Genomic DNA, 42375 nt, shown 5'->3' with positions numbered 1-42375 from the left:
TGCGCACCCTACAAAAACGCGCGCTGGCCCGTAGGGTCGCCGTTTACGGTGACCTGGGGTTTGCCACATCCATTGCGACCGCAATCAAACCCGTTCCGCCAGCCCTTCAATCCGCGCCATCGCCGCCCGCAACCGCGCTTCGTTGACCGGTTCGGCCATGTTGGCCATATCCGGCGCGTGGACAGACTCACGTATAATCAACGCCAGCTCGCTCTCATCCAGCGCGGCAATCTCTGCCAGCGTCAACGGTACGCCGCAGTCGCGCGCCAGGCGCATCTCATCTACCAGCTCTTCGTCGCTGCGATCCTCCAGCGCCAGCAGGCACAAATTGCCGTAACCCACCAGCAGGCCGTGACCAAACTCGCGCGTTTTGTCGCAGAAAGTAAAGCCTTCGTAAATGGCGTGCGCAGCGGCGGCGTGGGCGCCATTGCTCATCAGCGAGGTCAGACCGGCCCAGGTAAAAATCGCGTCCAGCACCTGATCGAGCGAAGTGCCGCTCTCACCGCGCAGCACCGCTGCGTAAGCCGCCGGACCGTGCTCCGCGATCACCTCATAGCAGATCTGGCTGTGCGCCAGCGATGACAGCGCATTGCCGGTGCGCGCCGGATGGCGCGTGCTTACCGCGCGGAACTCATACCATTTAGCCAGCGTATCGCCGAGGCCCGCGGCCAGCCAGCGGGCTGGGGCGGCTGCCAGCAACTCACTGTCGATGAGCACTGCCGCCGGCGCCTGCGGCAGCGGGAAAATATCAAAGAAGTTGCCGTTATCGTCGTAGCGAATGGTCAGCGGGGTCACCGCAGCGCAGGTGGCGGCAATTGTCGGGACGGTTATCACCGGCAGCCCGAGCTGCGCGCCCACCGCTTTAACCGTGTCCAGCGCCTTGCCGCCGCCCGCACCGATCAGCACCTCTGCCTGTTGTTCAATCGCTAACACCGCCAGCCGTTCGATATGGTTAAGCGAGGTTTCGCCACCAAACCACACCGGTGCCAGCAGCGTGACGCCAGCGGCATCGAGTTGCAGCTTCACCTGCGTCGCCACCGCCTGCATCGCGCGCTGGCCGCCAATCAGCAGTGCCCGCTGGCCCAGCCCGGCGCAGATGGCCCCCAGCTGGTTAATCACACCCGCACCACGCAGCACGCGCGCCGGGAACAGCAAATTTTGTTGCGACATAGCGAAAGCTCTCTTTTTCAGGGAATGACTGCATCATCGCCAAAGCGGCTTGCAGAAAAAATCCCTGTCAGCCGATAATCACTTCAGCGATTCGTTAACTATTGTCAGCAATCCCTGAAGGAAGTGCGGTGCCAACCTTACCCAATCTGAAACTGCTGCAGGTGTTCGCCAGCGTGGTGGAAAACCAGGGCTATTCGCGTGCGCAGCAGGCGCTGAACATGACCACACCGGCCATCAGCGCCTACATGAGTGAACTGGAAGGCCAGCTGGGCTTTATCCTGTGCCAGCGCGGGCGCGCAGGCTTTGCGCTGACCAGCAAAGGCGAACAGTTCTACGCCTATACCCGGGAAATGCTGGCGACCCTGAGCGGCTGGCAGTCGCAGGTGGAGACGCTGAAAAGCGCGCAGGGCGGCACATTTGCGCTTGGCGTGGTCGACGCCACCGTCACCGACAGCACGCTGGATCTGCCGGCGGTTATCGCCCGTTTTAATCAGCGCTTTCCGGCGGTGTTTCTCACCCTCAGCGTGTGCGAGCCCAACGAACTGCAGCAGCAGGTGCTGGAAGATCGGCTCGACCTGGCCATCGGACACTTTCCGCTGCGCGCCAGCAATCTGGTGACGCTGCCGCTGTACGAGGAGCAGCAGTGGCTGTACTGCAGTCCGCAACATGCGCTGGCGCAGGGCGATGCGGATGTGCGTCGCGTGCAGCAGACCGGCATGGTAACGCGGCGCTACTGGAACCAGCAGGAGCTGAACAAGCGCGGTTTCCGCCATAGCACCGCCTCGGTGGAGAGCATTGAAGCGCAGCTGACGCTGATTCTCTCCGGGCGCTATATTGGCTTTTTGCCCGAGCATTACGCGCGCAGCCGCGAGCAGCAGGGCCAGTTGCTGCGCCTGCTGCCCCACCATTTTCACTTTCGCGCGCCGTTTTCGTTCGCCTTCCGGCGCGGCCGCGCGCGCGAGCCGCTGATCCGCGCGATGCGCGAAATTCTGAATCCAGCGCGAAAAACTGAGCGCGAAAGCTGACGCTGCGGCAATACTGTGTAAAAATACAGGCCGGTTTAACCAACAGTATTCACTATGGCCCTGACAGCAGCGATAAAAAGCCAGATTGCGCAATGGTATAAGGCGCTGCAGCAGCAGGTTCCTGACTTTATCCCGCGCGCGCCGCAGCGCCAGATGATCGCCGAAGTGGCGAAGAGTCTGGCCGGTGACGAGGGTCGCCATCTGGCCATTGAGGCGCCCACCGGCGTCGGCAAAACCCTGTCCTACCTGATTCCCGGCATTGCGGTCAGCCGCGCCGAAGAGAAACGTTTAGTCATCAGCACCGCCAACGTGGCGCTGCAGGATCAGATCTTCAGCAAAGATCTGCCGCTATTAAAGAAAATTATTCCTGACCTCACTTTCACCGCGGCTTTTGGTCGCGGACGCTATGTCTGTCCGCGCAACCTGACCGCGCTGGCAGCCACGGACGATCAGCAGGGCGATCTGCTGCTGTATCTCGACGAACAGGCGGTGACCGGTTCGAAAGAGGAGCAGAAATTCTGCGCGCGGCTGGAGAAAGACCTCAGCAGCTATAAGTGGGATGGCCTGCGCGATCACAGCGACGTGGCGATTGACGACAGCCTGTGGCAGCGCCTCTCCACTGATAAAGCGAACTGCCTGGCACACCATTGCCGCTGGTATCGCGAATGCCCGTTCTTTGTGGCGCGACGCGAAATCGAGCAGGCCGATGTGGTGGTGGCGAACCATGCGCTGGTGATGGCGGCAATGGAGAATGAGTCGGTGCTGCCGCCGGCCAAACACCTGATGCTGGTACTGGATGAAGGACACCATCTGCCGGAAGTGGCGCGGGATGCGCTGGAGATGAGCGCGGAGATCACGCCGGGCTGGAGCAGCCTGCAGCTCGATCTGTTTGTGCGGCTGGTGGAGACCATCATGGCGCAGTTCCGGCCGAAATCCCCGCCGCCGCTGAGCAATCCCGAACGTCTGAAAGGACACTGTGATGAGATGCGCGAGCAGCTGCAGACGCTGTGCAACGCGCTCAATCCTCTGCTGCCGCGCGACAATCAGCCAGGCGAGTTTCGCTTTGTGCTCGGTGAGCTGCCGCCAGAACTGCTGACCCTGTGCGCGCGGCTGTTTAAGCTGAGTGATGCGCTGCGTGGCCTGAGCGAAGGGCTGCTCAACGAGCTGGGCGAACAGACCGGCAAGGCCGATATCATGCGGCTGCACAAAGCCATCCTGCAGCTCAATCGCCACTTCGGCTGGTTTGAATCCATCAGCAAACTGTGGCGGCTGGCGGCGATGGAAAAAGCGTCCAACGCGCCGGTGTCGAAATGGGTGACGCGTGAAATTCGTGACGGCCAGGCGCATCTGCTGTTTCACTGCGCCGGGATTCGCGTCAGCGACCAGCTGGAAAAGCTGCTGTGGCGCAAAATCCCGCACGTGGTGGTGACCTCGGCTACGCTGCGTTCGCTAAACAGCTTTAATCGCCTGCAGGAGATGTCCGGCCTGAACCAAAAGGCCGGCGACCGCTTTGTGGCACTCGACTCGCCGTTTAATCATGTCGATCAGGGCAAGCTGATCATCCCGCAAATGCGCTATGAGCCGCTGCTGGCCAATGAAGCGGAGCACATCGCTGAGATGGCGCGCTTCTTCCGCCAGCAAATGCAGGCGCAGCAGCACAAAGGCGTGCTGGTGCTGTTTGCCAGCGGACGGGCAATGCAGCAGTTTGTCAGCCTGGTGCCGGAGCTGCGTCTGTCGATGCTGGTGCAGGGCGATCAGCCGCGTTCACGGCTGGTGGAGCTTCACCGGCAACGGGTGACCGCCGGACAAAGCAGCATTCTGGTTGGCCTGCAATCTTTTGCCGAAGGGCTCGATTTGAAAGGCGATCTGCTGTCGCAGGTGCACATCCATAAAATTGCTTTTCCGCCGGTAGACAGTCCGGTAATTTTGACCGAAGGGGAGTGGCTGAAGAGCCTCAAACGCTACCCGTTTGAAGTACAAAGTTTACCCAGCGCATCGTTTACGCTGATCCAGCAGGTCGGGCGTTTGATCCGCAGCCATCAGTGTTTTGGTGAGATCGTCATTTATGATCGCCGGCTGCTGAGCAAAACCTACGGCAGCCGCCTGCTGGCCGCGCTGCCGGTGTTTCCGATTGAACAACCGCCGGTGCCGGAAGCGGACAAACCGGCGAAGCGCAGCAAGAAATCCTGAGTATGCGGCAACAGCCGGATGCACGATTGTTGGCCGCCGGGTGACGGCGCGCCCTGGAAGCGGGAAAGTATGATGGAACTGAATAAGATCATTAAAGAGATTGGCCGTGGCAAGAATCACGCACGCGATATCGACTTTGACACTGCCGTGGCGCTTTACAGCGCGATGCTGGCGGACGAGGTGCCGGATCTCGAACTGGGAGGCGTGCTGATTGCGCTGCGCATCAAAGGCGAAGGGGAAGCAGAGATGCGCGGCTTCTACCACGCGATGCAGCAGCGCATGATGCGGCTGCAGCCCCCGGCACAGCGTCCGATGCCCATCGTCATTCCCAGCTATAACGGCGCGCGTCGCCAGGGCAACCTGACGCCGCTGCTGGCGCTGCTGCTGGTGAAGCTCGGTTTTCCGGTGTTGCTGCACGGCGTCAGCGACGACCCAACCCGCGTAACCAGCGAAGCGGTGCTGGCGGCGCTGGATATTGCGCCGGTGACCAGCGCGCAACAGGCGCAGGCGAAACTCGACGCTGGCGAGCTGGCGTTCATCACCATCGATGATTTATGTGCGCCAATGGCTAAACAGCTGGCGCTGCGCTGGCGCATGGGCGTGCGCAACAGCGCGCACACGCTGGCCAAGCTGGCGACGCCGTTTGCCGAACGCGCCGCGCTGCGGCTGGCGAGCGTGTCGCATCCGGAATATGTGCCGCGCGTGGGTAAATTCTTCCAGGATATCGATGCACCGGCCATTCTGCTGAACGGCACTGAAGGTGAGGTCTATGCCAATCCGCAGCGCTGCCCGGCGATTAATTATATTCGCGGTGCCGGCGCAGAAGCGGAAGTGTGGGTCGAGCGGCAGCCGGAGGTCGCGCTGGCGTTAGCAGAGAGCAAAGGCGCCCAGGATACCGCAGCGTGGATCCGTCAGGTGCTGGCCGGTGAACGCGCGGTGCCGCAGGCGCTGCGCCTGCAGCTGGCGTGCTGTCTGGTGGCGACCGGCGAAGCCGCAACAATGGCCGATGCCGAAACGCGGTTACAGCAGGTGGGAATTTAACCGGGCTGCCCGGCTGGCCATGCACGAAAAACCTGGGCGGTGACGGCTGTCACCGCAGCGGTTGCGCAGGGGGTGCACGCCTGCGCAGCTGAAGGGGCTTGCTGAGCAGCGCCATCAGCGTTTAATCAGTACGCTTTCCACCAGCTGCTGCCAGAAGGTAATACCAATCGGCAGCAGCGCATCGTTGAAATCATAGTTGGCATTGTGCAGCGGGGCTGAAGGCGTGGCACCGTCAGCGCCGAGCCAGAAATAGGCGCCGGGACAGGCTTCCAGCATGCAGGCGAAATCTTCAGACGCCATCGACGGGTTAACCTGCCAGTGCACCTGCTGTTCACCCAGCAGCTGGCACGCCACGTCACGCACCTGCTCCGCCGGGGCGACATGGTTGGCGGTAACCGGATAGCCGGGATACCAGTGAATCTCGCCGCTGACGCCAAACGGGCGCGGCAGGGTGGTGACAAAATCTTCAATCAGACCGCGCACGCGATTGCGCACGTCGGTCTGCAGACATCGCACCGTACCGCGCAGCGTGATCTGCTCCGGAATGACGTTAATGGCCTCGCCACCGTGAATCTGGGTGACGCTGACCACCGCCGACGCCAGCGGTGACAGGCGGCGCGACGGGATGGTTTGCAGCGCCAGAATCAGCTCGGCGGCGACCACCATCGGGTCGGCACCGCTTTCCGGCATCGCCGCATGGCAGCTTTTGCCGTGTAGCGTAATCTCAAACGAATCCAGCGATGCCATCATCGCGCCCGGATTCACCGCCAGCGACCCCACCGGCAATCCCGGCCAGTTGTGCATCGCGTACACGGCATCCATCGGGAAGCGCTGAAACAGACCTTCCTCAACCATTTTGCGCGCACCACCGAGATTCTCTTCGGCCGGCTGAAACAGGAAATGTACCGTACCTTTGAAATTACGCGTGGCGGCCAGCTGACAGGCTGCGGCAAGCAGTATCGCGGTGTGACCATCGTGACCGCAGGCGTGCATCACGCCAGGCCGGCTCGATTTCCACTGCGGCTCGCCTTTTTCGGTGATCGGCAGGGCATCCATATCGGCGCGCAGCCCGATGACCGGACCGGGACCGTTTTCCAGCGTGCCGATCACGCCAGTGCCGGCGAGACCGCGAAACACCTGCAGTCCGGCATCGGTCAGCACCTGGGCCACCAGCTCGCTGGTCTGCTGCTCCTGGTAACCCAGTTCAGGGTGTTGATGTAACTGACGACGCCAGGTGAGGGCGTTTTCCAGCAGGACAGCAGGCAGGCTCATAAGGTAAGGCTCCATCAGCAGCGTCAGCTGCGCAATCTCCGACGCGGGAAGTTAAGTGTCCACTGTAGTGGTAAGCGTGGGGGGCGTCTATCGTGGAAAGGAATAATTTGGCTATAGGCTATAGCGGATTGGCATAAGGGGATGGGGGCAAGGTCGGCATGAATGCCGACCCTACAGGGCGCGATGGGATACCGCCGTGCTGGCGCTGCACGCGGTCGGCATCAATGCCGACCTTATACAGTGCAACCTTTGGGAACAGTGTTAAGGCTTAACAGACCCACATTGCGGCATTGCTCAGCCGGGGTAACCTACCGTAGGGTGCGCATTGATGCGCACCTGGAACTACTTCAGCATCGGCAAATTGAGACCGTGCTGCTCTGCGCAGGACTGCGCCAGCTCGTAGCCCGCATCGGCATGACGCATCACGCCGGTGGCCGGGTCGTTCCACAGTACGCGACCAAGGCGCGCATCCGCTTCAGCCGTACCGTCACAGACGATCACCACACCAGAGTGCTGCGAGAAGCCCATTCCGACGCCGCCGCCGTGGTGCAGGCTCACCCAGGTGGCCCCGCCGGCGGTGTTCAGCAGCGCGTTCAGCAGCGGCCAGTCTGACACCGCATCCGAGCCATCCTTCATCGCCTCGGTTTCACGGTTAGGTGACGCCACCGAGCCGCAGTCGAGGTGGTCACGACCAATCACGATCGGCGCTTTCAGCTCGCCGTTGCGCACCATCTCATTGAATGCCAGCGCGGCTTTATGCCGTTCGCCCAGCCCCAGCCAGCAAATACGCGCCGGCAGGCCCTGGAAGGCGATGCGCTCCTGCGCCATATCCAGCCAGCGGTGCAGGTTTTTGTGATCCGGGAACAGCTCTTTCAGTTTGGCGTCGGTTTTATAGATATCTTCCGCATCGCCCGAGAGCGCCACCCAGCGGAACGGGCCTTTACCCTCGCAGAACAGCGGACGAATATACGCCGGCACGAAGCCCGGGAAGTCAAAGGCATTTTTCACCCCTTCATCCAGCGCCACCTGACGAATGTTGTTGCCGTAATCCACGGTCGGCACACCCATGTGGTGGAAGTCGAGCATCGCCTGCACGTGCTGCGCCATGGAAGCGCGTGCCGCTTTCTCTACCGCTTTCGGATTGCTGACGCGCTCGGCTTCCCAGCGTGCCACGTCCCAGCCCACCGGCAGATAGCCATTGATCGGGTCGTGCGCGGAGGTCTGATCGGTCACGATGTCAGGCTTCATGCCGCCCGCTTTTGCGCGCTGCACCAGTTCCGGGACCAGCTCGGCCGCATTGCCCAGCAGGCCCACGGAGATCGCCTGGCCGGCTTCGGTGGCGTCTTTGATCAGCGCCAGCGCCTCATCCAGGCTGTAGGCTTTATGGTCGAGGTAGCGGGTGCGCAGACGGAAATCAATGCGCGACTCCTGGCACTCAATCGCCAGCACGCAGGCACCTGCCAGCACGCCCGCCAGCGGCTGCGCGCCGCCCATGCCGCCCAGACCGGCGGTGAGGATCCAGCGGCCGGTCAGGTCACTGTTGTAGTGCTGGCGACCGGCTTCGGCGAAGGTTTCAAAGGTGCCCTGCACGATGCCCTGCGCGCCGATATAGATCCATGAACCGGCGGTCATCTGGCCATACATCATCAGCCCGGCCTTATCCAGCTCGTGGAAGTGATCCCACGTCGCCCAGTGCGGCACCAGGTTGGAGTTGGCCAGCAGTACGCGCGGTGCATCGGCATGGGTGCGGAACACACCGACCGGCTTGCCGGACTGGATCAGCAGCGTCTCTTCCGGCTGCAGCGCGCGCAGCGAGCGCAGAATCTGCTCAAAGCACGCCCAGTTGCGCGCGGCTTTGCCGATTCCGCCATACACCACCAGATCCTCCGGGCGTTCGGCCACGTCAGGATCGAGGTTGTTCTGAATCATGCGGTATGCCGCTTCAATCAGCCAGTTGGCGCAGTGCAGTTCATTACCGCGCGGCGCACGGATTTCACGGGCAACAGCCTGAGTCAAAGTTTCGCTCATCATCGGTTCCTTAATTAGCAGTAGAACGCTGGCTTGGCAGCAGCGCAGTAAGGGTTTCAGGCCAGACGTAACTGCTGGCCCACAGGCGCATGGCATCAATGTCCGGCGCCAGTAAACGGTCCTGATCGAGGAAGGCGACCTGCGTACGAATGCGGCTCATCTCCTGTTCGATCGCGGCAGAGCTTTGCAGCGGGCGGTGGAATTCGATGCCCTGCGCTGCCGCCATCGCTTCAATGCCGACCACGGCAGCGGTGTTGAAGCACATCTCGCCCAGACGGCGTGCCGCGTAAGTGGCCATCGATACGTGATCTTCCTGATTGGCTGAGGTCGGCAGGCTGTCGACGCTGCCCGGGTGCGCCAGCGATTTGTTCTCCGAGGCCAGCGCGGCAGCGGTAACCTGCGCAATCATGAAGCCCGAGTTCACGCCGCCGTCGCGCACCAGGAAGGGCGGCAGGCCGGAGAGACCGGTGTCGAGCAGCAGCGCCAGGCGGCGTTCGGAGATAGCACCGACCTCGGCAATCGCCAGCGCGATGATGTCGGCGGCAAAGGCCACCGGCTCGGCGTGGAAGTTACCGCCGGAGATCACGTCGCCGCTGTCGCTGAAGACCAGCGGGTTGTCAGAAGCGGCGTTGGCTTCAATCTGCAGCACGCGCGCGGCGTGGCTGAGGTTATCGAGACAGGCGCCCATCACCTGCGGTACGCAGCGGATCGAGTAGGGTCCCTGCACGCGTCCGCAGTTGCTGTGCGAACTGAGAATTTCGCTGCCTTCGAGCAGCGTCGCCACTGCAGCGGCGACGGCAATCTGCCCGTGCTGGCCGCGCGCCTGATGGATGCGTGCATCAAACGGTTTAACCGAGCCTTTAATTGCTTCCAGCGACAGCGCGCCAGCCATCAGCCCGGCGGCAAACAGATTTTCGGCTTCAAACAGACCACGCAGCGCCAGCGCGGTAGAGACCTGGGTGCCGTTGAGCAACGCCAGACCCTCTTTTGGCCCCAGCACAATCGGCTGCAGGCCGACGCGGGCCAGGCCTTCGCTGGCGGGCACCAGCTGGCCGTCAATGCGCACCTGGCCTTCACCGAGCAGCATCAGGGAGAGGTGCGCCAGCGGCGCCAGATCGCCGGACGCGCCAACCGATCCCTTCGCCGGGATGCACGGCATCACGCCGGCATTGAACAGCGCCAGCAGCGCGTCAATCAGTTCCATGCGGATGCCCGAGTGGCCGCGTGCCAGGCTGATGATTTTGCTGGCGACCACCAGGCGGGTGACGTTGTCCGGCAGCAGATCGCCGAGGCCGACGCTGTGTGACAGCACCAGGTTACGCTGCAGTTCCGCCAGGCGTTCGGCGGGGATCTGCGTTTGCGCCAGCTTGCCGAAGCCGGTGTTGATGCCGTACACCACCTTGCCCGAGGCGACAATGGCCTCGACGGTTTCACGTGCGCGGTCAATATCCGCCCGCGCTTCCTCTGCCAGCTGCAGCGTCACCTTCTCCTGATAAATACGGCGTAAGGTGGCGAGGTCCACTTCACCGGGAACGAGGCGAATTGCCTGAACCGAACCTGACATAGTCTACTCCTGTCTATACAAGTTATCTGCCACGTTGTGGCGGTGCGCAAGATGCGATGGCATCCGCCAGAGGCGCTATAAGTGTTGTGAGTGAAGCATAAGTGTCTAATCTTGTCTATACAAGTAGCAAGCGCTGTGCCAGATTGATCGTATTCTGTGAAACGTGCCGCAATGCGGGTGCGGCAACCTTCAGCCTGGTACGCTGCACCAAAAGCGGGCGGCAGCTGCACCACGCGGGCAGGCTATGCACTATTGGATGTATATACATTTAGGCGGCGAGACAGTAAACTTCACACATCATTTGGAAAAGGAACAGGAAATGGCGGAGCAAACGGCAATCGCACAGCTGGCGGCAGCGATGGGGGATGAACCCGCGCCCATTTACCAGCGCGTTAAGCAGGCAATCGTCAGCCAGATCCGCGAAGGTCACTGGAAAGCCAATCAGCGGGTGCCGTCGGAGAGCGAGCTGGTCAATGAACTGGGGGTCAGCCGCATGACCATCAACCGCGCGCTGCGCGAACTCACCAGCGAAGGGTTTCTGGTGCGCATGCAGGGCGTCGGCACCTTTGTCGCGGAGATGAAGGGCTATACCGCAATGCTGGAAGTGCACAACATCGCCGATGAAATTGCCCAGCGCGGCCACACGCACAGCTGCAAAATTCTCTCGATTGGTCAGATGAAGGCGGATCCGGAACAGGCGGGGGTGCTGGGATTGTCCACCGGCCAGACGCTGTATCATTCGCTGATCGTGCACTATGAAAATGAGCTGCCGGTGCAGCTGGAAGATCGTCTGGTCAATCCGCTGGTCGCGCCTGATTATCTCAGCCAGGATTACCACAGCCTGACGCCGTACACCTATCTGATGCGCGTCGCCCCGCTGACTGCCGGTGAGCATATCGTTGAAGCGGTACTGCCGGATTTGCGCCAGCGTAAGCATCTGGCGCTGGACGAGCACGAGCCGTGCCTGCTTATCCGTCGCCAGACGTGGAGCGACAACAAAATCGTCACCTATGCGCGCCTGCTCTATCCAGGCTCACGCTACAAACTGCTGGGCCGCTTCAGGGGACACGGCTAAGCGCGATAAACAGCAGGCTGGCCTCTGCCGTTTGCGGCACCAGCTGCTGCTGCTCCTGCAGCCACCACATTCCCTGCTGCGCCTGCAGCGTCTCGCCCGCACTGCTATGCCATGTACCGGCCAGCACATACGCCACGCCATGCAGGCTGCTGACCGTCTGCTGCTCCACGCTTACCGCCGCGCGCCAGGCGTCGCGCCGCGTCATGATGTTGAAGTCCTGACAGCTGCCGCTAACCTGCGCCTCTATCGCCCATTCGCCGGGAAAGGCCCACGGCTGATGGGGCAGCAACGGCTGTTCGGCCTGTTCACAGCGCAGCAGCACGCTATCGCCCTGAAGCAGGGTAATTACCCGATCGACGCCGGGGAAGGGCGAGAACGGCCCGTCGGCGTCGATGGTGGCGATGCTGGCGCGCCACTCGAACTGCGCTGCGCCCGGCGGATAGCTGATAATTTCGCGTGTTTCCCCGCCGCCGTTGCGCCAGCGGCTGACCGGCAGCTGCGCGTAATCAAAGCGCGCGTTCATTGCAGCGCCCGCATCGCCCGGGCAAAGCCAGCGGCGGCCGCTTCTTCCGCCGCGTGATGGCCTTGCTGAATCACCGGCTGTCCGGCAACAAACACGTCACGAATCTGCTGGCTGCTGCCGGCAAACAGCCAGCGATTGAGCAGCGCGGCGGAGCTGACGCTGGCCAGCAGCGCATCCTCCTCCAGCACCAGCCAGTCGGCGCGTTTGCCCACCGCCAGCTCACCGCTGGCAATGCCACAGGCCTGCGCGCCGCCCTGCGCCGCCTGCTGCCACAGCAGATCGCCGACCGAGGGTTGATCGGTTAGCGTAATGCGGTTGCGGCGACGATCGCGCAGCCGCTGGCCATACTCCAGCCAGCGCAGCTCCTCCAGCGCACTGAGCGAAACGTGGCTGTCGGAGCCAATGCCCCAGCGCCCGCCGCGCCCGATGTACTCCACCGCCGGGAAGATGCCGTCGCCGAGATTGGCCTCGGTGGTGGGACACAGCCCGGCAATGGCACCGCTGTCCGCCATGCGCGCGATCTCCTGCTGATCGAGATGGGTGGCGTGAATCAGGCACCAGCGTGCATCAACGGCAAAGCGGTTATACAGCCACGCCACCGGCCGTTCGCCGCTCCATGCCAGACTGTCATTAACCTCTTTTTCCTGCTCGGCAACGTGAATGTGCACCGGCAGATGCGCAGCGCTGGCGGCCAGCACCTCATGCATCTGGGCTTCGCTCACCGCGCGCAGCGAGTGGAAACACAGGCCGTGGTTGATCAGCGGCTGCTGCGCGCTCCACTGCGCGACGCGCTGCTGCTGTTGCAGATAGGCATCGGTGTGCTGAATAAAGCGTCGCTGACCGTCGCTGGCTGGCTGCGCACCGAAGCCGCTGTAGCTGTACAGCACCGGCAGCAGCGTCTGGCCGATACCGGCGGTGTGCGCTGCCTGCATCAGCTGGTGCAGCATCGCATCGTCGGCATAGGGCTGGCCGTGCGGATCGTGATGCAGATAGTGAAATTCCGCCACCTGGCTGTAGCCGCCCTTGAGCATATCAATGTAGAGATGGGTGGCGATGGCACCGACCTGCTCAGGCGACAGGCGCTGCACCATGCGGTACATCAGATCGCGCCACGTCCAGAAGCTGTCCTGCGGATCGCCTGCCACTTCCGCCAGCCCGGCCATGGCGCGCTGAAAGGCATGGGAATGCAGGTTGGCCATCGCCGGAATCACCGGCCCGGCCAGGCGCACGGCGTCGCCGGGCGTACTGTCGGCGGTAAGGGCGCGAATAAATCCCTGATCGTCGGTTGCGATCAGCACATTTTCCTGCCAGCCGTCGGCCAGCCGTGCGCGTGGGGCAAAATAAACTGCCATGGTTGATCCTCAATGGCGGAAAGTTGTATATACATATACATACTTTGAGGCGCAGTGTAAATCGCCAGACAAAAGGGGAGTGGGATGGCAAGTAAACAGATCGACAGCCTGTGGCTGGGGGCCGATGTGGTCACCATGCGTGACGGTCGCTATAACCTGATTGAGGATGGCGCCGTGGCGGTGGATAACGGCGAGCTGGTGTGGGTCGGCCCGCGCAGTGCGTTACCGGACTTTGCCCCGCGCCGGCAGCAGCAGTTTGACGGCGGCATCATTACGCCCGGTCTGGTGGATTGCCACACGCATCTGGTGTTTGGCGGCGATCGCAGCCAGGAGTTCGAACAGCGGCTCAACGGCGTGAGCTACGCGGAGATCGCCGCGCAGGGCGGCGGCATCCTGTCGACGGTGCGCGCCACGCGCGCGGCCAGCCAGCAGCAGCTGGTGGATTCGGCGCGCTGGCGGCTCGATCGCCTGCTGGCCGAAGGCGTTACCACGGTGGAGATTAAATCCGGCTACGGGCTGGACGAAGAGAGCGAGCTCACTCTGCTGCGCGCTATCCGCGAGCTGGCGCAGTCGGTGCCTGCCGATGTGCAGGCCACCTGCCTGGCGGCGCACGGCTTCCCGCCAGAGTTCAGGGATAACCCGCAGGGCTGGATTGATATTATCTGTCAGCGCCTGTTACCGCGGGTGAAAGCGGAGGGGCTGGCGGATGCGGTCGACGCGTTTTGCGAACACCTGGCGCTGTCACCGCAGCAGGTGAGCGCGGTATTTGATACCGCCAAAGCGCTCGGCCTGCCGGTGAAGCTGCACGCTGAACAACTGTCGGCACTCGGCGGTGCCGCACTGGCGGCGCGCTATGGCGCGCTCTCTGCCGATCACCTCGAATATGCCACCGAACAGGATGCGCGCGCGATGGCGGAACATGGCACGGTGGCGGTACTGCTGCCCGGAGCGTTCTATCTGCTGCGCGAGACGCAGCGTCCGCCGGTTGAACTGTTCCGCCAGCACGGCGTGCCGATGGCGCTGGCCAGCGATGCCAATCCGGGCACGTCACCGGCGCTGTCGCTGCGGCTGATGCTGAACATGGGCTGTACGTTGTTTGGCCTGACGCCGGAGGAAGCGCTGGCCGGCGTCACGCTGTGGGGCGCGAAGGCGCTTGGCCTGCAGGCCACGCACGGCTCGCTGGAGCCAGGCAAAGTAGCCAATTTTGTCCACTGGCCGCTGGCTCGCCCGGCTGAGCTGGTTTACTGGCTGGGCGGCGAACTGCCGTGCCAGGTTATCTATCGTGGAGAAGCGCAATGACCCCTTTTCATTTCACCGCCGGTAAGCTACCGCTGCTGGTCAGTATTCCGCATGCCGGTACCCAACTGACGCCGGAGGTTGACGCCGGGCTGAGCGAGGCCGCGCGCGGCCTGCCGGATACCGACTGGCATATTCCGCTGCTGTACGACTTTGTGCGCGACCTCGGTGCCAGCGTGCTGATCGGACACTACTCGCGCTTCGTGATCGATCTCAACCGTCCGCCGGACAATCAGCCGCTGTACAGCACGGCCACCACCGGGCTCTATCCGGAGACGCTGTTTGATGGCACGCCAACCTTCAAACCCGGCATGACGCCGGACAGCGCGGCGCGTCAGCGCTATCTGGAGACTATCTGGCAACCCTATCATCAGCAGATTCAGCAGGAGCTGGCGCGGCTGAAAGCTGAACATGGCTATGCGCTGCTGTTTGATGCGCACTCCATCGCTTCGGTGATTCCGCGCCTGTTCGACGGCCAGCTGCCGGACCTGAACATCGGCACCAATGATGGCGCCAGCTGTTCGGCGGCCAGCATCGCGGCGATTGAGCAGGTGTGCGCCGCGCAAAGCGACTACAGCTGGGTGGTGAATGGACGCTTCAAAGGCGGCTACATCACGCGCGCTTACGGCCAGCCAGCGCAGGGCGTGCAGGCGGTGCAGCTGGAGCTGGCGCAGCTGAATTACATGGATGAGGCGCCGCCGTTTGCCTGGCAGCAGGATCGCGCCACGCGGTTGCAGCACGTGCTGAAGCCGCTGCTGCAGGCGTTTCTGCAGGCGGGGAAAGCCGTTTAATTGATGCGGGTCGCCATCACGGTGACCCCGTTTCTCATGTGGCGGATGCACATCCGCTGCCTCACTCCCCAATGCTGTGCAACCCCTGCCCTGTAAGTGTGCACGACGCGTTCCGCCTGACGCCGATCCCCTCCGTTTACCGTCTTTGCCGATCTGGCACAGCCCTTGCTAGCTTGTATGTACAAGTAAAGACCGCGCGGCAATGATGACTATTTATTCTGGCTGGCTCACAAAAAGCTTATGCCGACAATGATCTGCCGCACGCTAACTTGTATATACATGAAATGTCATTTGCGCTGTATCAGTTAACAGAGACAGCCTGATTTGCTAACCACCAGGAGAAGCCGTATGACACACCGTGCCCCGTTTCGCCGTTTTTGCCTTACCACGCTGTTTGCCAGCCTGATGCTGGCCGGTGTGGCTGCCGAGGCCAAAGAGTGGAAATCCATTACCATCGCCACCGAAGGCAGCTATGAGCCGTGGAACCTGACGCTGCCGGGCGGCAAGCTGGGCGGCTTCGAACCTGAACTGATGGAAGATCTCTGCAAACGCATGAGCATTCAGTGCAAGCTGGTGGTGCAGAACTGGGACGGGATGATTGCCGGACTAAACGCCGGGAAATATGACGTCATCATGGATGCGATTGTGATTACGCCGGACCGGAAAAAAGTGGTCAACTTCACCACGCCGTACGCGTCAACGCCGGCGACCTTCATCACCAGCAAAGATAACCCGCTGCTGCCGGCCGATAAGAACATCATCAAACTGCACGACGACGAGGCGGCCATCAATGCGGCCATCGCCCCGCTGAAGGCGGCGCTCAAGGGCAAAACCATCGGCATTGCCTCCGGCACCGTGTATACGCCGTTTATCGATAAATACTTCAAAGACGTGGCCGACGTGCGCGAATACACCGCTTCGGCGGATGCGATTCTCGATCTGCAGGCGGGCCGCATTGATGCGGTGTTTGATGACGTGACCTTCGCGCAGTCGATGCTGGCGCGTAAAGAGAACAGCAACCTGACGTTCAGCGGCCCGCAGCTGGGCGGTCCGATCTGGGGGGAAGGCGAAGCGATGGGCGTGCGCATGGCTGATAACGACCTGAAGGCCAAACTCGATGCCGCCATTCACGCTGCGCTGGCGGACGGCACGGTGAAAAAGCTGAGCGAGAAGTGGTTTAAAACTGACGTAACGCCGTAAGTGAGGTGAAAGATGATGAGCCTGCTGAGTTTTGGTGCAGATGGCTGGGGTCGCCTGATTCTGAGCGCCGCCGGTACCACGCTGCTGCTGTCGCTGGCGGCGCTGATGATTGGCGCCGTGGTCGGTTCCGGCGTGGCGGCGGCGAAACTCTCGCACCAGCGCTGGCTGCGCTGGCTGGGTGAAAGCTATTCGGTGGTGTTTCGCGGCATCCCGGAACTGCTGGTGATCTACCTGTTCTACTTCGGTGGATCGGGGTTGATCACGCTGGTCGGCCAGCTGTTTGGTGCAGACGGCTTTATTGAAGCGCCGCCGTTCCTGATTGGCGCGCTGGCTATCGGGCTCATCTCCGGATCCTATCAGGGTGAAGTGTATCGCGCTGCGCGCCTGGCGCTGGCGAAGGGCGAAGTCGAAGCGGCGGTAGCCATCGGGATGCCGCGCTGGCGTATCGCCCAGCGCATCCTCGTCCCGCAGATTGTGCGCTACGCGCTGCCGGGGATGTCCAACGTCTGGCAGATGAGCCTGAAAGATTCGGCGCTGGTGTCAGTGACCGGCATCGTCGAGCTGATGCGCGCCAGCCAGGTGGCGGCCGGTTCAACGCGCGATTACTTCACCTTTTACCTGATTGGCGGTGGCTGCTATCTGCTGCTGACACTGCTGTCGAACCATGCGTTTCGCCGCGCGGAATCGCGCCTCGGCCGCGCATGGCAAAGTCGCACTGCGGCACAGCACTAAGGAGCAGCAGCATGATCGACTTCGCTTTTCTTGCCGACACTTTTCTTAAGCTGAGCGCGGCGCTGCCGGTGACGCTCGGGCTGTTTATCAGCGCCTTTGTCTGCGGCGGGCTGCTGGCGCTGGGCATTCTGGCGCTGCGCATGAGCCACTGGCGGCTGCTGAGCGGTTTTGCGCGCGGCTATATTCTGGTGTTTCGCGGCTCGCCGCTGCTGATTCAGCTGTTTCTCATCTACTACGGGCTCGGCCAGTTTGGCGTGATTCGCCACAGCTTCGTCTGGCCGTTTCTGCGCGAGCCGTTTATCTGCGCGGTGCTGGCGCTGTCGCTGTGTACCGCCGCTTACACCGCTGAGATCCTGCGCGGTGCGCTGCTGGCGGTGCCGGCAGGTCAGGTCGAAGCCGGGCTGGCCTGCGGCATGTCACGCTGGCTGCTGCTGCGCCGCATCATCGCGCCGATCATGCTGCGCTATGCGCTGCCGGCGTACTCCACCGAGGCGATTCTGCTGGTGAAATCCACCGCGCTCGCCAGCCTGGTCACGGTGTGGGATGTCACCGGCGTGGCGCAGCAGATCATCCAGCGTACCTATCGCACCATGGAAGTATTTGTCTGCGCTGCGGCGATCTACCTGATTCTCAACTTTATTATCGTCCAGCTGTACGCGCTGTTAGAGCGCCGTCTGACCCCGGTGCACCGCGCTGAAAAAAAGCCGCTGCCCGCCGTTAAACCGCTTGCCGGAGAGTAATATGCATTCCACTTCACCAGTCACCTTGTCCGCCACTGATATCCATAAATCCTTTGGCGCTATGGAGGTGCTCAAAGGCATCTCGCTGCAGGCGCATCAGGGCGATGTTATTTCAATTCTCGGTGCCAGCGGCTCGGGCAAAAGTACCTTGCTGCGCTGCATCAATCTGCTGGAGACGCCGGATGCCGGCGTGGTGAGCGTCGGCGGCGAAACCATTGAAATGAAGCGCCACGCGCGCGGCCATCAGCTGGCGGCGAATCCTAAGCAGATTGAACGCCTGCGCTCGCGGCTGGGCATGGTGTTTCAAAGCTTCAATCTGTGGTCGCACATGACGGTGCTGCAGAACGTGATTGAAGGTCCGCACTATGTGCTGAAGCGCGACAAAAAGAGTTGTATCGCCCAGGCAGAGCAGTTGCTGGATCGCGTCGGGCTGCTTAACCGCAAGGATTTTTATCCGGCGCAGCTCTCCGGCGGCCAGCAGCAGCGTGTGGCAATTGCCCGCGCGCTGGCGATGGATCCGGAAGTGATGCTGTTTGATGAGCCAACCTCGGCGCTCGACCCGGAACTGGTCGGCGAGGTGCTCAAAGTGATGCGCAGCCTGGCGGAAGAGGGGCGCACCATGCTGGTGGTGACGCACGAGATGGGCTTCGCGCGCAACGTCTCAAATCGCGTGGTGTTTATGCATCAGGGCAACATTGATTGCGAGGGCACGCCGGAAGCGATGTTTGGCGCCAGCGGTTCATCGCGCTTTAAGCAGTTTATCTCCAGCCATCAGAGCCATCACGCGGAGCAGCCAGTATGACCGTCGTCTGGGGCGATGCGCCGCTGACCTGGCAGGCGCTGGTACAGGTAGCGCGACATAACGCCGAACTGACGCTGAGCGCCGCCGCCTGGCAGCGCATTGCGCGCGGTCGCGAGATCGTCGAACAGATCGTTGCCAGCGGTCAGATTGCCTATGGCATCAACACCGGGCTGGGGGCGCTGTGTAACATCACGCTGCCAGAAGACCAGCTCAGCCAGCTGTCACGCAATACGTTGCTGAGCCACGCCTGCGGCGTCGGTCCGCTGCTGACACGCGAGCAGACGCGCGCCATTCTGTGTGCGGCCATCGCCAACTACAGCCACGGCAAATCCGGCGTTTCGGTGGCGCTGGTGCAGCATCTGCTGGCGCTGCTCAATCAGCAGATCACGCCGCAGGTGCCGTCGCAGGGTTCAGTCGGTTATCTCACCCACATGGCGCATATCGGGCTGGCGCTGATTGGCGTGGGCGAGGTTGAGTACCAGCAACAGGTGATGCCGGCGGAGCAGGCGCTGCGGCTGGCCGGTTTACAGCCGTATCGCCCCGGTGCCAAAGAGGGCCTGAGCCTGGTCAACGGTACGCCGTGCATGACCGGGCTGAGCTGTCTGGCGCTGGACGATGCGGCGCGGCTGCTGGATTGTGCGGATGTCACCGGCGCGATGAGCTTTGAAGCGCTGCGCGGTCAGCTGGCGGCCTTTGATGCCGAGGTGATTGCGCTGAAAGCCAGCCCCGGTATGCAGCACAGCGGCCAGCGTCTGCGTGCGCTGCTGAGCGACAGCCCGCTGCTGGCGGCGAGCTGCGGCATACGCACCCAGGATGCACTCAGCCTGCGTTCGATGCCGCAGGTGCACGGCGCCAGCCGCGATCAGTTCGCCCACGCGGCGCGTCAGCTTGAGATCGAGCTGAATGCCTGCACCGATAATCCGCTGGTGCTGGGCACGCCGGACGACTGGCGCGTGGTGTCGCAGGCCAATCCGCACGGCGAGTCGGTTGCCATGGCGGCCGATCTGCTGGCGATTGCCATGGCGGAGATTGGTAGCATTGCCGAGCGCCGGCTGGATCGGCTGGTCAATCCGCTGGTCAGCGGGCTGCCGCCGTTTCTGGTAGCGCAGCCGGGCGTCAACTCCGGCATGATGATCGCGCAATACGTGGCGGCTTCCCTGTGCGCGGAGAATCGTCAGCTGGCGCAGCCGGCGGTGCTGGACAATTACGTCACCTCGGGACTGCAGGAGGATCACCTCAGCCTCGGTACCGGCGCGGCGCTCAAGCTGCTCAGACTGCTGAATAACCTCTGGCAGGTGCTGGCGATTGAGTACCTGCTGGCGGCGCAGGCGCTGGATTTTCACGGTGAGGCGCAGCTGGCCCGCGGCACGGGCCGGGCGCTACGTGCGCTGCGCGCTGAGGTTGCTACCTGGCAGGAGGATCGCTGGCTGGCACCGGAGATAGCCCGGGCGGTGAAGGTATTACAGACGCTGGCCTGCTAGCGGCGCAATGTGTCGCGCCGCCAGTGTCCTGATTTAACCGCGGCGCGCGTCCGGGCGCACCAGATCAAAACGCTGATCTTCGCTGATCGCGTAATAGGCGGAAGGACCGCCGGCGCGCAGAATCGGCTGCGCTTTGGCGGTCTGATAGATGCCGTTCTCCAGCAGAGCTTCATCGATGTGAATCGCCACCGCTTCGCCCAGTACCAGCCAGCTCTCCAGCTCGCCCCCCTGTGCATCCTGCAGGCGAATCAGCTGCGTGAGGCGACACTCAAAGTTGACCGGGCTTTCTGCCACCATGCTGACGTTAACGTGGGAAGCGGCCAGCGGCGTCAGGCCGGCGAGGGCAAACTCGTCGTGATCGGACGGCACCGAGGCGGAGCTCTCATTCATGGCTTCTGCCAGTGGACGCGTCGCCAGGTTCCAGACGAACTCGCCGGTTTCACTGATATTCTGCACGCTGTCTTTCCAGCCGCTGCTGGCAAAACCAATGATTGGCGGATGGTAGTTAAAACAGTTAAAGAAACTATAGGGTGCCAGATTGCGCTGGCCGCTGGCGCTTTGCGAGCTAACCCAGCCAATCGGGCGCGGGCCGACGATGGCGTTGAGCGGATCGTGAGGCAGACCGTGTCCACTGCGTGGCTGATAAGTGTAACGTTGACGCATTTGCGCTCCTGATTCGTCCTGGATACTGCGTGTTCCGGCGGCGCTGGCGGCTGGACGCAGTATTGCGGATGCAGTTTTAGGGAGAATAGATTTAAATTCGTTGCACTAAATTTTCCTGGCGGATTGTGCGCTGCCGTCATCCAGCGTATCTTACGCGCGCATTAATGTCCGGAGAATCTATGAACAAGCCTGCCGCTACCGCGCTCTTTCATCCGCGTAACCGCCATCAGGGCCGTTATGATTTTGCTGCCCTGACTGCCGCGCATCCGCCGCTGGCGGACAAAGTGCGCCCCAATGGTTACGGTGAGCTGTCGGTCGATTTCGCCGATCCGCACGCGGTGCTGCTGCTGAATCAGGCGCTGCTGAAACTGTTTTATAACCTGAACTGGCAGCTGCCGGAAGGCTATCTGACGCCGCCGGTGCCGGGCCGCGCTGACTATATCCATGCGCTGGCGGATCTGCTGGCCAGCGATAACGGTGGCGTGCTGCCGCGCGATCTCGACGTGATGGATATTGGCTGCGGCGCCAACTGCATCTATCCGCTGATCGGTCACGCGGAGTATGGCTGGCGCTTTACCGGCACCGACATCAGCGCGGACGCTGTTAACGCCGCCAGTCAGATTGTGTCCAGCAATCCCGGCCTGCAGCGCGCCATTCGCCTGCGCCGTCAGAAGCAGGAGAGCGCGATTTTTGCTGGCGTGGTGCATAAGAACGAACGCTATCACGCAGTACTGTGTAATCCGCCGTTCCACGCCTCGGCGGCCGATGCGGCGGCCGGCAGCCAGCGTAAAGTGCGCAATCTCGGCCTGAGCAGGCAGGCGCCGCTTAACTTCGGCGGTCAGCATAACGAGCTGTGGTGCGACGGCGGTGAGCGTGCGTTTATCGGCCGGATGATCGATGAAAGCGTCGCGTTGGGCGATCGCATCGTCTGGTTTACCTCGCTGGTGTCGCGCAAAGAGCATCTGCCCGAGCTGCGCGATCGGCTGAAGGCGCACGACGCTTATCAGGTACGCATCGTCGACATGGCGCAGGGCCAGAAGCAGAGCCGCTTTATCGCCTGGACATTTTTACCGCCCGCCACGCGCGCGCAGCGTCTGGCACGTTAACCGCTGCTCAGGTAAAAAAAAGCCGCTACGGGGAACCGCAGCGGCTTTGTTGTTTCTACGCCGTATTAAGAGACGTGCTGCAGGAACTCACGCAGGCGGTCGCTCGGCGGGTTGGTGATCAGATCGTCCGGATTGCCATCTTCCGCGATGGTACCTTTGTCGATAAAGATCAGGCGCGACGCCACTTTCTGTGCGAAGCCCACTTCATGGGTCACGATCACCATGGTCATGCCTTCTTCCGCCAGATCCTGCATCACTTTCAGCACTTCGTGACGCAGCTCGGGATCGAGTGCCGAGGTTGGCTCATCGAACAGCATCATCTTCGGCTTCACCGCCAGCGCACGGGCAATCGCCACGCGCTGCTGCTGGCCGCCGGACAGCTCAGAAGGGAAGTGGTGCGCACGCTCGGCGAGGCCGACCTTGCCCAGCAGCTCACGCGCCAGTTTGTGTGCGGCGTCTTTCTTCGCCCCGCGCACGCGGATCGGACCAAAGGCCACGTTGTCCAGCGCGCTCATCTGCGGGAACAGATGGAACTGCTGGAACACCATACCGGCTTCCTGACGAATCAGGCGTTCATCCACTTTCGGATCGTTAACTTTCATGCCATCGACAATCAGTTCGCCGCTGCTGATCTCTTCCAGCTTGTTGATGCAGCGCAGCAGGGTAGATTTACCGGAGCCGGACGGCCCGATGATTACCACCACTTCACCCTGATTAATTTTCAGGTTGATGTCGTGCAGTACCTGAGTCTGGCCGAAGTTTTTCGAGACGTTTTTAAATTCAATCACAGGATTTTCACCCTTTTCTCAATACGGCGCAGCACAAAGCTCAACACCAGCGTAATAACCAGGTAAATGATGGCAACGGCACTCCAGATCTCCAGCGCGCGGAAGTTACCGGCGATGATCTCCTGGCCCTGACGGGTCAGTTCCGCCACGCCAATCACGATGAACAGCGAGGTATCTTTGATGCTGACGATCCACTGGTTACCCAGCGGCGGCAGCATGCGGCGCAGCGCCAGCGGCATGATCACGTAGCGCAGCGTTTCGCGGCGCGACAGGCCAAGCGCCAGGCCGGCTTCACGGAAACCTTTGTTGATCGACAGCACCGCACCGCGGGTAATCTCCGCAATGTAGGCACCGGAGTTGATCATGATGGTCACGACGGCGGCGGTGAACGGGTCGATGCGCAGGTCCGGGAAGGCCATCGGCAGGGCAAAGTAGATGAACATCACCTGCACCACGATCGGCGTGCCGCGAATCAGTTCAATGAACACTAACGCGATGTTGTTGGTGATCCAGCCGCCGTAGGCGCGCGCGAAACCGGCCACCAGGCCGATAACCAGGCCGCCAATCAGGCCTAGGATCGAGATAAGCAGGGTCATTTTGGCGCCTTCGATCAGGATCGGTAAGGCGGGCCAGATGACGCTCCAGTCAAACTCCATGGTGTGACTCCAGAATCTGTTGCAGTGGAAATGTAAAAAGCAGGGAGAACAAAGCTCCCTGCTGATAAAAAGGCGTCGGGCCTGAATTATTTAGGTTCGCTGCCGAACCATTTTTTATAGATAGTGTTGTAGGTACCGTTGTCGTGCAGGGTTTTCAGCGCGCCATTCACTTTCTCACGCAGGTCGTCGCTGCCTTTCGGGAAAGCGATGCCATACTGCTGCGCTTCGATGGAGTCGCCGACGGCTTTGAAACGGCCTTTGCCAGCGGTGTGGATGAAGTACAGGATGTTTGGCGTGTCGTGCAGCACGGCGTCAGCACGGTTGGTGCCTAACTCCATGTACGCGTTATCGATGTTCGGGAACTGGCGCAGGTCTTTAGTTTTGATATGCGCTTTGGCGTAATCCACCGAACCGGTGCCGCTTTTCACTGCCACCACTTTACCGTTCAGATCGTCGATGCCTTTGATGTCGTTTTCGTTGTTACGCACCATCACCAGCAGGCCGCTTTTGTAGTAGCCGTCAGAGAATTCGATGGCTTTTTTACGCTCTTCGGTAATGGTGATGCCGGCCAGCGCCAGGTCAACGTTTTTGGTTTGCAGCGCCGGAATGATGCCGCTGAAATCCATCGGCTTCAGGGTGTAATCCAGCTTCAGCTGTTTAGCGATAGCGTCCCACAGGTCGATATCGAAGCCGACGTACTTGTCGCCCTGTTTAAATTCAAACGGAACGAAGGCGGTGTCAGTAGCGACGACCAGTTTTTTGTCTGCTGCAGTGGAGGAAAGCGAGAAGGCCAGCGCCAGCGCGGCCACGGGGACTTTAATCAACGACTTCATCATTTTTTTCCTTATTACCCGTCAGGCCTGGTGGCCCGATGTACGGCTCATCATATGAAAAAATTATGCCAACTTTTCTCAAACGCGAAAATCAACAGATTGCCGGGGCAGGCTGACACGATTCTGCACGCCGGGAAAAGTTTGCACCAGAATGAATCACCAAAATGGTGCATTGTGCTGTGGTGGTGCAGGCACAGTGTGCATCAGAGTGATAATAAGGGAAAGAAAGGATTAAGGAATTGTTAACGGCGTCAAAAAAGCCGGGCGGGTAGCAGGCATAAAAAAGGCGGGATAACCCGCCTGTTTGAGCATTACTCGATATTTGATTCGATAAACCACAGGAACTTATCAAGGTCACGCGATGCGGCAGTAAAGATATCAGCCGTATCTTCATCTTTCACTTCACTGATGGCTTTACGCGTATCGTTAGCCACGACGGCATAACGGTCAGCCAGCGCTTTCAGGTGATCCTGTACGCTGTGAATATTCAGCGGATAGCTTTTCAGCGGTGACTTGTCGTTAACCACCTGCGTGGTGCCCAGCGCAACGCCGCCCAGCTGTACCACACGTTCTGCAATGGTGTCCTGGTGATCGGTAATAGCGGTACGGAAGCCATCCAGCATTTCATGTACGCCAATGAAGTTCGCGCCACGCATGTTCCAGTGCGCCTGCTTGGTGATCAGCGACAGGTCAATAAATTCCACGACCAGACGGTTGAGCACCTCGATGGTAGCTTTCTTCTCGCTATCAGCCACGTCATTGCGGGTATAAATCAGATCGGAAGATTTTGTTTTAACCAGTTTTGCGGTACTCATCATTAATGTCCTCTTATTGATGGTTGTCCTAATCAAGCACGGGAATAAGTATAGCAGCAGTTTTTCACTCTGCAGGATTGATTAAATCAATGACAGGAATAGCTAAAGCTTAATGTTACGTCGTGAAAATAAAGATTTTATTAAAATGCATAAAAATCAATACCTTATTTCATATGTTAATTATTTTTCTATCATGTTGCAAAATAATAACAGCTTACCGTGTGGCTATTTAAGAAATGATAATGAGAATTTGTCTATATACAGCCGGTTAAATAACCGGCTGACCTGTACGGCTTATTGCGGCGTGTTGATATCCACTTCATTTATATGTGCCGCTTTCTGTTTCATGGTGAGCGTCGAGCCAGCAGATGCGGCGATGATCGCCAGCAGCGCCAGCCATTGCTGTAGCGTCAGCAGCTCGCCGAGGAACAGCATGCCGGAGAGCGCGGCCATCGCCGGTTCCAGACTCATCAGCGTACCGAAAATGCGCGCCGGCAGACGCGTCAGCGCCATCATTTCCAGCGAGTACGGAATGGCGCTGGAGAGCAGGGCGATGAGCAGCGCCAGCGGCAGAATTTCCCACTGCCAGATACCGGGCGCGGCAAAGGTCAGACCGAGCGGCACAAAAATCACTGAGGCGATCAGTGAGCCCATTGCCACCGTGGCCGGGCCGTGTTCGGCGCCTGCCCGCTGGCCCGCCAGAATATACACCGCCCAGCAGGCGCCGGCACCCACGGCCAGCAGCGCGCCGGTGGGATCGATATGGCTGAGGCCATGACCAATCGGCAGCAGGAACCACAGGCCGGTGACCGCCAGCAGCACCCAGAGAAAATCCAGCGGACGGCGTGCGCCGGCCAGCGCCAGCGTCAGCGGGCCGAGAAACTCCAGCCCCACCGCCACGCCCAGCGGCACAGTGCGGATCGAGAGATAGAACAGGTAATTCATGCAGCCCAGCGCCAGTCCATACATCAGCAGCGGTTTGCGCTGCTTTGCACTGAAGCGCAGGCGCCAGGGTTTGAAAATCGCGCACAGGATGAGCGTGCCCAGTCCCAGACGCAGCGCGGTAATGCCAGGCGCACCGACGGTGGGAAATAGCGATTTCGCCAGCGATGCGCCGCCCTGCAGCGACAGCATGGCGATCAGTAATACGGCAACCGGCAGCACTACCGGCGCCAGTTTGGGGTGGGAAAGAGGTGCAGACATCCTGTGATCAATTCCTGTGATGATGAATAACCAGGCAACGGGTAGCCAGTGTAAAGCAATCGGTGGGAAATAAGGAGGCGGCTGAGGCAATGATGCGGGGTTTCTGTCGCCGCTTTATCATCGGGCGCGACCGCCTCGCATCATCTGGCGTCAGTGACGACTCATTCACACCGCTTTTCGGGCGAAATTTCCGGCGAATAAAGCGCGACGACGGGAAAAATGCACTAGCGGCTGGCTGAAAAAACACCATTTTCAGGGCCATTTCCGTAAAGAAATGTCAGGTTAGTTTAGGAATTTACTTAAACCGATAATTTTCTGTGCGCAGGATTATTGCAGAAAGATGATGCTTTTTATAAGAAAAATGAATGACATACGAAAGTTCATTAACTTTCTGTTACACCAAACAATCTGTTAGACAACAAAATGCGGGCAGAGTTTCTTGCTAAGTTTTGTTATATTTTTAGCGTTGTCAGGAGAGAAGTATATTCACATTTGAGGTGGTTATGAAAAAAATTGCATGTCTTTCAGCACTGGCTTGTGTACTGGCAGTTTCCGCTGGTTCCGCCATGGCACAGAGCACCGTTTCTGCCGGCTACGCGCAGAGCGACTATCAGGGCGTTGCTAACAAAGCTAACGGCTTCAACCTGAAATACCGCTACGAAGACGGTTCTAACCCACTGGGTTGGATCGGTTCTTTCACCTACACCGAAAAAGATCGCACTGAAGATGGCGTGTACAACAAAGGTCAGTACTACGGCATCACCGGTGGTCCGGCTTACCGTCTGAACGACTGGGCCAGCATCTACGGCGTAGTAGGTATCGGCTACGGCAAATACCAGCAGAACCAGACTGCCGGTCAGTCTAAAACCGACAGCAGCGACGTAGGCTTCTCTTACGGCGCAGGTATGCAGTTCAACCCAATCCAGAACGTTGCTCTGGACGTGGGCTACGAGCAGAGCCGCATCCGTAACGTCGACGTGGGCACCTGGATTGCTGGCGTAGGTTACAGCTTCTAAGTTTTTGCTTAGACCAGAGTTGCACAGAAACGGCCCTTTACGGGCCGTTTTTTTATGCCTGCAAACGCTGCCGTGAAGGGCGTTTTTCGCAGGCAAAATAAAACCCGCTGCAGGCAGCGGGTCAGACTGTGAAGCCCTGAGGAAACTCAGCCGCGCCAGATCAGATTCGGGCAGGGCTGCGCGGCGATTTTTTTGCCGGTCAGTTTCTCAAGCAGCATCAGGCGCAGGGCAAAAGGCGAGCGGCTAAACAGACACAACAGCGACTTCAGCTCAAAAGCCGGTTTGCTTTGTACGGTCTGGAAGCATTTGCCGCAGTCAAGGCAGCTTTTCATCGTGCTCATCTTTACCTCCTGGAAAACGGGTAACCCAACAGTAAGCACAGCCCTGCAATAAACAGCAGGAAAAGGAGCAGCAACAGCCAGGGTTCGTTCATCGTTGCCTCCTTTGTAGGCTATTCGCTTACAACATGTACAAAGATAGCACTGGCTATACTCTTTAGCCAACACTATTCAGGAAAAATTTGTGCTTATTTGTGCCTGGTTTACAATGAGCGCAGCCAGCCCGCACCGCAGGTAAAGTGCGGCAGATAATAAAGAGGAAGCTGAATGAGTCGTCGTGCGAAAAGCGCCACCCACATGCCCCAGGGGCCGCTGAAAGATATTGAGGAGCATGTCGAAGGATTTCGCCAGGTACGCGAAGCGCATCGCCGTGAGCTGATTGATGATTACGTTGAGTTAATCTCTGATTTAATTCGTGAATTTGGCGAGGCGCGCCAGGTCGACATGGCGGCACGCCTGGGCGTTTCGCAGCCGACCGTGGCCAAAATGCTGAAGCGTCTCAGTACCACCGGTCTGGTTGAGCAGGTGCCGTATCGCGGCGTGTTCCTCACTCCGGAAGGCGAGAAGCTGGCTGAAGCCAGCCGCGTGCGCCATCATATCGTTGAAACCTTTCTGCTGGCGCTGGGCGTCAGCCCGGAAACCGCCCGCCGGGATTCCGAAGGGCTCGAGCATCACGTCAGTGATGAAACCCTCGCCGTGTTCCAGAAATTTTACGAGAATCGCTAACCTACAAGGCCTTCTGCCATCATGCCCATCGTGCTTCGTTCCTTAATGCGTGACCGCGTGTTGCATTTACTGTTGCTGTTGGGCGTGATTTTGTTGCCGCTGGCGGATTTCCGCTGGCCGCAGCTGCCCGCCGCCGTTGACTGGCACACCATCATGACGCTCACCGGTTTGCTGATGCTGACAAAAGGGCTGGAAAACAGCGGCTATTTTGATGTGCTCGGTGCGCGGCTGGCGCAGGGCTTCCAGCACGAACGCACGCTGGCGCTGTTTATGGTGTGTGCGGCGGCGCTGCTCTCGACCTTCCTGACCAATGATGTGGCGCTGTTTATCCTGGTGCCGCTTACGCTGACGCTGCGCAAGTTCTCGCGCCTGCCCATCTCCCGGCTGATCATCTTTGAAGCGCTGGCGGTCAACGCCGGCTCGTTGCTGACGCCGGTCGGCAACCCGCAAAACATCCTGCTGTGGAGCCACGGCACGCTCAGCGTGGCCGGTTTTATCGGTCAGATGGCGCCGCTGGCGGCGATGCTGATGCTGACGCTGGTGGTGTTGACGTGGTTTAGCTTCCCGGCGCGCAGCATTGAGAAGCATGATGCTCCGGGCAACCAGCAGTGGCAGAAACCGCTGTTTATCGTCAGCGTCCTGCTGTACGTGGTATTTATCGTCGCGCTGGAGCTGAAACTCACCGGCTGGGCGCTGCTGCTGGTGGCGGGCTGTTTTCTGCTGATGGCGCGACAGGTGCTGGCGACCATCGACTGGAGCCTGCTGCTGGTGTTCGTGGCGATGTTCATTGATGTCTTTTTACTGATGCACCTGCCAGTTCTGCAGCCGCATTTTGCCGCCATCGGTCAGCTGGGCGAGGGGGGTATCTATCTGCTGGCGATTGGCCTGTCACAGGTGATCAGCAACGTGCCGGCCACTATTCTGCTGTTACAAAAAGTCCCGCCTTCCGAAGTGCTGGCCTGGGCGGTGAATATCGGCGGCTTTGGCCTGCTGCCGGGATCGCTGGCCAACCTGATTGCGCTGCGCATGGCACAGGACGCCAAAGTGTGGTGGCGTTTCCATCTGTTTTCCCTGCCGATGCTTGCCTGGTCGATGCTGTGCGGCTGGCTGTTGTTACAGCTGCTGCGTTAACCCTGACCAACCTGTCCGCCTTTGCAAGACGCGCTGATTTATCAGCGCGTTAAGTGATGTGGCAGAAAATGCGTCGGATGTTAGCTTATGTAAAGTTACACTGGCATTTGTCAATTTCCCATCTAAGGTTAAGTTGACCGTTTCGCCCGGGGATCGGGATTACCAGCCAGTGATGACAAATTATGAGTGAAAACCACAATCCGCCATCCGCCGATGAGCAAAAAGACAACAACACGTCAGATTCCAGTCAGGATAACGAGCAATCACCCCGTAAACGCCCCGGCAAAAAGCCGCTGATCATTCTGGCGATTGTGGTGGTGATTATGCTGCTGGTGGGATTCTGGTTCTGGTTTAGCACGCGCAACATTGAAACCACCGACGATGCGTTCACCGAAGGCGATGCCGTGACCATCGCGCCCAAAGCGTCGGGCTACGTGGTGCAGCTGCTGGTAAAAGATAACCAGCGCGTGAAGAAGGGCGATCTGCTGGTGCTGATCGACCCGCGTGATAACGCCGCACAGCGCGATCAGGCCAAAGCACAGCTTGGTCTGGCACAGGCGCAGCTGCATCAGGCGCAGGCGCAGCTGGCGCTGGCACGGGTGCAATATCCGGCGCAGCGCGATCAGGCGCTGGCCGACCAGGCGCGGGCGCAGGCCAATTTACTCAATGCGCAGGCGGATTACCGTCGTCAGCGCGGGGTTGACCCGCGCGCAACCTCGCAGCGCAATATCGATACCGCCGCCGCGCAGTTACGCTCGGCTGAAGCGCAGCTGCAGAGCGCCAAAGCGCAGGTCGAAGTGGCCTCGCAGGTGCAGTTGCAGATTCGCCAGCAGGAAACCAATGTTGAAGCGCGGCAGCAGCAGGTCGAGCAAGCCCGGGCTCAGCTCAACACTGCCGAGCTTAACCTCTCATACACCGAAGTACGCGCGCCGTATGACGGTTTCGTCACCAAACGCAACGTGCAGCCCGGTACGCTGGTACAGGCCGGCAGCGCGCTGTTTTCGCTGGTATCGCCGGATATCTGGATCACCGCCAACTTCAAAGAGTCGCAGCTGGCACGCATGAATCCGGGCGATAAAGTGGAGATTGGCGTTGATGCCTGGCCGGACATGAAGCTGGAAGGGCACGTCGATAGCGTGCAGATGGGCTCCGGCTCGCGCTTCTCTACCTTCCCGGCCGAGAACGCCACCGGTAACTACGTGAAGATTGTGCAACGCGTGCCGGTGAAAATTGTGATTGATAAAGGGCTCGACCCGAATCATCCGCTGCCGCTTGGCCTGTCGGTTGAACCGAAGGTGACGGTGGAATGAGTGCGAGCGAAAGCTGGCGTCCGGCCAGCAATCCCTGGCTGGTTGCCATCACGGTAACGCTGGCGGTGTTCATGGAAATTCTGGATACCACCATCGTTAACGTCGCGCTGCCGCACATCGCCGGGTCGCTGTCATCCAGCTACGATGAATCCACCTGGGTACTGACCTCCTATCTGGTTGCCAACGGCATTGTGTTGCCGATCTCGGCCTTTTTCAGCCGCCTGTTTGGGCGCAAGCAGTTCTTCCTGATCTGCATCGTGATGTTTACCATCTGCTCCTTCCTGTGCGGCATTGCCACCGAGCTGTGGCAAATCATTCTTTTCCGCGTACTGCAGGGCTTCTTCGGCGGCGGGCTGCAACCGGTGCAGCAGTCGGTGCTGCTGGATTACTTCAAGCCGGAAGACCGCGGCAAGGCTTTTGGCCTGTCATCGATTGCCATTATTGTCGCGCCGGTCATTGGCCCGACGCTCGGTGGCTGGATCACCGATAACTACAGCTGGCGCTGGGTGTTCTTTATCAATATTCCGGTGGGGATTCTCACGGTGCTGGCGATCTATCAGCTGCTGGAAGATCCGCCGTGGGAGCGCAAGTGGGCGAAGGGCCGGCTGAAAATCGACTATATCGGTATCAGCCTGATTACCCTGGGTCTCGGCTGTTTGCAGGTGTTCCTTGATCGCGGTGAAGATGAAGACTGGTTCGCTTCACACTTCATTCGCCTGTTTGCCATGCTGGCGGCCGTCGGCATCGTCGGTGCGGTTTACTGGCTGCTGTATGCGCGCAAGCCGGTGGTGGATATCACGGTGATGAAGGATCGCAACTTCTGGGTGGCCGGTCTGCTGATGGCGGGCATGGCGATGATTCTTTATGGCAGCTCGGTGGTGTTACCGCAGCTGGCGCAGCAGGATCTCGGTTATACCGCCACCTGGTCCGGGCTGGTGCTGTCGCCCGGCGCGGTCCTGATCGTGCTCACCATCCCGCTGGTGCTGAAGCTGATGCCGATTGTGCAGACGCGCTACATCATCGCCTTTGGCTTTACCTGTCTGGCGCTGGCCTTCTTCTATTCCAGCACCCTGACGCCCAACGTGGATTTCACCACGCTGGTGCTGATGCGCAGCGCGCAGTCGATTGGCCTCGGCTTCCTGTTTGTGCCGCTCACCACCATTGCCTTTATCACCGTGCCGCAGCGCCTGAATGCGGATGCCTCCGCGCTGTTCACCATGTTCCGTAACGTGGCCGGTTCGATCGGCATCTCGCTGGCCACTGCTGGCATCACCGAACGTGAACAGGTGCGATCGGCCCACATGGTGCACAACATGTCGCCGCTCAATGAGCAGTTCAACCTCACGCTGCAGCACTGGGCGCAGGCGATTCGTGACTTTACCAGTGCGGTGGGCGATCCGCTGACGCTGGCCAGCGGTCAGCTCTATCAGGAGATGATTGCCCAGGCGCGTATTCTGGCTTACATCGACGTGTTCATGGGCCTGAGCATTGTCGCCGTGCTATTGATTCCTTTTTGTTGGTTGCTTTCGCCGATCAAGAGCGAAGGCAGTGCAGGAGCACATTAACATGATCACCTCTTCGCGCGTTACGCCGTCGCTGACGCTGCTGGCGCTGTCCATGCTGCTGGCGGGTTGTGCCGTCGGGCCCGATTATCAGCCGCCGCAGGCGCACACGCCCGGTAGCTACCGTGATTTGCCCTCTCAGGAAGCTTCAAAACCGCTGGCGTCCGCGACCAATCCTTCATGGTGGAAAAGCTTTAACGACCCGCAGCTCGATAGCCTGATTGAGCGCGCCATCGCCGGCAACCTGACGCTGCAACAATCGGTGCTTCGCATCGCCGGTGCGCGCGAACAGCTGGCGCAGGCACGTGGCGGGCTGTTCCCGTCGCTTAACGGCTCCGCCAAAGTGACGCGTCAGCAGCTCGGCCTGAAAGGCATGCTGAAATCCAACGGGGTGTACGATCAGGTGGATGATGACGTGGCAGATCAGCTCAACGGTCTGACCCATTCGGTCACGCTGTATCAGGGCAGCTTTGACGCCAGCTGGGAACTGGATTTATGGGGCAAGGTAAGACGCCAGATGGAGATGGCGGACGCGCAGCAGCAGGCGGCGATTGAGCAGCGTAACGATGCGCTGGTGTCGCTGGAAGCCGAGGTCGCGCGCGCGTATCTGCAGCTGCGCGGCGCGCAGGCGGTGCTGGCGACGCTGCAACAGCAAATCAACGTGGCGCAGCAAACCTGGGAGCTGACGCAGAGCCAGCAGCGTAACGGTCTGGCGCCGCTCACCGACGTTGAGAATGCCCGTGCGCAGCTGGCCTCCCTTAACGCGCAGCTGCCACAGTATCAGGCCCAGGAACGTCAGGCGATGAACGGGCTGGCAGTGCTGCTGGGCAAAACGCCGGGCGCGCTGGATAACGAACTGATGAGCAGCAAAGCGCTGCCGGCGTTGCCGAAGCTGGTGGCGGTGGGCATTCCCTCGACGCTGGCGCGTCGTCGTCCGGATATCCGCCAGGCTGAAGCGAATCTGCATGCGCAGACCGCCAATATCGGCGTATCAGTCGCGAACCTGTTCCCCAGCCTGTCGCTCACCGGGCAGCTGGGCGTGCGTAACACCGATGCCAGCTACCTTGACGACTGGAGCAGCCACTTCTTCAGCGTCGGCCCGGCGCTGTCGATCCCGATTTTTCAGGGCGGACGTCTGGTTTCCAGCGTGAAACTGGCGCGCGCGCAGCAGGCGAGCGCGGCGCTCGATTATCGCCAGACGGTATTGACGGCGCTGCAGGATGTGGAAAATGCGCTGGTCAGCTACCGCGCCGATCAGCAACAGGTTACTGCGCTGGATGAGACCACTGGCGCACTGCAGCGCGCCTTTGACCTCGCCAGTGACAGTTACAAACAGGGCATCTCTACCTTCCTTGAGGTGCTGGATGCTCAGCGTCAGCTGGCACAGTCGCAGGCGCAATCCACCCAGGCGCGCATGCAAAGCGCGCTGGACCTGGTAGCGCTGTATAAAGCGCTGGGTGGCGGCTGGGAGCCGTATCAGCAGGTGACGCTGCCGGACTATGACGTTTTTGGTCCGGCCACCGCAGTCAATTAATCTGACATCGCTGACCGCATCCACGGCGTGCGGTCAGCGCCTTCCGTGAAATAAATATTCTCCCTTCTGTTTGTTGTGCAAAATTTGCACTGCCTTCTCTGCGCCCTGAATCAGGTTGTGTGATCGTTATCTCAATTAAAGGCAAAGAGAATGACCCGTGGCGCAAAATTTAAATTTCATATTTATTCATTGTGGTGGAAATAATCTATTTTAAGGCTTCTTATCTCAGGAAAGGAGTTGGTTATGTCCCGCGAAACCTGGATGACGCCTAATCCGGCATCAGGGCCAAACAGCAGCACGCGCACCGAGCCTTTTGTGAAAGTCATTGCGCTGATTGCCACCCTCGGTGGTTTGCTGTTTGGCTACGACACCGGCGTGATCTCCGGCGCACTGTTATTCATGGGCGACGATCTGCATCTCACCCCATTTACCACCGGGCTGGTGACCAGCAGTCTGCTGTTTGGCGCGGCGTTTGGCGCACTGGCTTCCGGTCACTTTGCCGCCGCGGTCGGGCGGAGAAAAATTATTCTGGTACTGGCGATTATTTTTGCACTCGGCGCGCTGGGTACAGCACTGGCACCCGATGTCAGCTGGATGATTTTCTTCCGCCTGGTCCTTGGCGTGGCCGTGGGTGGTGCGTCCGCCACCGTACCGGTGTATATCGCCGAAATGGCACCGGCCAACAAACGGGGTCAGCTGGTGACCATGCAGGAGCTGATGATCGTTTCCGGCCAGATGCTGGCCTATATGTCGAACGCCGGCTTCAACGCGGCCTGGGGGGGCGACACGACCTGGCGCTGGATGCTGGCGGTCGCCACGCTACCGGCGGTGCTGCTGTGGTTCGGGATGATGTTTATGCCGGACACGCCGCGCTGGTATGCCATGAAAGGCCGTCTCGCTGAGGCGCGCAAGGTTCTGGAACGCACCCGCGCGCGCGAAGACGTTGAGTGGGAGATGATGGAGATCGAAGAGACGCTATCGGACGAGCAACAGCAGCGTCCGCGTCTGCGGGAACTGCGCCAGCCATGGCTGATCAAACTGTTCCTGATCGGTATCGGTATTGCCGCCATCCAGCAACTGACCGGCGTGAATACTATCATGTACTACGCGCCGACCATGCTGAAAGCGGTGGGGATGAGCAATGACGCTGCGCTGTTTGCCACCATTGCCAATGGCGCGGTATCGGTATTAATGACCTTTGTGGGGATCTGGCTGCTGGGGCGCATCGGTCGCCGCACCATGACGATGATAGGTCAGTTTGGTTGTACCGCCTGTCTGGTGTTTATTGGCACCGTCAGTTACCTGATGCCGGAAACAGTTAACGGTCAGCCGGATATCTTGCGCAGTTATATGGTGCTGCTGGGTATGCTGATGTTTCTGAGTTTCCAGCAGGGCGCGTTATCGCCGGTCACCTGGCTGCTGCTGTCAGAAATTTTCCCCACACGGTTACGCGGTATTTTTATGGGCGGCGCGGTATTTGCGTTGTGGATCGCCAATTTTCTTATTTCTCTGCTGTTCCCGGTTCTGCTGGCGTCGGTTGGCTTATCCGGCGCGTTCTTTATTTTCGCGCTGATTGGCATAGGCGGCGCGATTTTTGTTATTCGCTGGGTACCGGAAACACGCCATCGTTCGCTGGAGCAGATTGAACATTATTTGCACGACCGGCTGTCTGATGCGCCGGCGCCCCAGCTATTGCGACCGGCAGTGAAGAAAAGCGGATAACCACAGACATACGATTTTTGCATGATGGCCGGTTAACAACCGGCCTTTTTTTATTTATTTAATGGCAAAATGAGATATTGCTCGCATCTGTGACGCCAATGCCATCCGCGTTAAAAAGGGATTTTACTTACACTATTAATGTTTTTTTACCTTTATGCTGACTACTGCCTCAGCGCACAATAAGCGCTAAACGCTTGTTTCCTACGCGTGAATAAGCAATGAAATCGATTCCAGTTCCAGCCGATGGTACTGAACCGCTGATGTTAATTCACCGTTAATTCACGCCGCACATTGGGTTTAAACGCGCCTGCCAGGAATATGCTAATCCATTCGGATTAATCCGGTCTGCAAAATTAATTTATTTTTTTATTTGAATTGGGTAATCTTGCCACTACAGTTTATTTAACCCCCTTAAGCAAGGACATTGTGATGAGTGACGCATTTAAAGTTCTGAACAACATTCGCACATTACGTGCACAGGCTCGTGAACTGCCACTGAGCGATCTGGAAGAAATTCTGGAAAAATTAACCGTCGTGGTGACTGAGCGCCGCGACGAAGTTGAAGCGGAAGAAGCGCAGAACCGCGAAAAAGAAGAGAAGCTGTCTAAATACCGTGAAATGCTGCTGGCAGACGGTATCGACCCGAACGAATTACTGGGTGCACTGGAAACCGGTAAAAAACGCGCCAAGCGTGCGCCGCGTCCGGCGAAATATTCTTACACCGACGAAAACGGTGAAGAGAAATCATGGACCGGTCAGGGCCGTACCCCAGCTGCGATTAAAAAAGCGCTGGATGCAGGTAAAAGCCTCGACAGCTTCCTGATCAAATAATCTGCACAATCCTTGTAAGCGGGAGCCGGAGGCGTCAGCGTCTCCGGCTTTTTTATTGGCCTCGCTCCGGGCACGGGCGGCGGTTCACTTCCCGCGCCGTGGATAACCTGTCCGGCACGGTCGCAATTATTTTACCTCTGGCAACAAGGTGTTCTCCGCCTTGCCTCTGCGTATCCGGGTGCAGAGGTGGCTCATCCAGGCCGCTTCTGGCATAATGCCCGCTGTTTTTTCCTCCACTGCGTAACAAAGGTCAATGCCGTGTTAGTTTCCAGCAATATCACTATGCAGTTCGGCAGTAAGCCACTGTTTGAGAATATCTCCGTTAAATTTGGCGGCGGTAATCGTTACGGTTTAATCGGTGCGAACGGCAGCGGTAAATCGACCTTCATGAAAATACTGGGCGGCGACCTGGTTCCGACTAACGGAAATGTTTCCCTCGACCCTAATGAGCGCATCGGTAAGCTTCGCCAGGATCAGTTTGCTTTCGAGCAATATAGCGTGCTGGATACCGTGATTATGGGGCACCAGGAATTGTGGGCGGTGAAGCAGGAGCGCGATCGCATATATGCCTTGCCGGAAATGAGCGAAGAGGAAGGCTATAAAGTCGCCGACCTTGAGGTCGCCTACGGTGAAATGGACGGTTACAGTGCCGAATCACGCGCCGGAGAATTATTACTCGGCGTGGGCATTCCGGTGGAGCAGCATTACGGTCCGATGAGTGAAATTGCCCCAGGCTGGAAATTGCGTGTGCTGCTGGCGCAGGCATTATTTGCTAACCCGGATATTTTGTTACTCGACGAACCGACCAACAACCTGGATATTGACACCATTCGCTGGCTGGAGCAGGTGCTTAACGAACGCGACAGTACCATGATCATCATTTCGCATGACCGTCACTTCCTGAATATGGTGTGTACGCACATGGCGGATCTGGATTACGGTGAGCTGCGCGTTTATCCCGGCAATTATGACGAATATATGACGGCGGCGACCCAGGCGCGCGAGCGTTTATTAGCGGATAACGCCAAGAAGAAAGCGCAAATTGCCGATCTGCAATCCTTCGTTAGTCGCTTTAGCGCCAACGCCTCAAAATCGCGTCAGGCCACCTCGCGCGCGAAGCAGATTGATAAAATCAAACTGGATGAGGTAAAAGCCTCCAGCCGTCAGAACCCGTATATTCGTTTCGAGCAGGATAAAAAGCTGTTCCGTAATGCGCTGGAAGTGGAAGCACTGACCAAAGGATTTGATAACGGTCCGCTGTTTAAAAATCTTAACCTGCTGCTGGAAGTGGGTGAGAAACTGGCTATCCTCGGCGCCAACGGTATTGGTAAATCCACGCTGCTGAAAACGCTGGTCGGCGAACTGCAGCCGGATAGCGGCACGGTGAAATGGTCGGAGAATGCGCGCATTGGTTACTACGCGCAGGATCACGCCGAAGATTTTGCTGACGACCTGAGCGTGTTCGACTGGATGAGCCAGTGGAAGCAGGAAGGCGACGACGAGCAGGCGGTGCGCAGTATTCTTGGTCGTCTGCTGTTCAGCCATGACGACATCAAGAAGCCAGCGAAAGTGCTGTCCGGTGGTGAGAAGGGCCGCATGCTGTTTGGCAAGCTGATGATGCAGAAGCCAAACATCCTGGTGATGGACGAACCGACTAACCACCTGGATATGGAGTCGATCGAGTCACTGAACATGGCGCTGGAGATGTACGAAGGCACGCTGATTTTCGTCTCGCACGACCGTGAGTTCGTCAGCTCGCTGGCGACGCGCGTCATCGAGATGAAAGGCGATCGCATCGTTGACTTCACCGGCAACTACGAAGATTACCTGCGCAGCCAGGGCATCGTATAACGGCGTAGCCGTTTAGCAGCCGCCATCATCAGCGGCGCAATTTATCGCCTGATAAATTGCGCCGCTCAGCAATACCTGACGCTTATGTCACGCCCCGGCGTTATCCCTCACGCTGGCCACACACTTCACATTGCGCATCCTGCGCCACTTTCAGGCTGCGAAACTCGGCGCTCATCGCATCGTACATCAGCAGTCGCGCGCTGGCCGGCTGGCCAAAGGCGCTTAGCACCTTTAGCGTTTCCATCGCCTGCATCGCACCTACCACGCCGACCAGCGGAGCCATCACGCCGGCTTCGACACAGCTCAGCGTCTGCTCGCCGAACAGGCGGCTGATGCAGCGGTAGCAGGGCTCGCCGGGCTGCCAGGTGAATACGCTGAGCTGGCCTTCCATGCGGATGGCTGCGCCGGAGATCAGCGGCACCCGATGCTGAAAACATCCACGGTTCACCTGTTCGCGCGTGGTAACATTGTCGCTGCAGTCCAGCACCGCATCGTGACGCGCAATCAGTTCGCCGAGCGCGGCTTCATCCAGCTGCGCATCGATCGGCTCCAGCGTGCAGTGCGGATTGAGCGCCGCCAGCTGCTGACGGGCCGAGGCGACTTTTGCCATGCCGATGCGCTCATCGCTGTGCAGAATCTGGCGCTGCAGATTACTCAGGCTGACGCGATCAAAATCCAGCAGCGTCAGATGACCGACGCCGGCGGCGGCAAGATAGGGCGCGGCAGCACAGCCCAGTCCGCCCAGGCCAACGATAAGTACCCGTGAGGCTTTCAGCCGTTCCTGGCCGTCGAAATCGAAGCCGCGCAGCACAATCTGCCGGTTGTAGCGCAGCATCTCTTCATCGCTCAGCTCTGTGTGCATTAGCCCTCCAGCAGGCTGTTGAAGGCCTCGACATCAACCCATTCGCCCGGCTCAACGTCACCGCGATCGCGCTCCAGCACAATAAAGCAGTCGGCCAGCGCAAAGGAACTGAACACGTGCGAGCCCTGCGCACCGGTGCTGCGCACTTCCAGTACGCCATCATCGCCGCGACTGAGGATGCCGCGCTGAAAATCGAGTCGGCCCGGCGCTTTCTTCAGACGCTGCGTTGCGCGCGCGCGCTGGCGCAGCGGCATGATGCGCGTGGTCTGGCCGGTCAGCGTGGCCAGCAGCGGCTGCACCAGCTGATAGAAGGTCACGGCCGCCGACACCGGATTGCCCGGCAACCCGCAGAACCAGCTGTTGGCCAGACGGCCAAAGGCAAACGGCTTGCCGGGCTTGATTGCCAGCTTCCAGAAGGTAATCGCGCCCAGCTCTTCGAGCATCGCTTTGGTGAAATCCGCCTCGCCCACTGACACGCCGCCGGTGCTGATCACCACATCGGCCTGGCGATCGGCTTCGCTGAAGGCCTGGCGCAGCTTCGCGGGATCATCAGCGATCACGCCAAGGTCGATCACCTCGCAGCCGAGTTTGCGCAGCATCAGCGCCACGGTGAAGCGGTTGGTGTCATAAATCTGGCCCTCGGCCAGCGGCTGGCCCACCGCCTGCAGTTCGTCACCGGTGGAGAAAATGGCCACGCGCAGCTTACGCAGCACGCTGACCTCCGCAATACCCAGCGACGCCAGCAGCGGCAGCTCCGCGGCACCGAGCCGCACGCCGGCATCCAGTACCTGCTTACCGGCCTGAATATCTTCCCCGATGCGGCGAATATTTTGCCCGGCACGCACTGGCGCGGTGATGACAATGCCGCCGTCATGCGATTCGGTTTGCTCCTGCATTACCACGGCGTCGCAGCCGGCGGGGACTGGTGCGCCGGTCATAATGCGAATCACGCTGCCGGCTGGCCACTCGCCATTAAACGAGGCGCCGGCAAACGCTTTGCCCGCTACCGGCAGCACGCGGTCAGCGGACAGGTCGCTCAGGCGCAGCGCGTAGCCGTCCATCGCGGAGTTATCGAACGGCGGCACGTCCAGCGGCGAAATCACCGGCTTCGCGGTAATGCGCCCGGCGGCATCGGCCAGCGCGACACTCAGGCAATCGCTAATCGGTTGCAGCTGCTGCAGCATTTTCTGCTGTGCGTCTTCAAGGGAAATCAGTCCGGCGGTAAAAGGTTCCATGTCCATCTCTGTCGGGTTAAAGGCGAATGCTGCTTATTATGGTGGCTGTTGTCGGCTGAGTCACATGCGAGATCAAAGGGAATGGAAATTAGTGCGCGGTGACGAATCCGCCGGCGAACATGCTTTGTTCAGACTGAAAGTGAGTATCATGTTAACAACCGTGCTGACGTTATGATGTGAGTGCGGCAGATACTTTCTTATGCACCAGTGACAGAAACGCGCCCGCAGTGGTATCCCAGTTGGCCGGAACAAACTCTCTTTTATAGCGGTCACGGAAATCAGATTCGACATCATCGCACTCTGCCAGAAACAGCTCGATGTCTGCCAGCATGGCGTGCAGGTTTCCTTTATGCGCTTCTCTGATATACGCCTCGATTTTGGGCTCGATCTCATCACCCGGTTCAAACAGGTCATAATCCTGCCCAAACCAGATGCCAATAAAATTATCCAGTTCACTGATACTGATACGGTCCATCATAACTCCGGGAAAGCGGTAATGATAAAGTAAGGTTTGCCGTTGTAGGGCTTAAAATCCAGTATGACGCGAACGGCGTAGCAGGTCTCAACTTCTTCACGCCCTTTACTCACGACTATACCAACCGGATGTGAAAAACGCCGACTCAGGCGCATACGGGCTTGTAAGCCTGGAGGGATATTTTTCACCCACATCTGAATTTGATGCTTATTATCTGCCAGCACCTTACTGATCAGTGCTTCCGCCTCGCTCAGAGACTTAAAGCTACTGGCTTCATCGAGACGAGGCCGGTTACGAAGCCTCACCCGCAGCTCATCCGGCGTTTTGCCGATATGTCGCTCAATCGTGTGCCCACCGGGTGCTCGCCCTGAGAGCGACTCATGCTCGGCGATTTTGACCCGCCCGGCACGCACCGCGATAACGCGCTCTGCTCCGGCTGCAAAGGCAAATGCCATCGGAATGGCGATATCTACCGTCAGGCCGACATTCATGGCGGTCTGACGGTCAGCGCCGAGCGATTCTGCGAGTGCCACGGCCGAATTAAACGTGTCGGTAGCGACCTGTCTGCCAGTCCATATCTGGCGCAGGCTGGCCTGAAGCGTGTCAAGACTGTGAGTGCCGACAAAGACGCAGCCAGCTTTGGTCAGCAAGGTGGGCTCAGGCACGACGCACAGCGCGCCAGCACCAAAAAGCTCAATCACCCCGCCAGCGAGCCTGAGCCCTCCAAAAATGCGGTTGCTGGTCGTTTCACCCTCGCTGACGCTGCGATCTGAAAGGACGGCTGCCAGCTGCACCGGGGAGATTGCAATCCTTACCCCTTTTTCATCTTCCACTGAATATTCCTTTTCATGAATGGGCCTTTAACTTACCCGATTTTTAACCGGCACTGAAGCCATACAGAAAGCAAGGTCAAATAGGTTGTTCACTGCCTTGCCGGTGCCAGACGTAAGCGCGCCAGTCATAATGTTAAGGTTGCTGCGTTCTCACCCTTAATTCACAAAAAAGCATAATCCACATTAAAAGGTTATGACCGCTGATACACTTTCTGCTTTACAAGCAGGGAGGGGCTTTCTATAGTCGAAAATTGCCAAAAAAAGATGAAAACCATTCTAAATCAGTGTTTTTGGCTCTGATTCCTTGACAGGGTAACGGTTATGGCTAAAGCAGTTATCGCAATTCACGGCGGCGCCGGCGCGATTACGCGTGCGGCAATGAGCGCCGAAAAAGAGCAGCACTATCGTCAGCAGCTGGCCGCGATTGTCAGCGCCGGCCAGCAGATTCTGGCTAGCGGCGGTAGCGCGCTGGATGCCGTGACCGAAGCGGTGCGGCTGCTGGAAGAGTGCCCGCTGTTCAATGCCGGCAGAGGTGCCGTGTTCACCCATCAGGGCACCCATGAACTGGATGCCAGCCTGATGGATGGCCGTACGCTGGACATC

At 59.4% G+C, this 42375-nt stretch carries 39 protein-coding genes; 22 read left to right on the top strand and 17 right to left on the bottom strand.

The window, feature by feature from the left end:
- Positions 1-84: 84 nt before the first annotated feature.
- On the bottom strand, positions 85-1170 hold the full coding sequence (locus ERD80_RS15640; RefSeq protein ID WP_136547548.1) for an iron-containing alcohol dehydrogenase family protein: 1086 nt from the start codon (positions 1168-1170) through the stop codon (positions 85-87).
- Between the two features lie 128 nt (positions 1171-1298).
- Here ERD80_RS15640 and ERD80_RS15635 point away from each other — a divergent pair, with 128 nt between their 5' ends.
- The 3 genes from ERD80_RS15635 to ybiB all read left to right on the top strand — a co-directional run bounded on the left by ERD80_RS15635 (position 1299) and on the right by ybiB (position 5426).
- Positions 1299-2195, top strand: a complete 897-nt coding sequence (locus ERD80_RS15635) for a LysR family transcriptional regulator (protein WP_136547546.1) — start codon at positions 1299-1301, stop codon at positions 2193-2195.
- A gap of 54 nt (positions 2196-2249) precedes the next feature.
- Entirely contained in the window at positions 2250-4385 is a 2136-nt protein-coding gene (gene dinG, locus ERD80_RS15630; protein WP_058757814.1) for an ATP-dependent DNA helicase DinG, read from the top strand.
- Positions 4386-4457: 72 nt separating this feature from the next.
- A complete protein-coding gene (gene ybiB / locus ERD80_RS15625; RefSeq protein ID WP_136547551.1) occupies positions 4458-5426 on the top strand; it encodes a DNA-binding protein YbiB in 969 nt (322 codons plus the stop codon).
- Between the two features lie 114 nt (positions 5427-5540).
- Here the strand turns inward: ybiB and ERD80_RS15620 are convergent, their stop codons facing one another.
- From ERD80_RS15620 to hutH (ERD80_RS15610), 3 genes are all read right to left on the bottom strand, one after another.
- Positions 5541-6698, bottom strand: coding sequence for a M20 aminoacylase family protein (locus ERD80_RS15620; protein WP_021508439.1), 1158 nt, complete (start codon positions 6696-6698; stop codon positions 5541-5543).
- A gap of 342 nt (positions 6699-7040) precedes the next feature.
- Positions 7041-8726 (bottom strand): urocanate hydratase, encoded by a 1686-nt coding sequence (gene hutU / locus ERD80_RS15615; RefSeq protein ID WP_058775328.1) that lies wholly within the window; start codon positions 8724-8726, stop codon positions 7041-7043.
- Between the two features lie 10 nt (positions 8727-8736).
- Positions 8737-10290 (bottom strand): histidine ammonia-lyase, encoded by a 1554-nt coding sequence (gene hutH, locus ERD80_RS15610; RefSeq protein WP_136547544.1) that lies wholly within the window; start codon positions 10288-10290, stop codon positions 8737-8739.
- A 319-nt stretch (positions 10291-10609) separates the two neighbouring features.
- On the opposite strand from hutH (ERD80_RS15610), the gene hutC reads away from it, so the two are divergent.
- A complete protein-coding gene (hutC, locus tag ERD80_RS15605) occupies positions 10610-11365 on the top strand; it encodes a histidine utilization repressor (protein ID WP_136547542.1) in 756 nt (251 codons plus the stop codon).
- On the opposite strand, the gene ERD80_RS15600 is transcribed toward hutC, so the two are convergent.
- Complete coding sequence (locus ERD80_RS15600; RefSeq protein WP_136547539.1) at positions 11349-11888, bottom strand: HutD family protein; 540 nt, start codon at positions 11886-11888, stop codon at positions 11349-11351. The two genes, hutC and ERD80_RS15600, sit on opposite strands and share 17 nt — an antisense overlap.
- Positions 11885-13240, bottom strand: coding sequence for a formimidoylglutamate deiminase (locus ERD80_RS15595; protein WP_125308416.1), 1356 nt, complete (start codon positions 13238-13240; stop codon positions 11885-11887). The genes ERD80_RS15600 and ERD80_RS15595 overlap by 4 nt, the downstream gene beginning before the upstream one ends.
- A gap of 84 nt (positions 13241-13324) precedes the next feature.
- Here ERD80_RS15595 and hutI point away from each other — a divergent pair, with 84 nt between their 5' ends.
- The 7 genes from hutI (at position 13325) to hutH (ERD80_RS15560) (ending at position 20282) form a co-directional block, all read left to right on the top strand.
- The gene (gene hutI / locus ERD80_RS15590; RefSeq protein ID WP_136547537.1) at positions 13325-14539 is read left to right on the top strand and encodes an imidazolonepropionase; all 1215 of its coding nucleotides are present in this window, start codon (positions 13325-13327) and stop codon (positions 14537-14539) included.
- Positions 14536-15327: an N-formylglutamate deformylase gene (gene hutG / locus ERD80_RS15585; RefSeq protein ID WP_021508432.1), complete on the top strand. Its 792-nt coding sequence runs from the start codon at positions 14536-14538 to the stop codon at positions 15325-15327. Before hutI ends, hutG begins: the two co-directional genes overlap by 4 nt.
- Before the next feature lie 348 nt (positions 15328-15675).
- Complete coding sequence (locus ERD80_RS15580) at positions 15676-16527, top strand: transporter substrate-binding domain-containing protein (RefSeq protein WP_058769505.1); 852 nt, start codon at positions 15676-15678, stop codon at positions 16525-16527.
- Between the two features lie 12 nt (positions 16528-16539).
- Complete coding sequence (locus tag ERD80_RS15575; protein WP_031279871.1) at positions 16540-17259, top strand: ABC transporter permease subunit; 720 nt, start codon at positions 16540-16542, stop codon at positions 17257-17259.
- Positions 17260-17270: 11 nt separating this feature from the next.
- A complete protein-coding gene (locus tag ERD80_RS15570) occupies positions 17271-17999 on the top strand; it encodes an ABC transporter permease subunit (RefSeq protein ID WP_104187034.1) in 729 nt (242 codons plus the stop codon).
- A 1-nt stretch (position 18000) separates the two neighbouring features.
- Entirely contained in the window at positions 18001-18801 is an 801-nt protein-coding gene (locus ERD80_RS15565; protein WP_021508428.1) for an ATP-binding cassette domain-containing protein, read from the top strand.
- Entirely contained in the window at positions 18798-20282 is a 1485-nt protein-coding gene (gene hutH, locus ERD80_RS15560) for a histidine ammonia-lyase (protein WP_125308422.1), read from the top strand. Before ERD80_RS15565 ends, hutH (ERD80_RS15560) begins: the two co-directional genes overlap by 4 nt.
- Positions 20283-20315: 33 nt before the next feature.
- Here the strand turns inward: hutH (ERD80_RS15560) and ERD80_RS15555 are convergent, their stop codons facing one another.
- Positions 20316-20945, bottom strand: coding sequence for a flavin reductase family protein (locus ERD80_RS15555; RefSeq protein ID WP_104187031.1), 630 nt, complete (start codon positions 20943-20945; stop codon positions 20316-20318).
- Positions 20946-21124: 179 nt separating this feature from the next.
- Between ERD80_RS15555 and rlmF the strand changes: the two genes are divergently transcribed.
- Positions 21125-22051, top strand: a complete 927-nt coding sequence (gene rlmF, locus ERD80_RS15550; protein ID WP_125308424.1) for a 23S rRNA (adenine(1618)-N(6))-methyltransferase RlmF — start codon at positions 21125-21127, stop codon at positions 22049-22051.
- A 65-nt stretch (positions 22052-22116) separates the two neighbouring features.
- On the opposite strand, the gene glnQ is transcribed toward rlmF, so the two are convergent.
- From glnQ to rhtA, 5 genes are all read right to left on the bottom strand, one after another.
- A complete protein-coding gene (gene glnQ / locus ERD80_RS15545) occupies positions 22117-22839 on the bottom strand; it encodes a glutamine ABC transporter ATP-binding protein GlnQ (RefSeq protein ID WP_021508424.1) in 723 nt (240 codons plus the stop codon).
- Positions 22836-23495 (bottom strand): glutamine ABC transporter permease GlnP, encoded by a 660-nt coding sequence (gene glnP / locus ERD80_RS15540; RefSeq protein WP_021508423.1) that lies wholly within the window; start codon positions 23493-23495, stop codon positions 22836-22838. The genes glnQ and glnP overlap by 4 nt, the downstream gene beginning before the upstream one ends.
- Positions 23496-23581: 86 nt before the next feature.
- Positions 23582-24328 carry a glutamine ABC transporter substrate-binding protein GlnH gene (gene glnH, locus ERD80_RS15535; protein WP_136547550.1) on the bottom strand — a complete coding sequence of 249 codons (747 nt, stop codon included), beginning with the start codon at positions 24326-24328 and terminating at the stop codon, positions 23582-23584.
- A gap of 311 nt (positions 24329-24639) precedes the next feature.
- Positions 24640-25143, bottom strand: a complete 504-nt coding sequence (gene dps / locus ERD80_RS15530; RefSeq protein WP_021508421.1) for a DNA starvation/stationary phase protection protein Dps — start codon at positions 25141-25143, stop codon at positions 24640-24642.
- Between the two features lie 294 nt (positions 25144-25437).
- On the bottom strand, positions 25438-26346 hold the full coding sequence (gene rhtA, locus ERD80_RS15525) for a threonine/homoserine exporter RhtA (protein WP_031279870.1): 909 nt from the start codon (positions 26344-26346) through the stop codon (positions 25438-25440).
- A 503-nt stretch (positions 26347-26849) separates the two neighbouring features.
- Between rhtA and ompX the strand changes: the two genes are divergently transcribed.
- Positions 26850-27362, top strand: a complete 513-nt coding sequence (gene ompX / locus ERD80_RS15520) for an outer membrane protein OmpX (protein WP_031279869.1) — start codon at positions 26850-26852, stop codon at positions 27360-27362.
- A 146-nt stretch (positions 27363-27508) separates the two neighbouring features.
- On the opposite strand, the gene ERD80_RS15515 is transcribed toward ompX, so the two are convergent.
- Complete coding sequence (locus tag ERD80_RS15515; RefSeq protein WP_021508417.1) at positions 27509-27703, bottom strand: hypothetical protein; 195 nt, start codon at positions 27701-27703, stop codon at positions 27509-27511.
- Positions 27704-27967: 264 nt separating this feature from the next.
- On the opposite strand from ERD80_RS15515, the gene mntR reads away from it, so the two are divergent.
- The 8 genes from mntR to ERD80_RS15475 all read left to right on the top strand — a co-directional run bounded on the left by mntR (position 27968) and on the right by ERD80_RS15475 (position 38367).
- Entirely contained in the window at positions 27968-28426 is a 459-nt protein-coding gene (gene mntR / locus ERD80_RS15510; protein WP_021508415.1) for a manganese-binding transcriptional regulator MntR, read from the top strand.
- A 21-nt stretch (positions 28427-28447) separates the two neighbouring features.
- Complete coding sequence (locus ERD80_RS15505; protein WP_136547535.1) at positions 28448-29557, top strand: SLC13 family permease; 1110 nt, start codon at positions 28448-28450, stop codon at positions 29555-29557.
- 182 nt (positions 29558-29739) lie between these two features.
- Positions 29740-30867, top strand: coding sequence for an HlyD family secretion protein (locus ERD80_RS15500; protein WP_021508413.1), 1128 nt, complete (start codon positions 29740-29742; stop codon positions 30865-30867).
- The gene (locus ERD80_RS15495; RefSeq protein ID WP_058757803.1) at positions 30864-32432 is read left to right on the top strand and encodes a DHA2 family efflux MFS transporter permease subunit; all 1569 of its coding nucleotides are present in this window, start codon (positions 30864-30866) and stop codon (positions 32430-32432) included. The genes ERD80_RS15500 and ERD80_RS15495 overlap by 4 nt, the downstream gene beginning before the upstream one ends.
- Position 32433: 1 nt before the next feature.
- Positions 32434-33963 (top strand): efflux transporter outer membrane subunit, encoded by a 1530-nt coding sequence (locus ERD80_RS15490; protein ID WP_021508411.1) that lies wholly within the window; start codon positions 32434-32436, stop codon positions 33961-33963.
- A gap of 243 nt (positions 33964-34206) precedes the next feature.
- A complete protein-coding gene (locus ERD80_RS15485) occupies positions 34207-35685 on the top strand; it encodes a sugar porter family MFS transporter (RefSeq protein ID WP_058757802.1) in 1479 nt (492 codons plus the stop codon).
- A gap of 429 nt (positions 35686-36114) precedes the next feature.
- Positions 36115-36516, top strand: a complete 402-nt coding sequence (locus ERD80_RS15480; RefSeq protein WP_021508409.1) for an H-NS family nucleoid-associated regulatory protein — start codon at positions 36115-36117, stop codon at positions 36514-36516.
- Positions 36517-36774: 258 nt separating this feature from the next.
- On the top strand, positions 36775-38367 hold the full coding sequence (locus ERD80_RS15475; protein WP_031279866.1) for an ABC-F family ATPase: 1593 nt from the start codon (positions 36775-36777) through the stop codon (positions 38365-38367).
- Between the two features lie 100 nt (positions 38368-38467).
- Here the strand turns inward: ERD80_RS15475 and moeB are convergent, their stop codons facing one another.
- The 4 genes from moeB to ERD80_RS15455 form a co-directional block, all read right to left on the bottom strand.
- On the bottom strand, positions 38468-39229 hold the full coding sequence (gene moeB, locus ERD80_RS15470; protein WP_058780835.1) for a molybdopterin-synthase adenylyltransferase MoeB: 762 nt from the start codon (positions 39227-39229) through the stop codon (positions 38468-38470).
- On the bottom strand, positions 39229-40464 hold the full coding sequence (moeA, locus tag ERD80_RS15465; protein ID WP_282183375.1) for a molybdopterin molybdotransferase MoeA: 1236 nt from the start codon (positions 40462-40464) through the stop codon (positions 39229-39231). The genes moeB and moeA overlap by 1 nt, the downstream gene beginning before the upstream one ends.
- A 169-nt stretch (positions 40465-40633) precedes the next feature.
- Positions 40634-40939 (bottom strand): contact-dependent growth inhibition system immunity protein, encoded by a 306-nt coding sequence (locus ERD80_RS15460; RefSeq protein WP_021508405.1) that lies wholly within the window; start codon positions 40937-40939, stop codon positions 40634-40636.
- Complete coding sequence (locus tag ERD80_RS15455; RefSeq protein WP_136547531.1) at positions 40939-41772, bottom strand: RNase A-like domain-containing protein; 834 nt, start codon at positions 41770-41772, stop codon at positions 40939-40941. Before ERD80_RS15455 ends, ERD80_RS15460 begins: the two co-directional genes overlap by 1 nt.
- Positions 41773-42093: 321 nt before the next feature.
- Here ERD80_RS15455 and ERD80_RS15450 point away from each other — a divergent pair.
- Positions 42094-42375, top strand: a 282-nt coding sequence (locus ERD80_RS15450) for an isoaspartyl peptidase/L-asparaginase (RefSeq protein ID WP_211145598.1), incomplete at its 3' end; no start/stop codon positions are given.

Source organism: Pantoea sp. R102 (genome assembly GCF_004916815.1).
GTDB classification, from domain to species: domain Bacteria; phylum Pseudomonadota; class Gammaproteobacteria; order Enterobacterales; family Enterobacteriaceae; genus Pantoea; species Pantoea dispersa.
The sequence above is the reverse complement of the archived record's forward strand: the minus strand, read 5'-3'. Positions and strand labels throughout refer to the sequence as shown.

Bases quoted from the DNA above. Each gene is read 5' to 3' on its own strand.
- ERD80_RS15640 (WP_136547548.1), bottom strand. From the start codon at position 1,170: ATGTCGCAACAAAATTTGCTGTTCCCGGCGCGCGTGCTGCGTGGTGCG.
- dinG (WP_058757814.1), top strand. From the start codon at position 2,250: ATGGCCCTGACAGCAGCGATAAAAAGCCAGATTGCGCAATGGTATAAG.
- ybiB (WP_136547551.1), top strand. From the start codon at position 4,458: ATGGAACTGAATAAGATCATTAAAGAGATTGGCCGTGGCAAGAATCAC.
- ERD80_RS15620 (WP_021508439.1), bottom strand. From the start codon at position 6,698: ATGAGCCTGCCTGCTGTCCTGCTGGAAAACGCCCTCACCTGGCGTCGT.
- hutU (WP_058775328.1), bottom strand. From the start codon at position 8,726: ATGAGCGAAACTTTGACTCAGGCTGTTGCCCGTGAAATCCGTGCGCCG.
- hutH (WP_136547544.1), bottom strand. From the start codon at position 10,290: ATGTCAGGTTCGGTTCAGGCAATTCGCCTCGTTCCCGGTGAAGTGGAC.
- hutC (WP_136547542.1), top strand. From the start codon at position 10,610: ATGGCGGAGCAAACGGCAATCGCACAGCTGGCGGCAGCGATGGGGGAT.
- ERD80_RS15600 (WP_136547539.1), bottom strand. From the start codon at position 11,888: ATGAACGCGCGCTTTGATTACGCGCAGCTGCCGGTCAGCCGCTGGCGC.
- ERD80_RS15595 (WP_125308416.1), bottom strand. From the start codon at position 13,240: ATGGCAGTTTATTTTGCCCCACGCGCACGGCTGGCCGACGGCTGGCAG.
- hutI (WP_136547537.1), top strand. From the start codon at position 13,325: ATGGCAAGTAAACAGATCGACAGCCTGTGGCTGGGGGCCGATGTGGTC.
- hutG (WP_021508432.1), top strand. From the start codon at position 14,536: ATGACCCCTTTTCATTTCACCGCCGGTAAGCTACCGCTGCTGGTCAGT.
- ERD80_RS15580 (WP_058769505.1), top strand. From the start codon at position 15,676: ATGACACACCGTGCCCCGTTTCGCCGTTTTTGCCTTACCACGCTGTTT.
- ERD80_RS15575 (WP_031279871.1), top strand. From the start codon at position 16,540: ATGATGAGCCTGCTGAGTTTTGGTGCAGATGGCTGGGGTCGCCTGATT.
- ERD80_RS15570 (WP_104187034.1), top strand. From the start codon at position 17,271: ATGATCGACTTCGCTTTTCTTGCCGACACTTTTCTTAAGCTGAGCGCG.
- ERD80_RS15565 (WP_021508428.1), top strand. From the start codon at position 18,001: ATGCATTCCACTTCACCAGTCACCTTGTCCGCCACTGATATCCATAAA.
- hutH (WP_125308422.1), top strand. From the start codon at position 18,798: ATGACCGTCGTCTGGGGCGATGCGCCGCTGACCTGGCAGGCGCTGGTA.
- ERD80_RS15555 (WP_104187031.1), bottom strand. From the start codon at position 20,945: ATGCGTCAACGTTACACTTATCAGCCACGCAGTGGACACGGTCTGCCT.
- rlmF (WP_125308424.1), top strand. From the start codon at position 21,125: ATGAACAAGCCTGCCGCTACCGCGCTCTTTCATCCGCGTAACCGCCAT.
- glnP (WP_021508423.1), bottom strand. From the start codon at position 23,495: ATGGAGTTTGACTGGAGCGTCATCTGGCCCGCCTTACCGATCCTGATC.
- glnH (WP_136547550.1), bottom strand. From the start codon at position 24,328: ATGAAGTCGTTGATTAAAGTCCCCGTGGCCGCGCTGGCGCTGGCCTTC.
- dps (WP_021508421.1), bottom strand. From the start codon at position 25,143: ATGAGTACCGCAAAACTGGTTAAAACAAAATCTTCCGATCTGATTTAT.
- rhtA (WP_031279870.1), bottom strand. From the start codon at position 26,346: ATGTCTGCACCTCTTTCCCACCCCAAACTGGCGCCGGTAGTGCTGCCG.
- ompX (WP_031279869.1), top strand. From the start codon at position 26,850: ATGAAAAAAATTGCATGTCTTTCAGCACTGGCTTGTGTACTGGCAGTT.
- ERD80_RS15515 (WP_021508417.1), bottom strand. From the start codon at position 27,703: ATGAGCACGATGAAAAGCTGCCTTGACTGCGGCAAATGCTTCCAGACC.
- mntR (WP_021508415.1), top strand. From the start codon at position 27,968: ATGAGTCGTCGTGCGAAAAGCGCCACCCACATGCCCCAGGGGCCGCTG.
- ERD80_RS15505 (WP_136547535.1), top strand. From the start codon at position 28,448: ATGCCCATCGTGCTTCGTTCCTTAATGCGTGACCGCGTGTTGCATTTA.
- ERD80_RS15500 (WP_021508413.1), top strand. From the start codon at position 29,740: ATGAGTGAAAACCACAATCCGCCATCCGCCGATGAGCAAAAAGACAAC.
- ERD80_RS15495 (WP_058757803.1), top strand. From the start codon at position 30,864: ATGAGTGCGAGCGAAAGCTGGCGTCCGGCCAGCAATCCCTGGCTGGTT.
- ERD80_RS15490 (WP_021508411.1), top strand. From the start codon at position 32,434: ATGATCACCTCTTCGCGCGTTACGCCGTCGCTGACGCTGCTGGCGCTG.
- ERD80_RS15485 (WP_058757802.1), top strand. From the start codon at position 34,207: ATGTCCCGCGAAACCTGGATGACGCCTAATCCGGCATCAGGGCCAAAC.
- ERD80_RS15480 (WP_021508409.1), top strand. From the start codon at position 36,115: ATGAGTGACGCATTTAAAGTTCTGAACAACATTCGCACATTACGTGCA.
- moeB (WP_058780835.1), bottom strand. From the start codon at position 39,229: ATGCACACAGAGCTGAGCGATGAAGAGATGCTGCGCTACAACCGGCAG.
- moeA (WP_282183375.1), bottom strand. From the start codon at position 40,464: ATGGAACCTTTTACCGCCGGACTGATTTCCCTTGAAGACGCACAGCAG.
- ERD80_RS15460 (WP_021508405.1), bottom strand. From the start codon at position 40,939: ATGGACCGTATCAGTATCAGTGAACTGGATAATTTTATTGGCATCTGG.